The 57,671-nt window shown below is 43.7% G+C and carries 40 protein-coding genes and 2 pseudogenes (1 of these 42 running past the window's edge); 24 read left to right on the forward strand and 18 right to left on the reverse strand.

What is annotated here, in order from left to right; genetic code table 11:
* Nucleotides 1–297 precede the first annotated feature (297 nt).
* A complete protein-coding gene (locus QUA33_RS15440) occupies nt 298–942 on the reverse strand; it encodes a hypothetical protein (RefSeq protein WP_333149323.1) in 645 nt (214 codons plus the stop codon).
* Nucleotides 943–1,024: 82 nt separating this feature from the next.
* Here QUA33_RS15440 and QUA33_RS15445 point away from each other — a divergent pair, with 82 nt between their 5' ends.
* Nucleotides 1,025–1,225, forward strand: coding sequence for a hypothetical protein (locus QUA33_RS15445; RefSeq protein WP_333149324.1), 201 nt, complete (start codon nt 1,025–1,027; stop codon nt 1,223–1,225).
* Nucleotides 1,226–1,360: 135 nt separating this feature from the next.
* Here the strand turns inward: QUA33_RS15445 and QUA33_RS15450 are convergent, their stop codons facing one another.
* The 3 genes and pseudogenes from QUA33_RS15450 to QUA33_RS15460 all read right to left on the reverse strand — a co-directional run bounded on the left by QUA33_RS15450 (nt 1,361) and on the right by QUA33_RS15460 (nt 3,709).
* Entirely contained in the window at nt 1,361–1,693 is a 333-nt protein-coding gene (locus tag QUA33_RS15450) for a DUF5615 family PIN-like protein (protein ID WP_333149325.1), read from the reverse strand.
* A pseudogene (locus QUA33_RS15455) lies at nt 1,690–1,921 on the reverse strand (DUF433 domain-containing protein). Before QUA33_RS15455 ends, QUA33_RS15450 begins: the two are co-directional and overlap by 4 nt.
* 237 nt (nt 1,922–2,158) lie before the next feature.
* Complete coding sequence (locus tag QUA33_RS15460) at nt 2,159–3,709, reverse strand: AAA-like domain-containing protein (RefSeq protein WP_333149326.1); 1,551 nt, start codon at nt 3,707–3,709, stop codon at nt 2,159–2,161.
* A gap of 282 nt (nt 3,710–3,991) precedes the next feature.
* Between QUA33_RS15460 and ppsA the strand changes: the two genes are divergently transcribed.
* Nucleotides 3,992–6,601 (forward strand): phosphoenolpyruvate synthase, encoded by a 2,610-nt coding sequence (ppsA, locus tag QUA33_RS15465; protein ID WP_333149327.1) that lies wholly within the window; start codon nt 3,992–3,994, stop codon nt 6,599–6,601.
* A gap of 60 nt (nt 6,602–6,661) precedes the next feature.
* Here ppsA and QUA33_RS15470 read toward each other — a convergent pair whose 3' ends face one another.
* The 4 genes and pseudogenes from QUA33_RS15470 to era form a co-directional block, all read right to left on the reverse strand.
* On the reverse strand, nt 6,662–6,847 hold the full coding sequence (locus QUA33_RS15470) for a DUF5615 family PIN-like protein (protein ID WP_333149328.1): 186 nt from the start codon (nt 6,845–6,847) through the stop codon (nt 6,662–6,664).
* A 33-nt stretch (nt 6,848–6,880) separates the two neighbouring features.
* Nucleotides 6,881–7,166 (reverse strand): annotated as a pseudogene (locus tag QUA33_RS15475) (DUF433 domain-containing protein).
* A 293-nt stretch (nt 7,167–7,459) separates the two neighbouring features.
* Nucleotides 7,460–8,287 carry a TIGR02452 family protein gene (locus tag QUA33_RS15480; RefSeq protein WP_333149329.1) on the reverse strand — a complete coding sequence of 276 codons (828 nt, stop codon included), beginning with the start codon at nt 8,285–8,287 and terminating at the stop codon, nt 7,460–7,462.
* Nucleotides 8,288–8,377: 90 nt separating this feature from the next.
* Nucleotides 8,378–9,289, reverse strand: a complete 912-nt coding sequence (gene era, locus QUA33_RS15485) for a GTPase Era (RefSeq protein ID WP_333149362.1) — start codon at nt 9,287–9,289, stop codon at nt 8,378–8,380.
* A 509-nt stretch (nt 9,290–9,798) separates the two neighbouring features.
* On the opposite strand from era, the gene QUA33_RS15490 reads away from it, so the two are divergent.
* Entirely contained in the window at nt 9,799–10,230 is a 432-nt protein-coding gene (locus QUA33_RS15490; RefSeq protein WP_333149330.1) for a hypothetical protein, read from the forward strand.
* Nucleotides 10,231–10,671: 441 nt separating this feature from the next.
* Here QUA33_RS15490 and QUA33_RS15495 read toward each other — a convergent pair whose 3' ends face one another.
* Entirely contained in the window at nt 10,672–10,944 is a 273-nt protein-coding gene (locus QUA33_RS15495) for a hypothetical protein (RefSeq protein ID WP_333149331.1), read from the reverse strand.
* A 389-nt stretch (nt 10,945–11,333) separates the two neighbouring features.
* On the opposite strand from QUA33_RS15495, the gene QUA33_RS15500 reads away from it, so the two are divergent.
* The 3 genes from QUA33_RS15500 (at nt 11,334) to QUA33_RS15510 (ending at nt 13,666) form a co-directional block, all read left to right on the forward strand.
* Nucleotides 11,334–11,915 (forward strand): NUDIX hydrolase, encoded by a 582-nt coding sequence (locus QUA33_RS15500; RefSeq protein WP_333149332.1) that lies wholly within the window; start codon nt 11,334–11,336, stop codon nt 11,913–11,915.
* 191 nt (nt 11,916–12,106) lie between these two features.
* Complete coding sequence (locus QUA33_RS15505) at nt 12,107–12,862, forward strand: ATP-binding cassette domain-containing protein (RefSeq protein WP_333149334.1); 756 nt, start codon at nt 12,107–12,109, stop codon at nt 12,860–12,862.
* A 153-nt stretch (nt 12,863–13,015) separates the two neighbouring features.
* Entirely contained in the window at nt 13,016–13,666 is a 651-nt protein-coding gene (locus tag QUA33_RS15510; protein WP_333149335.1) for an ABC transporter permease, read from the forward strand.
* A gap of 34 nt (nt 13,667–13,700) precedes the next feature.
* Here QUA33_RS15510 and QUA33_RS15515 read toward each other — a convergent pair whose 3' ends face one another.
* Complete coding sequence (locus QUA33_RS15515; protein WP_333149336.1) at nt 13,701–14,288, reverse strand: DUF1802 family protein; 588 nt, start codon at nt 14,286–14,288, stop codon at nt 13,701–13,703.
* 487 nt (nt 14,289–14,775) lie between these two features.
* Here QUA33_RS15515 and QUA33_RS15520 point away from each other — a divergent pair, with 487 nt between their 5' ends.
* Both QUA33_RS15520 and QUA33_RS15525 read left to right on the forward strand, forming a co-directional pair.
* Nucleotides 14,776–20,703 (forward strand): AAA family ATPase, encoded by a 5,928-nt coding sequence (locus tag QUA33_RS15520; RefSeq protein ID WP_333149337.1) that lies wholly within the window; start codon nt 14,776–14,778, stop codon nt 20,701–20,703.
* Nucleotides 20,703–22,250, forward strand: coding sequence for a response regulator (locus QUA33_RS15525; RefSeq protein ID WP_333149338.1), 1,548 nt, complete (start codon nt 20,703–20,705; stop codon nt 22,248–22,250). Before QUA33_RS15520 ends, QUA33_RS15525 begins: the two co-directional genes overlap by 1 nt.
* Nucleotides 22,251–22,637: 387 nt before the next feature.
* On the opposite strand, the gene QUA33_RS15530 is transcribed toward QUA33_RS15525, so the two are convergent.
* The 7 genes from QUA33_RS15530 to QUA33_RS15560 form a co-directional block, all read right to left on the reverse strand.
* Nucleotides 22,638–23,918 carry a glycosyltransferase family 4 protein gene (locus QUA33_RS15530; protein WP_333149339.1) on the reverse strand — a complete coding sequence of 427 codons (1,281 nt, stop codon included), beginning with the start codon at nt 23,916–23,918 and terminating at the stop codon, nt 22,638–22,640.
* A gap of 133 nt (nt 23,919–24,051) precedes the next feature.
* Nucleotides 24,052–24,780, reverse strand: a complete 729-nt coding sequence (locus QUA33_RS15535) for a class I SAM-dependent methyltransferase (protein ID WP_333149340.1) — start codon at nt 24,778–24,780, stop codon at nt 24,052–24,054.
* A gap of 138 nt (nt 24,781–24,918) precedes the next feature.
* Complete coding sequence (locus QUA33_RS15540) at nt 24,919–30,267, reverse strand: glycosyltransferase (protein ID WP_333149341.1); 5,349 nt, start codon at nt 30,265–30,267, stop codon at nt 24,919–24,921.
* A gap of 46 nt (nt 30,268–30,313) precedes the next feature.
* The gene (locus tag QUA33_RS15545; protein ID WP_333149342.1) at nt 30,314–31,834 is read right to left on the reverse strand and encodes a methyltransferase; all 1,521 of its coding nucleotides are present in this window, start codon (nt 31,832–31,834) and stop codon (nt 30,314–30,316) included.
* Between the two features lie 15 nt (nt 31,835–31,849).
* Nucleotides 31,850–33,262: an ABC transporter ATP-binding protein gene (locus QUA33_RS15550; protein ID WP_333099619.1), complete on the reverse strand. Its 1,413-nt coding sequence runs from the start codon at nt 33,260–33,262 to the stop codon at nt 31,850–31,852.
* 164 nt (nt 33,263–33,426) lie between these two features.
* Nucleotides 33,427–34,278 carry an ABC transporter permease gene (locus tag QUA33_RS15555; RefSeq protein ID WP_333149343.1) on the reverse strand — a complete coding sequence of 284 codons (852 nt, stop codon included), beginning with the start codon at nt 34,276–34,278 and terminating at the stop codon, nt 33,427–33,429.
* Nucleotides 34,279–34,517: 239 nt separating this feature from the next.
* Nucleotides 34,518–34,655 (reverse strand): pirin family protein, encoded by a 138-nt coding sequence (locus QUA33_RS15560; protein ID WP_333149344.1) that lies wholly within the window; start codon nt 34,653–34,655, stop codon nt 34,518–34,520.
* Between the two features lie 1,120 nt (nt 34,656–35,775).
* Here QUA33_RS15560 and QUA33_RS15565 point away from each other — a divergent pair.
* The 10 genes from QUA33_RS15565 to QUA33_RS15605 all read left to right on the forward strand — a co-directional run bounded on the left by QUA33_RS15565 (nt 35,776) and on the right by QUA33_RS15605 (nt 47,565).
* Nucleotides 35,776–37,440 carry an ABC transporter ATP-binding protein gene (locus QUA33_RS15565; protein ID WP_333149345.1) on the forward strand — a complete coding sequence of 555 codons (1,665 nt, stop codon included), beginning with the start codon at nt 35,776–35,778 and terminating at the stop codon, nt 37,438–37,440.
* A 31-nt stretch (nt 37,441–37,471) separates the two neighbouring features.
* Nucleotides 37,472–38,674 (forward strand): hypothetical protein, encoded by a 1,203-nt coding sequence (locus tag QUA33_RS15570; RefSeq protein WP_333149346.1) that lies wholly within the window; start codon nt 37,472–37,474, stop codon nt 38,672–38,674.
* Between the two features lie 43 nt (nt 38,675–38,717).
* Nucleotides 38,718–39,860 (forward strand): ATP-grasp domain-containing protein, encoded by a 1,143-nt coding sequence (locus QUA33_RS15575; RefSeq protein ID WP_333149347.1) that lies wholly within the window; start codon nt 38,718–38,720, stop codon nt 39,858–39,860.
* A gap of 75 nt (nt 39,861–39,935) precedes the next feature.
* Nucleotides 39,936–40,934, forward strand: a complete 999-nt coding sequence (locus QUA33_RS15580; protein ID WP_333149348.1) for a sigma-70 family RNA polymerase sigma factor — start codon at nt 39,936–39,938, stop codon at nt 40,932–40,934.
* A gap of 315 nt (nt 40,935–41,249) precedes the next feature.
* Nucleotides 41,250–41,594: a hypothetical protein gene (locus QUA33_RS15585; RefSeq protein WP_333149349.1), complete on the forward strand. Its 345-nt coding sequence runs from the start codon at nt 41,250–41,252 to the stop codon at nt 41,592–41,594.
* A gap of 486 nt (nt 41,595–42,080) precedes the next feature.
* Nucleotides 42,081–42,785 carry a hypothetical protein gene (locus tag QUA33_RS15590; protein WP_333149350.1) on the forward strand — a complete coding sequence of 235 codons (705 nt, stop codon included), beginning with the start codon at nt 42,081–42,083 and terminating at the stop codon, nt 42,783–42,785.
* Between the two features lie 115 nt (nt 42,786–42,900).
* Nucleotides 42,901–43,974 (forward strand): patatin-like phospholipase family protein, encoded by a 1,074-nt coding sequence (locus QUA33_RS15595; protein WP_333149351.1) that lies wholly within the window; start codon nt 42,901–42,903, stop codon nt 43,972–43,974.
* A 276-nt stretch (nt 43,975–44,250) separates the two neighbouring features.
* Nucleotides 44,251–44,628: an ectoine synthase gene (locus QUA33_RS28255; protein WP_445243250.1), complete on the forward strand. Its 378-nt coding sequence runs from the start codon at nt 44,251–44,253 to the stop codon at nt 44,626–44,628.
* A 39-nt stretch (nt 44,629–44,667) separates the two neighbouring features.
* Nucleotides 44,668–47,232, forward strand: coding sequence for an ATP-grasp domain-containing protein (locus QUA33_RS15600; protein ID WP_333149352.1), 2,565 nt, complete (start codon nt 44,668–44,670; stop codon nt 47,230–47,232).
* 87 nt (nt 47,233–47,319) lie between these two features.
* Entirely contained in the window at nt 47,320–47,565 is a 246-nt protein-coding gene (locus QUA33_RS15605; protein WP_333149353.1) for a phytochelatin synthase family protein, read from the forward strand.
* A 120-nt stretch (nt 47,566–47,685) separates the two neighbouring features.
* On the opposite strand, the gene QUA33_RS15610 is transcribed toward QUA33_RS15605, so the two are convergent.
* Nucleotides 47,686–48,225: a hypothetical protein gene (locus QUA33_RS15610; protein WP_333149354.1), complete on the reverse strand. Its 540-nt coding sequence runs from the start codon at nt 48,223–48,225 to the stop codon at nt 47,686–47,688.
* A 71-nt stretch (nt 48,226–48,296) separates the two neighbouring features.
* On the opposite strand from QUA33_RS15610, the gene ruvB reads away from it, so the two are divergent.
* From ruvB to QUA33_RS15640, 6 genes are all read left to right on the forward strand, one after another.
* Nucleotides 48,297–49,391, forward strand: coding sequence for a Holliday junction branch migration DNA helicase RuvB (gene ruvB, locus QUA33_RS15615; protein ID WP_333149355.1), 1,095 nt, complete (start codon nt 48,297–48,299; stop codon nt 49,389–49,391).
* Between the two features lie 12 nt (nt 49,392–49,403).
* Complete coding sequence (locus tag QUA33_RS15620) at nt 49,404–49,967, forward strand: Uma2 family endonuclease (RefSeq protein ID WP_333149356.1); 564 nt, start codon at nt 49,404–49,406, stop codon at nt 49,965–49,967.
* 162 nt (nt 49,968–50,129) lie between these two features.
* Nucleotides 50,130–51,884, forward strand: coding sequence for a DNA repair protein RecN (gene recN / locus QUA33_RS15625; RefSeq protein ID WP_333149357.1), 1,755 nt, complete (start codon nt 50,130–50,132; stop codon nt 51,882–51,884).
* A 603-nt stretch (nt 51,885–52,487) separates the two neighbouring features.
* Complete coding sequence (locus tag QUA33_RS15630) at nt 52,488–55,670, forward strand: GAF domain-containing protein (RefSeq protein ID WP_333149358.1); 3,183 nt, start codon at nt 52,488–52,490, stop codon at nt 55,668–55,670.
* Nucleotides 55,671–56,127: 457 nt separating this feature from the next.
* The gene (locus tag QUA33_RS15635) at nt 56,128–56,676 is read left to right on the forward strand and encodes an inorganic pyrophosphatase (protein WP_333149359.1); all 549 of its coding nucleotides are present in this window, start codon (nt 56,128–56,130) and stop codon (nt 56,674–56,676) included.
* 160 nt (nt 56,677–56,836) lie between these two features.
* Nucleotides 56,837–57,671, forward strand: partial view of a serine/threonine-protein kinase gene (locus tag QUA33_RS15640; RefSeq protein WP_333149360.1) — the 5' portion only. The gene runs 473 nt beyond the window's last position; the window shows 835 of its 1,308 coding nt (coding positions 1–835); the start codon lies at nt 56,837–56,839; its stop codon lies off the right edge, out of view.

Below are 57,671 nucleotides of genomic sequence, written 5' to 3' on the forward strand. Positions count from 1 at the left end.
TGTTTCACGATATTGTTTAAGCAATTTTTGTACAAAGCTGAGGGCTACAGAAAAACGCTTAGCTATTGCTTTTTGTGAAATCGGTTCAGTATGATAAGTATCAAGAATTTTTTGCCTAAAATCAATCGAATAAGTTTTCATTTTTAACAATGTATGAAGAGGAGTACAAGTAAACGTGTTGTAAGTCAACCAGATCGTGCTGTCAGAAAAATGCTATTATGTGTGCTATCGCTTTCGCGTGGCTTTACTGAACCATATAATTATAGTTCATTCGATCGTGTGTTCTCTGTTTGACCCTCATGAATGAGTGTCAGTAACATCATACCTCATCTTTGTGAGAAAGGCTATAGCTATCATTTTGGTATCCCTAGTATCTTTATCGCGCAAAGTACAATAAAAACCAATACCTCTCACGGTCATGGCATGATGCTCAACCATACCTTCTAGCCTGGATATATCGTTCCATAGTTGCACACGATTTGTATTATTAAATTCAGTGTGGCCCTTTTTAGTATAGGGATTTAACTCATGCAACCAATTGTGCAGATTTTGATAAATACTAATGAGATCGTCATATGTTAGGCATTTGGAAGGAATACCTTCTATCACTATATTTACATTATGTTGATTTTTCTCTTCTTCACTGGCTTGCCTGATGATTGAGGGATTTTGTAAAGCATTTATCCCTTTATTCCTTAAGGTTTTGAAAATTTTTTCTGCATTATACTGACCTTTCGCCTCTCTAGGAATTGCTTTAAGACTATTGTCAACCGCTAACAAGCAGGAAAATGCAATAGCTTCAATTATCTTTCTTCCGTGAAGTGCAACAGTTTCTGACAAATAAAAACTTTCTTTGCCCAGTATTTTAATCTTATTGATTGTATCTAATCTTTCCCTAACTATAGCCATTAAATCAATATACGTGTCTGGAATATTGTCCATGGTGGCGTTCTAGTCTAACTTATAATTGTATTGCAGTTGCGGTACAATACTGGATATAGTCGAATTATACCGCAGCTCAAGGATGTATGTCAACCCCTTCTTACTCCCATCAGAATCTCCTTTCCTCGATCGAGTTCGCCGCACGATTCGACTCAATCACTTAAGCCGTCGCACTGAAAAAAGTTATCTTTATTATATTTTAGATGAGAGTCGATCGAACACTCTCGGCGATCGGAAAAATCAAGACATTCATCAGAACTTCTTCACGCACGAATCACTGTAATTGATCGCCCCATATTCGTTGTCTGAATTTCAGTATTCAACCGTTATTCCTACTCCGGTGCATTCTCGCGCCGATCGCCATTCTGTTGTCTCCCTTTGTAAAAAACGTGGAAATAGGCCCAAAGCCATCGGTGCATTATGATAAAGCAAGCAGCGATAAATTCTCGTCTTCATAAAATAATTCGATCGCGTTAAAATGCCGACGTAGCAAATTTTTAACTTGCAATGTCGAACAGTTTCCAAGGAAAAGCCAAATAACTTTCGGTGGATTCCCAAATACTAAGCTCAGGTCGTGCATATCTGCGTCTTTCGAGACAATCATCAAATTATTGTCTTTGGCATAATCCCAAACTATTGGGTCGATCGTTGCTTTCATTCCCACATCTCGAACGTGAAGCGAATTTGGAAAAATATCGCTCAAACGATTCGGCAACTTGGGCGACAAGTTTTCATCAAACAGTAATTTCATGCCGATAAGGGATCGGTCATAAACCGACGCTCGCGGTCAGCAGCATAAGCAATGCAAGCTTTTAAATCTTCTCGCGTCAAATCGGGAAAATCGCCCTTGAATTTCTGCTTCGGTCATCTCGGAAGCCAGGTACTCAAGCACTTCATAAACCGTAATTCGCAAGCCGCGTACACAAGGCTTACCACCGCGTTTATTTGCTTCGATCGTGATGTGGTTTCGGTAGTTCATAGTTGGAATTTTTGAGAATCTCCTCGTTTGAGGTTTGGCGAAAAGATTAGATATACTAGCTTGTTACATGGGTGCGGGATCGAATAATTGTATTGCAGTTGCGGTATAATACTGGATATAATCGAGTAATACCGCAGCTCGATAGTGTATGTCAACCCCTTCTTTATTATATTTTAGATGAGAGTCGATAGCACACTTTCGGCGATCGGAAAAATCGAGACATTCATCACAACTTCTTCACGCACGAATCACTGTAATTAACCGACCCATCGGGGTAGTCTGAATTTCAGTTTTCAGTCGTTCTTCTAACTCCGGTGCATTCTCGCGACGATCGAATATCACCAACCACCCTTCATCTTGTCCCAATCGAGCCAAATATCCATCTAACTGTTCCAACCCTTTACTCAACGGATCGACTTTCCGAGTTCGCCAAACCTTCAGTTCAATTCCCAATGTTACCTGACCATAACGCAAACATAAATCCATTCTGTCGCGTCCAATCGCATATTCCCGCTCCAATGTTCCCCCACCATTAATCACCCGATGCAGAAACGCCATCAACACTAAATGCGGTGCAATTTCGGGATAAGAAGCACTTTTGAGTAACGGTTCGCCATGCTGTAGCCAAAATGCGAGAAACGCTTGAAGGAGTGCATCAGGAATCAGTTCGCCGCGATCGTTCAACCAACTCGGACGGATAATCGGTAAACTATCTTGCGGCCCTTGCGCCAAAACTCGCGGCAACACTTCTCGATAAATCGGATTGGCGATGACTAAACCCCCGGCTGGATCTCGTTTGAGCAAGCCCAAATCTACGAGGTATTGGCGATCGTCATTAGAAGACTCTGGCAATTCTCGTCCGGCTAGCATCGGCTCAATAATGGCTTTAACTCGGTTTTCTCGCAGTCGTTCTGCCAAACTATCTAAATGCGTATCTTGTCGTTTGATTAAAATTTCTTTGGCTGCCCAAATATGTTCGGGTGTAATTTCTATAGATTCATCCGTTACTAATTCTTCTACAATTTCCTTAGCTAAAGCATTCACTAACCAAGGTTGTCCCTGAGTCAGTTCAAAAGCTAAGGCTACGGCTTCAGGTGTAAAAACTTGTCCGGTATCTTGGGTATGTTGCGCGTAGAGTTCCGCGACTTCTGAGGCATTAAAATCTCTCAGAGTAATCGATCGCACTTTAATATTAAACGGACTGGATGTATTGAGTCGATCGCTTCCCCCCGCAGCCACTTTGTAATCGCGAACATCCCGCAAACCAATTAAACCCACCGATTGCGGAAACGCTTTCGGGCGATTGGGATAACCATCGCGTAATTGCCGCAGAATAGAAATCAACGCTTGGTCTTGTAGTGCGTCAATTTCGTCGATAAAAATGACCAAAGGACGAGATGAAACTTGTGCCCAAGCTTGTAAAGCAGCCCGAATTTTCTGTCCCGATTGCATCGCTGTCCAGTCAGGCGGTTGCAGTTCGAGTGGGAGACGGACGGAAATGTTATCTCGCCAAGCCCCCAAAATAGCCTCTTCTGCACCCGCGATGTCTTGACTGAAGGGTGCGCCCACTTCAACTGACAGCATCACGGCGGTGTATTGTCCGCTTTCGGTGAGTTGTTTAGCTAACGCTAGCATAGCAGTGGTTTTTCCCACTTGCCGGGGTGCATGCATGACAAAATAGTTCTCCTGAGCAATCAGTCGCTCTAAATTCCGGAGGCGACGGGTGGCAGGAAGCAGATAGTGGATGTCATCGCGGCAAGGGCCGGCAGTATTGAACCAACGCGGCATAGGTCAACTGGGGCGAATGGGACTGCTTTCAGTTTACTTTACTGTTGTTGGAATCGCGTTCTATTGTTGTTGGGCCAGGGGGCGATTTCGACTTCCCGACCTGTTCTCAACCCCACTCCGGTTTTATTGCTTGATGCAGAACGCGAACAGTTGATTCAACTGCTCGCATCCTCTTTCTGATTTGCTAAAGTCGAGTTCAAGTACAATACTCCGGTAAATCATTTTAGCCCGAAGGATGTCATCAAAATTATCAAAGAAGGAATTGCCACAGGAGGTAAATATATGAGTTCCTATGTGCTTGGTTTTCAGGACATAGACAAAACAAAAATCATGCTTGTTGGGGGTAAAGGCGCAAACCTGGGGGAACTTTCCAAGATTGAAGGAATCCGCGTACCGGATGGCTACTGTATTTCTACTGAAGCCTTTAAAAGAATCATTCGGGAAACGCCGTCGATTAACGAATTACTCGATCGCTTATCCCTTCTAAAAGTGGAAGACCGGGATAAAATCGGTGAACTTAGCGGTGAGATTCGTAGGGTCATCGAAGGGATAGCCATTCCTCAAGACATTAATCAAGAGATCGCCCGCCTCCTCTCCAGGCTTGATGAAAAAAATGCCTATGCAGTACGATCCAGCGCAACTGCTGAGGATTTACCGACGGCCTCTTTTGCAGGCCAGCAGGATACGTATTTGAACATTATCGGAAAGGAGGCAATCTATCAGCATATCAGCAAGTGCTGGGCATCGCTATTTACCGAGAGAGCAGTAATTTACCGCCTTCAAAACGGCTTCGACCACCGTAAAGTCCACCTGTCTGTGGTTGTTCAGAAGATGGTCTTCCCGCAGGTGGCAGGAATTTTGTTTACTGCCGATCCCGTCACTTCTAATAGAAAAGTGTTATCCATTGATGCCAGCTTCGGACTTGGCGAGGCCTTGGTCTCCGGCCTGGTGAATGCCGATAACTATAAAGTGTGTAACGGCACGATTGTCGATAAGAAAATATCTACCAAGAAACTGGCTGTTTATGCCTTAAAAGATGGCGGTACGAAAGAACAGGAAATTGAGCCTGAGAGACAGAATAGGCAAGCGCTGACGGATGAGCAGATTGTACAGCTTGAGCGCACGGGCAGAAAGATCGAAGAACATTTCGGCAGCCCCCAGGACATCGAATTGTGTTTGGTTGATGATACATTTTATATTGTCCAGAGTCGGCCAATCACTACTTTATACCCCATCCCTGAAGCGAACGATCGGGAAAACCGCGTCTTTGTTTCTGTCGGTCACAACCAAATGATGACCGATGCCATGAAACCATTGGGATTGTCTTTTTTCCTGTTAACGACCCATGCACCCATGCACACTGCTGGTGGAAGGTTATTTGTTGATATTACAGCGACGCTGGCTTCACCTGTCGGCAGAGAAACTGTATTAAACGTCACATTGGGAAAATCCGATCCGCTCATGAAAGACGCACTTACAACCATCATAGAGCGGGGAGATTTTATAAAATCGTTACCCGACGATCGGAGTCTCGGCAAAAGCAGTAAAGGTCGATCGCCTGCTGATTTTCAAACCCTAAACGACTACGATCCGGCGATTGTTGCTGATTTGATTCAACAGAGTCAAACCTCGATCGAAGCGTTAAAACAAACCATCCAAACGAAATCAGGATCGGATCTGTTTGATTTTATCCTGGAAGATATCCAGCAATTAAAGAAGACCAACTCTGATTCACAGAGTTTTGGTGTGCTTATGACTGGTATGAATGCTTCCTCCTGGATCAATGAGAAAATGATGGAGTGGTTAGGTGAAAAGAACGTAGCAGACACGCTTTCTCAATCCGTATCCAACAATATTACTTCGGAAATGGGTCTGGAGTTGTTGGATGTTGCAGATGTGATTCGCCCGTATCCAGAAGTAATCAATTACTTGCAACATATAAAAGACGATAGCTTTTTGTATGAGCTGGTTAAGCTTGATGGTGGACAGGAAGCCCAGGACGCCATCTATGCTTTTCTCAACAAATACGGAATGCGATGTGCCGGAGAAATCGATATTACTAGAACTCGTTGGAGCGAAAAACCTACGACACTTTTTCCCATAATCCTTAGTAACATCAAAAACTTTGAGCCTGGTGCCGGCAAGCGGAAATTTGAGCAGGGGCGACAGGCGGCTTTGAACAAAGAACAAGAGTTGTTAGAACGATTGAAGCAATTACCGGATGGTGAACAAAAAGCCAAAGAAACAAAGCGGATGATCGGCCTAGTCCGGAATTTCGCAGGCTATCGTGAATATCCAAAATACGGCATCGTTAATCGCTACTTCGTTTATAAGCAGGCGTTGCTGAAAGAAGCCGAACAACTCGTACAAGCCAACGTTATTCATGAAAGAGAGGATATTTACTACCTCACTTTTGAAGAACTGCACGAAGTTGTACGCACAAATAAACTGGATTACCAGATCGTCAGCAAACGAAAAGACGAGTACAGATCATTTGAAAAACTAACTCCCCCACGTGTTCTCACTTCTGATGGTGAAATGATTGCCGGTGCGTACAAACGAGAAAATCTCCCGGCTGAAGCTATTGTAGGCCTGGCTGTTTCTTCCGGAGTTATAGAGGGACGAGCACGTGTCATCCTAAAGATGGAAGACGCGGATCTAGAAGATGGAGATATATTAGTCACCTCGTTTACTGACCCTAGCTGGACACCATTATTTGTATCCATAAAAGGTCTAGTCACCGAAGTTGGTGGACTGATGACCCATGGAGCAGTTATCGCACGTGAATATGGCTTACCGGCAGTTGTCGGAGTAGAAAATGCCACCAAACTGATCGAAGATGGGCAACGAATTCGCGTACATGGAACAGAAGGGTATGTAGAAATCCTTTGACACTCCTCGACCTGAAAGTACGGGGATTCTTAAGACATTTCTGTCAAAATATCCCTATTGCTAGGGTTCCCAGGCTGACTGGGTTTGCACTCTTGTGCGCTCAGTCATATCTTTTGCATAATCCCAAACTATTGGGTCGATCGTTGCTTTCATCCCCACATCTCGAACGTGAAGCGAATTTGGGAAAATATCGCTCAAACGGTTCGGCAACTCGGGCGACAAATTTTCATCAAAAAGTAATTTCATGCGGATAAGGTCGCGGTCAATCGATTTTAGATTTTAGATTTTAGATTTTAGATTGAAGCCTTGACCCCACGGATAAATTCGGGGGCTTGTATCCTGGATGCTTTCGGTCATAAACCGACGCTCGCGGTCAGCAGCATAAGCAATGCAGGCTTTTAAATCTTCTCGCGTCAAATCGGGAAAATCGCCCTTGAATTTCGGCTTCGGTCATCTCCGAAGCCAGGTACTCAAGCACTTCATAAACCGTAATTCGCAAGCCGCGCACACAAGGCTTACCACCGCGTTTATTTGCTTCGATCGTGATGTGGTTTCGGTAGTTCATAGTTGGAATTTTTGAGAATCTCCTAGTTTGATGTTTGGTGAAAAGATTGGATATACTAGCTTGTTGCATGGGTGCGCGAGCGAAGCGTATCTATTTATTCTACCAATTTTCTGTAGGTAAAGCTCTCGATCGAGCTTCCGAATCATCTCCAAGGTCAGGCAGTGTTTGCGAGATAACGCTCCCAATCGCCTGCTAAAGACTACCTCAAACTCCAGCCGATGACCTCCAGAAAGTCGGCGTGCGTTGGGATTGTTAGAGGCATTGACGACAGCGAGGCTGAGAATGCAATACTTTTACTTAAATCTATTTTTAAATGCCTTCAATGTATCCTTACTCTTAGCCGAATCGTATATACCAAAAACTACACGATCGAAACATCCATGAAATCGCGGACTCTCAAGCCACTGACCAAAAGCATCTGCTACCATACTGGCATCGTTGCAAAACACGCCACACCCCCACGCACCGAGTAACAACGATCGATGTCCATTATCTTGTGCCACCGCAAGTACATATCCAGCACGTCGCCGCAATGCTTTTTCAATATCGGGAAGCGCATTGGGATCGCGACGCAATACTTGACCTGCATTTGGTGCGGGCGCAGTAATAACAGATGCTAAAAAATAATCATCGAGCAATTCACGACTGCGGATTCTAAACCAAGGAACTTTTGGAGAATAAATCAGGTAATCGGTGTAAAGAAGAGAATCTTGCGATCGGTTTGCTTCATAATACTCGGGTTGTGTCAATTGACAGGGATATAACCCGGAACAGCGAGCCAAATCTTCTTCTTGTGCTTTTGCACCATTAATAAATCCGCCGCCAGGATTTCGAGCGGAGGCATAGTTTAGGAGCACGAGATCGCGGCAACCTTCACCTTTTACCAAACGGTAGGCGGCTACTTGAGTGGTCTCATCGGTAACTTCCACTAAAAGACTCTGTTTCGCATCACATTGCGTATTTTGCAATAAATTTTCAACTTCTTCGGGTCGATACAACTTAGTATTTTTCTCTGCCAGCTTCTGCTCGGTAGCAAAATTAATAACATGGCCGTACTTTGAAATGAACTCGCCTTTTTCTAGAATCTGTAATGTTTCCTTGGCTATACCTGTTAACGACATACACTCCTCCTTGGTGGTTTCGATGAAGTTCTCAACTCTGCTTCTGAGCACATCAGGATTAAGAGAGGGAAACTGCCAACAGATAAAGTTTTATTCTTCTACCCGATAGCCCAATTCCGCCAAACGAGTGCGCGACTGTCGCCATTTCGGCTGCACCTTGACAAATAATTCCAAATACACTTTGCCTTCAATTAACTTTTGAATCTGTTCCCGGGCCGCACTGCCGATCGACTTCAGCATACTGCCGCTTTTACCGATTAAAATACCTTTTTGGGAATCCCGTTCGACGTGAATTGTCGCCAGAATGCGCGTAATTTTGGCTTCTTCTTGAACAATGTCGATCGCGATTGCTACCGAATGCGGCACTTCTTCCCGCGTCAGCAGCAAAATCTGTTCCCGAATCAATTCGCCCATAATAAAGCGTTCCGGCTGGTCAGTCACCAAATCTGGCGGATAATAATAAGGCCCAACCTCCAAATGTTCGATTAACAATTTTTGCAGCGGCTCGACACCCTCGCCCGTGAGAGCGGAAAATTTCACTACAGGCCACTCAGGATTGACAATTTGCTCGTAAGTTCGATCGATCAACACGGAATCCTCCGGTTGTTCGTCCAACTTATTCATCCCCAAAATCACCGGAATGCCGATATTGCTGAGAATTTCGATAATATATCGATCGCCCCCTCCCGATTCCACCGAACCATCCACCACAAACAGCACTACATCCACCGACTGAATGGCTGTGCGGGCATTCTGCACCAAAACCTTGCCCAATTGGTGGTGCGGCTTGTGAATTCCGGGAGTATCTACAAAAATAATTTGTGCTTCCGGTGTCGTTAGGATGCCCCGCAGCCTGTTACGCGTCGTCTGAGACACCGGCGAAGTAATCGCAATTTTCTGCCCCACCAACTGATTCATCAGCGTTGATTTTCCGACATTCGGGCGTCCGACAATACCCACAAAGCCGGATTTGTAACCCGCCGGAGCCACGGGAACACCCATGATGTCCGATACGTCGATAAATTTACTATCTTCCACTAAAATCACCTATTTTCAAGCCCCTTCTCTGTCTATTGTCGCCTGAAAATACTCAAACGCCCATCGATGCACTCTAGCATCTTTCTCGCCCTGGTATAGGGCGCCACACTCAAACATCGATCGAGCAGCAAACCAGTGTTAAAACGCGATACGCGATCGGCAAAACTTGATATCTGAGACAAAATTTGATAAAGTTCCAGTGACATCGCTCAAAAATGAATCATTCTGGTAAAACCGACTCCCCAATGCTGTAACAACTTCAGATGTGTAAATATCTAACTCAACTGAAACTTTTCTACAGTTTGTCAGGCAAACCAGTTTTAACATTTTTGAAGATGTTTGGTAATAAATTAGGTAAGTTGAACTCGAACTCAAAAGCTCAATATCATCAGGCGCTTTCTCAATAAAAGCTAGTGTCTTTTGAGCATACCTAAATTAGTGCTAATCGTCATAAAGTTGAGGAGATGAATCAGATGAAATCGAAATTATTTTGGAGTTGCTGCACCGTTTTGGTAGCAAGCTTGCCTGTTTCCGCCTTGGCTCAAACAAGCCCTCCCACAAGCCCTCAAGCAGGTATTGACTACAAGGGTGGCTCGAAGAATTACCAGTTGCTACCGGGCCGAATCCAGGACAGAACATTACCCAGAGCCTTTGACTTTCCAATTATTACCAATGTTGCTACTGACACTAGCATCACCTCGGATTTCCTAATTACCGATCAGTTTCGCGCCCCAGCGGGTCGTACAGAATACACCGGAGCTCTCACCGCCTGGGCAGCATCAATCAGAGAATGTCTCGCCAAACAACCACTTTTGATTCGAGCCAGCACTAAAAACCCGATTCAGATTAATGGTAGAGTAGGCACGATTGTCAGAAACGCAAATAACCGTGCAGTTTGCAAATAAGCCAGCAATATCACAGGGGCTAAATTGGCCGTAATTGCTGTAAGGGCGGGTTCACCAATATCTCCCATGCAAGCATCGATACAGTAAACCCGTCACCGCAGCGATATTGGGGTCAATCGAGGCCAGTTGATATAACTTCCGCTATCTTAAAGATAAAAACTAGAGAGTGTTTTTGAACAAAAAGAGCAATAGAAAACCTATTGCTCTTTTTGTTGGCGAAATTTCAATTAATATCTATTGGGACTTATATGAGATCGGCTGAAACGACATCATATAAGAGGTTTGCAGTGAGGAATGCAAGCCCTTATCAAAGTTTAAGGACTTGCATTCCTCACTGCAAACGACATAATTACGCAGAAACCAGCTTTTTTCCAAAAAATCCCGTGGAACCCGAAGAATATGGATTTTAACACCTGGTTTATGAAAGTTTGTCTGCGTAATTCACGATTTAGGAGCGCAAAATTCATGTGTACTCAGTAAAATTTCGCCATAATCAGGAATCCAAGCTAGCCACTGTTCTTCCGAACATTCACACAACAGCCACGCTTCGTCAAAGCTGAATGCGGTTGGCGGATTGAACAATTTAACCCACATAGAAGGAGCCAATTTGGGTGCAGGTACGGCGCAGCCAAATTTTTCCCAGTCGCGGACACTGGCGAAGCTTCCGGGCGTTGATTGGGATTGCCAAGTACGAATATCTGTTTGCAGTTGCATAACTACTCCTGTCTAGCTAAGAGTCTGCACCAGGGCGCGGTTGAAACAACGCAGAGCGAAGGCGCAGATAAACTTTGATTATGTAGTCTATGTTACGGAATTATCTAGGCGAATGTGTAAGGTTGTAGCAAAAATTTACAATCGAGAGGAAAAAACTGGCTCAAAGCTGAAAAGGTCGCTCGGCTATTGTTCAGCTCGGCAACGCTCGCCTACCATAGCAAACAACATCTGATATCGTTTCCCGCTGCATCGGAATGATAAATTAGAGGGCAATTCATGAATGATTGTTACAAGTCGCCACCTATCTCGGCGCAATTTTCAGTTGTTCGATTCACAGTCAACAGTCAACAGTGAACAGTCAACATCATTCCGGTGCAACCGGAATTGATATGATTTATTTCAAAAATTCCGACATGAACCAAACTGCCAAATCCCAGTGGAAAACTCTAGACCGCTTTATAGAAATCAACTCTCATTGGGTAAAACTAATCGCCGAACATCTCGAAACAACCGAAGGAAAAACAGTAGAATATTGGCGAGTAGAAAGAGCAGATTCAGTGGTAATTTTGACCATTCAAGCTGACAAATTGCTGTTTCCCCCACCGATGTATCGCCCCGGCGTGGCAGAAGCAACCCTGGATTTTCCCGGCGGTCGCGTAGAAGCCGAAGCCACACCAGCAGCGGAAGTTCCAGCTATACTCAAGAAAGAACTAGGCGTGACAGAAAGTGCGATCGCCCGCATCGAACCGATTAACACCGTCGGCTGGGCAATAAACAGTTCCTTCTCCAATCAAAAACTCTACGGTTTTGTTGCAGAATTGCACCCTACAGCAACAGTAAACGCCGAACTGATCGGTGCTGAATATCCTCTCACCCCAGACGGAATTCGCGACTTGCTCAAAGAATTAACTTGCCTCCAATGTCGAGCCTTACTGCTAGAATGGCAAAATCAAGTCGATTTTAGATTTTAGATTTGAGAATTGGGAATTGGGAATTGTCCCCCGATGCTCGCTGATTTGAATTTTAGGACTTACGGTCATAAACGCGGTTTCTCTAACAAATCCTGGGTTAAGCAGCAAATTATCTAAGAAAAAAACCGGGTTTCTAGCCCCTTGTCTGTAAGTTCTAAAATTCCTGAAAACCCAAATCACCGGAACTAATCATGCCTCTCAATAATGAAGTTGCTGTCGAATGCCTCGACGTGACATATCGCCTCAACCGCAGGCATTTAGTAGAAAAACTCAATTTCAAAGTGCTGCAAGGAGAAGTTTTAGTATTGCTGGGACGCAGCGGTAGTGGCAAAACTACTACCATGAAATTGATTAATAATTTACTAACGCCAAGCAGCGGCGAAGTTCTTGTCATGAGAAAACCGACAACTCAGTGGAACCCAATTCAACTACGCCGAAAAATTGGCTATGTGATTCAAGAAATCGGTTTGTTTCCCCATTTTACCGTCGAGCAAAACGTCGGTTTAGTGCCAAAATTAGAAGGTTGGGAGGCCGATCGTATTCAATCTCGCGTCCGCAAACTGTTAGAATTAGTCAACCTCGACCCCCAGCACTTCGCCAAACGCTATCCCCATCAGTTATCCGGCGGACAGCGACAGCGGGTAGGCGTCGCTAGAGCACTAGCGGCTGACCCTCCGATATTGTTAATGGACGAACCGTTTGGTGCTTTAGACCCGATTACTCGTCTGGAATTACAGCGGGAATTCGGTCAATTGCAGCAGCAACTCGGCAAAACTGTGATTTTTGTGACTCACGGCATTCAAGAAGCTTTTTTGTTAGCTTCGAGAATTGGTTTGATGCAAGACGGACGGTTGGTTGAATTGGGTTCGCCCGATGATTTTCTAAAATCTCAGCATCCAGAAGCTCTCGCATTTCTTGAATGTTTGCAATTGCCCGGAACGGGGTAATAATATGATGTGCGATCGCATCATTCGTTTAGGGGTATGGCTGGGTTTTTGAAGCTGGTGGCTGGAAATTAAATATATTGGGGAACCCACTCCTACGAGATATTCGATTATACCATAATTTACAATTCCGAATTCCTAATTACTAATGCCCACATGATGCAATTTATCAACCGCTATGGCGCTGAGATAGTTCAGCGCGCAAGTGAACACTTATATTTAGTAACTGTTGCAATTTTTATCGCTATTATTGTGGGGATTCCCCTGGGAATTTTAGCCACGAGAAAACCAAAATTGAAAAAGCCAATTTTGGGATTTGCTAATATTATGCAAACAATTCCCAGTTTAGCTTTGTTTGGCTTGCTAATCCCGGTGCCGGTAGTGGGTGGAATAGGCGATCGCACGGCAATTATCGCCCTCACTCTGTATTCTTTACTGCCAATTATCCGCAATACTTATACTGGTATTGTCGGCGTCGATCCAGCGATTACGGAAGCAGGAAGAGGCATGGGGATGACTGATATGCAACTGTTATGGCAAGTGGAAATTCCCCTGGCGCTGGGCGTGATTCTGGCGGGGGTGCGAGTTGCCGCAGTAATTGCGATCGGACTTGCTACAATCGCCGCTGCAATTGGCGCGGGTGGCTTGGGGGTGTTTATTTTTCGTGGCGTTGCTACCGTCAACAATCAGTTACTTTTGGCTGGGGCAATTCCGGCGGCTTTAATGGCCTTAGCTGCGGATTTTGGGTTGGGTTTCGTAGAAGCGCGCCTCTCAAAAAGTACATTAAAAACTCTTAATGAGGACTAAAATCCTGACTACCTTCCGTCAGCGTTGTCACTCTCTACGAACCAGAAGCATTCGCAGGATTCGCTATCAGATTGCGGATTTCATTTGAGCGTTCCATGTACTCTAGATCGCTCAAAACAGCTTGGCTTCCCTCCAGCGAAATAGCATCAGCCAAATCGATCCAAGAACGGCAACCGCCGTATTCAGGAATGTAGGGAATTTCTCTGGTTTCTGCAAGGCGATAAGCCCGCAGCAATAAAATATAAATTGGCTGAGTTTGTTTCCATTTCAGGCGATCGCTGACAAATGTTTCATTCCAAATATGGTAAGGAAACAGCGCAGTAATTGCCGGTTCCCAAGCTACCAAAAAAACATCGGTAATCTCAGCCCAACTGCCAATTCTAATAACTTCAGGATGCCAGCCAGATTCGACAGTCTTGACTTGATGTGCAAAATCCGGCTTTAATAAATCCGGCTGTTGGTGTTCAAAAGTTGGATACAGCAAAACCTGTTTGTCAGTGACATTGAACTGTCCTGCTTGCTCGCGAATTCCCCCCTTCCGCAACAGCACAATCGTTTGACCTTGTTCCAAAGCATTAACTGCTACATTCCATTCTTTCAGCGCCCTAGTAGTTGATTTCATAAAAATTTAGTTGAGTTTTAACCAAAATAACAAAAATCGGTACTTTCAAGCAAGTACAGCCATTTCTTCCTGTTAAAATAAGGTAGTGCTGACTATGCAAGACTACGTTATTTTGATAAAGAAAATAATTGGTTAGACTACATAGTGAGCTACCTAATTTTTTCTTTATTACTCTAACCGATAAAATAATCGTCTCTTCTGTGTCCAAGCTATACTATACTATCACACCCGGTAGATTCAGCAATTTTGTCGTTAATTTTTTCAGGACTTTACTTAAATACTTAATAAAGTTTAAAGATTCTCGCATATTAAGTATCAAACAAGCATATTGAGATTTGTTAAAATTTAAATATTATTCAAAAAGCTTAGATTATACTTTTTTAAAGTGCATAGAAAATAGTTTTTTTAATTCGGTTCTGTCATAAATATCAGTATCCTTACTAAAATACCGCCTGCTTTTCAATTTTTTATTAGTGAAATTACGCACATGAGTATTACTATTTTCGGTTACAACCTCCGTGAAGCGATTTACGAAAGTGTAAATACTATTATTTATCGCGGCACCAAAGATATTGATCGAACCTCAGCAATTATCAAAACCTTCAAAGCCGAGCATCCGACAATCGAAGAAATTTCCCGCTTAAGACACGAACATAAAATCCTCAGACATTTAGACAGTGAAGGAATAGTTAAGCCCATAGCGTTAGAAAACTATAATAACGGTTTAGCGCTGATAGTAGAAAATTTTAGCGGTCAATCTTTGAAAGATTTTCTTAACAATCAACCATTGGCTATAAACGCATTTATAACAATCGGAATTCAGTTAGCAACAACTCTGGGAGATATCCATCAGAGTAATGTTATCCATAAAGACATTAAACCCCAAAATATATTAATAGATCCAGAGACAAAAGAAGTAAAAATTATTGACTTTAGCATTGCTTCTCTTTTAGAGCGAGAAAATCAAACTATCACCAATCCCAACTTATTAGAAGGAACTCTTGCTTATATGTCGCCGGAACAAACCGGCAGAATGAACCGCTCAGTTGACTACCGCACCGACTTTTACTCCCTCGGTATTACATTTTATGAAATGCTGACAGGTAAACTACCTTTTTCCGCAAAAGACCCCCTGGAATTCGTTCATTGCCATATAGCTAAAGCACCTATACCACCTCAAAAGCTGAATCCCGAAATCCCGGATGCAGTTTCTGAAATTGTAATGAAATTATTATCTAAAACTGCTGAAGATAGATATCAAAGTGCTTTCGGAATAAAAATTGACTTGGAAACCTGCCAGCAAATGCTTTCTGCTGGAGAGATTTTCCCCTTTATTATAGGTCAACTAGATTCCTACAGCCAATTTATGATTCCGCAAAAACTCTATGGACGGGAAAGAGAAGTTGCTAGTTTGCTAGAAGCCTTCGCTCGCGTCAGTGGTGGGACAACGGAAATGATGCTAGTTTCGGGTTATTCAGGTATCGGCAAATCTTCCTTAGTTAACGAAGTTGATAAACCTATAGTCGGAGCACGAGGGTATTTTATTTCGGGTAAATTTGACCAATTTAAGCGGAATATTCCTTATGCTGCTTTAATTCAAGCATTTCAAGGATTGATGCGGCAACTGCTCACTGAAAATTCTGCTCAAATAGCAATTTGGAAAACTAAAATTATCGAAGCATTTGGTGCCAATGGGTCAATTATTATTGAGGTTATTCCCGAAGTAGAAAAGATTATTGATCCACAGCCTGCGGTTCCGACTTTGGGACCCACTGAATCTCAAAACCGATTTAATCGAGTGTTTCAAAAATTTATACAGGTGTTTAGTAAACCCGAACACCCCCTAGTGATATTTTTGGATGACTTGCAGTGGGCAGATGCGGCTTCCCTCAAGCTTATCCAGCTAATTATGACCCATCCAGATAGTAAATATCTGCTATTAATTGGGGCTTACCGGGATAATGAAGTCAGTGCCACTCATCCGTTAATTTATACATTAGAGCAAATTCAAAATACCAGGGCAACAGTAAATAATATTATCCTCAAATCTTTGGAGCTATCTCATGTCAACCAATTAGTGAGCGAAACCCTTCGCAGTCACATTTCCGAAGTTTTGCCCCTGGCTGAGTTAGTTTTTAAGAAAACCCAGGGAAATCCCTTCTTCTTAACTCAACTGCTCAAATCCCTTTATCAAGACAAACTCCTCTCCTTTGATTTCAATCAAGTTTGTTGGCAGTGGGATATGCAACTGCTTCAAGACATTGATATCAGCGATAATGTCGTCGAATTGATGGTCAGCCAAATTCAAAAGCTATCGTCCCCGACGCAGAATGTCTTAAAATTAGCTGCCTGTATAGGAGATAAATTTAGTTTAGATGTTTTGGCAATTGCTAATAAAAAATCTCAGTCAGAGACGGCAATGAATTTATGGGAAGCGCTGCAAGCTGGTTTCGTTCTTCCACTAAATAATTCCTACAAAATCCCCCTGCTATTTGACTCGGAAATATCTACAGAAAACTCAACGGATCAGTTTAATGTCACCTACAAATTTTTGCATGACCGAGTGCAACAGGCGTCTTATTCTCTGATACCAGACGATCGAAAAAAAGAAACTCACCGAGAAATTGGTCAACTACTGCTTAATTCCACAACCCCTGAAGAACGAAAAGAAAATATCTTTGCACTGGTTAACCAACTAAATTATGGAACGGATTTAATCACGTTGGAGTTAGAAAGATATGAGTTGGCAGAACTCAATCTGATTGCCGGACAGAAAGCCAAAGCTGCTACTGCTTATGAGTCTGCTGTTAAATATTTGAATGTGGGTTTAGGACTTCTCGCGGAGGATAGCTGGCAGAGTCAATACGATCTGACATTAAACCTCCATCTGGAAGCTGCAGAAACTGAATATATAAACACTAATTATGAGCGATCACACAAGTTGTCTGAGACCAGCCTGAAACAAGCAAAAACTCTTCTGGAAAAAGGCAAGGTTTACGAACTTAGAATTCAATTAGAGATATCTCAAGATCGGAGAATATCAGCTATAGATAATGGACTCGCCGTTCTGGAAATGTTCGGAATTAGCTTAGAGCAAGAACCACCTCAAGAACTGATAGTTGATGACTTAGCTAACTTGCCGACAATGACAGATCCCGATAAACTCGCAGCTATGCGAATATTAAATCTTATTATAACACCAGCTTTTATTGTAAACCCTGCGATGTTTCCGCAAATTCTTTATACAAAAATAGCCTTGTCTATTAAGTATGGCAATTCGCCTGAATCTGCTTTTGCTTATGTTTGGTATGGAGTGCTACTCTGTGGAGGATTAGGAGACATAGATACTGGATATCGATTTGGCAACTTAGCTATTTATTTACTAGAAAAATTTAACGCAATTACCCTGAAATCCAAAATAGTTTGTATATTTAATTGTCTAGCAAGGTTTTGGAAAGATCCGCTTAAGGAAACCCTAGAATCTTTGGTTGATGCAATTCAGATCGGTATAGAAACTGGAGATATAGAATATGCTTGTCACAGTATAGCAAATTATTGCAATCACTTATTATTTAGCGGAGGGGAACTACAAAAACTTGAGCAAGAACAGGCCAAATATGTTGCTATGACCATTCAGCTCAAACAAGAATATGATACTTTTTTTGTAAAAGTTCACCAGCAAATAGTTGACAATTTATTGGACAAAAACTCAGAGAAATACCATTTACGAGGTGCAAGCTTTAATGAAGAAGAACTACTGCCAGGAATTATAGCTTCTAACAATGGGACTTTGCTCTATGCCTATTATGCCGGCAAAATGATGCTATCTTATTTATTTAAAGAGTTTAATCAAACAGTGATGATTGCTCATTTAGCATTAAAATACGCCAGCATGGGTGCAGGATTAATGCACATGAGTATCGACAACTTCTACCATTCTCTTTCCCTCCTAGCACTGTATCCAAATGCCTCGCCACAAGAGAAAGAAAAATATCTAAGTGTAGTAGCAGCTAACCAAGAAAGAATGAAGACTTGGGCGTTCCATGCCCCGTGCAATTTTAAGCACAAGTATGAGTTAGTAGAAGCAGAAAAAGCGCGGGTTTTGGGACAACCTTTAGAAGCGAGCGATTATTACGATCGCGCTATAGCCGGAGCCAAAGAACAGGGATATATTCAAGAAGAAGCATTAGCCAACGAATTAGCAGGAGACTTTTATTTTTCCCGTTCTAAAGATAAAATCGCTCGCATTTATTTAACCGATGCTCGCTACGCATATATTCGCTGGGGAGCTAAAGCTATAGTCAAAGATTTGGAAGCCAGATATCCTCAAATATTTTCCCGGATAGCCAAGCCCGAAATTCAAGGTAGCCCGGTCACGACGATCACTACCTCGACGAGTGGAGGAAGTGCAGGAGCTCTAGATTTAGCTACTGTGATCAAAGCATCCCAAGCTCTTTCTGGTGAAATTGTACTGAGTAAGCTGTTGGCGAAATTGATGAAAATTGCGATCGAGAATGCGGGCGCTCAAAGTGGCATTTTCATCTTAGAAAAAGCGGGAACTTTACTAATAGAAGCCTATGGAAGCGTAGATAGCGATGTAGAAGTGCTGCAAACAATACCAGTGGAAAACAGTCAGCAACTACCCATATCTTTGATTAACTATGTTGCCAGAACTCAGGAAAATGTTGTATTAAGTGATGCGAATTGTGAGGGAACCTTCACTGCGGATACTTATATCGTCAACCAAAAACCCAAGTCAGTATTATGTACTCCCATCGTCCATCAAGGAAAACTTACTGGCATTCTTTACTTAGAAAATAATCTCACAACAGGTGCTTTTACTCCCGACCGTTTAGAAGTTTTACAAGTTTTATCTTCTCAAGCAGCTATTTCGATTGAAAATGCCCGTCTTTATAACGATTTAGCAGCAGCCAACGCTACTTTAGAAGCGAAGGTGGTAGAAAGAACGCAACAGTTACAAGAAAAAAATATCCATTTACAAAAAGCCGAAGAATTAGCGAAAGCCGCGAACTCTGCCAAGAGTGAGTTTCTTGCTAATATGAGCCACGAACTCCGAACGCCACTTAATGGCATTTTAGGTTACACGCAAATCCTTAAACGACAAAAAAACTTGGCTGACCAGCAAAAAGATGGTCTGAACGTCATTAGTCAGTGTGGCGATCACCTCTTAACCCTGATTAACGATATTTTAGACCTGTCCAAAATCGAAGCCCGAAAAATGGAAATCCACTTGAGTAATTTCCATTTCTCACAATTTTTGGAAAGCATCGCTGAAATTTGTAATATTCGGGCCGAACAAAAAGGAATCTCCCTGATTTACGAGCCCATTACCCAACTACCTATTGCCGTCCAGGGTGATGAAAAACGATTGCGGCAAGTTTTAATCAACTTACTCGGCAATGCGATTAAGTTTACCGAAAAAGGTGGGGTGGTATTCAAAGTAGGATATCAGGAGGGCAAAATCCGGTTTCAAGTGGAAGATACCGGAGTGGGTATGGCACCAGAGCAATTGCAAGACATATTTTTGCCTTTTCATCAAGTAGGAGATACTCACCACAAGGTTGAAGGAACCGGGTTGGGACTGGCAATTAGCCGCCAATTAGTCCAGATGATGGGCGGTGAAATAAAGGTGAATAGTACATTAAGACAAGGGAGCGTTTTCTGGTTCGATTTAGATTTGCCAGAGGTATCGGAATGGGCTACTAATGCAGCCAAAGCCAATGCCCACACAATCGTTGGTTTCAAAGGCCGAAAGCGAAAAATTCTCATAGCTGATGATAAGTGGCAGAATCGCTCGATCATAGCGGGAATGCTTCAGCCGTTAGGATTTGAAATTCTGGAAGCAACGGAGGGTCAGGACTGTTTAAACAAGGTGGTCGAGTTTAAACCCGACTGTATTTTAATGGACTTGATGATGCCCGTAATGAGTGGCTTAGAAGCAACGCGCCGGATTCGCAAATCACTAGATCAGGCTAAGTTAGTGGTGATTGCTACTTCTGCCAGCGTTTTTGATTTTGATCGACAACAAAGTGTCGAGGTAGGTTGCAATGATTTTATTCCCAAACCCATACGCATCGAGGAGCTTTTAGAAAAATTACGTACTCATTTAGGGTTAGAATGGATTTATGAAGAAAATCTGGAAGAGATTAGGAAAGCAGAAGGAGAAAAAAAATCTCTAAGTTCTGAAATCTTAGCTCCCCCCGATGAGGTAATCGCCGTTTTATTCAATTTAGCGATGATGGGCGATCTTCGAGCCATTGGGGAGGAAGCTAAAAAGTTAGAAGAACTCAATGAGCAATGGGGGCCCTTTGCTACGCATCTACGCCAGTTAGTGAAAGGATTTGAAGAACAACAAATCTTGGAGTTTATTAAGAAATATAGGATTGCCAAATAATGAATAACGAACTTCCCGAACAAAGCACAATTTTAATCGTAGATGACACTCGGACTAATTTAGGTGTCCTGTTCGATTTTTTGGCAGATTTTGGCTTCAAGGTATTGGTAGCTAGGGATGGGCAAAGTGCTCTCCAGAAGGTAGAATATGCCCCACCGGATCTGATCCTGTTGGATGTGCTCATGCCCGGAATAGATGGGTTTGAAACTTGTCGCCGTTTGAAAGCGAATGATTTAACGAGAGACATTCCCGTGATTTTTATGACTGCTCTTGCTGACACGGTGGATAAGGTTAAAGGTTTGAGTCTTGGTGCGGTGGATTATATTACTAAGCCTCTTCAGCATGAAGAAGTTTTAGCTCGTGTTAATGTCCACATGAAGCTACGCAACCTGTCGAAAAAACTCCTAGAGAAAAATGTGTGTTTGCAAGCAGAAATCGAACAGCGTGTCGAAGCGGAATCCTCGCTGTTGAAGCTGGCATCGGAGTTGGAAAGGCGAGTGGAGGAAAGGACGGCTGAACTTTTGCAATCCAATCAATTGCTCAAACAGGAGATTCAAGAGCGTCTGCAAGCAGAGGCGGAATTGCAACAATCGGAAGCTTTATTGCGAAGCCAAACTAATTGTTTAGAAAAGGCTTTTCGAGAATTACAAATCACTCAGACTAAACTTGTGCAGAGCGAAAAAATGTCTTCTCTAGGTCAGCTTGTTGCAGGTGTAGCCCATGAAATCAATAATCCCGTTAATTTTATTTTTGGGAATGTTTCTTACGCTCATGATTATACCCAAAATTTGATCGATCTAGTCAATCTTTATCACCAAGAATTCCCGGAGGCAGGTCCAAAAGTTGAACAGAAAATAGACGAAATAGAACTAGATTTTTTGGTGGAAGACTTACCTAAATTGCTGAGTTCAATGAAAGTAGGTGTAGACCGAATTCGCGAAATTGTTCAGTCGCTGCGAATCTTCTCGCGATTGGATGAATCTGAGATGAAACCAGTGGATATTCACCAGGGTATTGATAGCACTCTGTTAATTTTGCATAACCGTGTTAAAGGAAGGGGCGATCGACCTGCAATTGAGGTGATAAAAGAATTCGGCAACCTGCCTCTGGTAGAGTGTTATGGGGGTCAGCTTAACCAGGTGTTTATGAATCTTGTTGCTAATGCTATTGATGCCATAGATGATTATAATGCGACGCGCTCGTTAAGTGAAATGAAAGCTAATCCTTCTCAGATTTTCATTCGCACTGAGGTCACGGAATCTAATCGAGTGTTAATTTATTTTAAGGATAACGGGCCTGGTATGACAGAAGAAATTAGCCAACACCTATTTGAGCCATTTTTTACTACTAAACCTATTGGGAAGGGTACTGGTATTGGGCTGTCAATTTCCCATCAGATTGTAGTGGATAAACACGGGGGCCAGCTCAATTGTATTTCATCTCCTAATCAGGGGGCAATCTTTATTATTGATATTCCAATTCACCAGAAAAATTTTGCTAAAAATAATTTAATTACGATGTCTGAAACAGCTTTGGGTATTTCTTAGTTGATTTTAACTTAACAGGACTTAAACAAATTTTAAGCCCAAATAAGTCCCAAACGGGCTTGATACGCAATAAATACGTCCATCTTTTCTTGCAGCCCGTGCACAAATCTATAAAATATAGCTATTCTCAAAGCTGACCAAACAGAGGGTAAATGTGCGTAAATTGAGGAGGCGGCAATCATAATTACTCAAGACCGTAATCAGGGTTTTTCAGCTACCCGATTAAGTACAACTGAATTCAAACTTCAGAGCTGTCAAATTATTTAATTGGGGAACTAAAACGTCCAGATGTTCCGATGTTTATCGTCTATTGGGTGGAGTCTCCTGTGCGGTTTAGTCGCACAGAAGAGCTGATGACCAGACGTTTAGTGCGGAACAACTTTATTGCTAAATTCTCACTGCAAAAGATGCTGCTAATTCCCGTTCTGGTTCCATACCAACTGTAGGTGGCATGGAACGATTTGCTACTTGCTCAATTAGTTGTAAATGTTGCGGCAGCATTTTAGCTAAACTGTAGCGTTCTAGAGCGGTTTGACGGGCTTTGATGCGAATTTCTGCCATGCGGGTAGGATGGTCTAAAACTTCATCAATGCGATCGGCTACTTGTTTCGGTGAGAAGTAATCGACTAGCAAACCGTTTTCTCCGTCGCGGATAACTTCTCTGACTGGTCCTGTGTCGGAACCGATTACTAAACATCCGGTTGATAGAGATTCAATCATTGACCAAGATAGCACAAAAGGTCTGGTCAAATAAACGTGTACGTCGGATGCTTGAATTACTTTTAAATACAGTCCGTAAGGTAGGGGTCCGACAAAGTGAACTCGCGACAAGTCTAGGGGGACTTTTTTGAGCATATAGTCTTTGTAAGACTCGCCGTTGGGTAAAGAACGCCCGTAACAAACTCTTTCTGAACCAACGATTACGACGTGACAGTTGGGGCGGCGTTCTTGCACATAGGCGATCGACTCAATGAATTCAGGAAAACCCCGGTAAGGTTCCATTCCCCGCGATACGTAGGTGACAATTTCATCCACGCCAGACAAGTCTAAGTTAGGCAAAATTAGTTTAGCACCGGGGTCTGGTTTGAAGTAATCGGTATCTACGCCGTCGTGGAGTGTGGATAATTTTTGTTGTAGTTCGGGCGGGAATTGCGATCGCTGCCAATAAGTGGGAGACAAACCCCAATCACAAGAATATAAATCGATCAGAATCGGCGCATTTTTGATTCTAATTCTTGCCATATCGTCAACTGTTAAAGGTTCCGCTGGGTCGAAATCTGCGTCTGAACCAATAGCATGATAAAACCACTCGAAATAGCACAAAAGCGGCGTATTTGGAAAGGCTTCTTTGACAAACAATGTCGGCCCCCAACCGGAATGTCCGCAGATAATATCGGGGACAAAACCATCTGCTTTGAGTTGTTCTGCCATTCTAAATACGGCTTGTCCGTAGATGACGGCACTTTCTAAAGGGCGGACGTATTGGTGAGTCTGGGCGTGGGGTTCCCGGCTGGGGGTAAATGCTGCTTTGCGAACGCCGGGAATGTTCCACTCTGGGCGCTCGTTTTTAGTGCCGAAAACAATTTGATTTTTGGGATCGGCGCCTAAAGCCGTGATAATGTGGCGGTATTGGGCGGGAAAGTTGGGATGGAGAAATAATGCTTTCATTGACTGTTGTCTGTTGTCTGTTGACTGTTTTCTGTTAACTGGTGACTGTTTTCTGTCATTAGTTGGAATAAAATATTTGGATTGACCTAAAAGCTTTGGTTTTATTCATTGATTCACCTAAAAAGCTTTGGTTTTATTCATTGGGGGTTGGTGCTTTGCAGATCCAGACGCAATCTCGCGGTACAGAAGATGTATTTTTCAGGATGATTTCATAGTTTAAATGATGGAGAAATTTTTCCATAATTGTATCAGTCATAACTGAAAAGGCTGTGCCGTCTCTGTGCCCTAGCAAGTTTTTGTCCCACTCGGTGGCGAATTTTTGCCACCCTAATTCGCTAAAAATATTTGTGTGGTGAAACACGCAAATTCGATCGCCTCGCAGCAGTTTGGGAATTCGAGTCAGATAGTTGAATATATCTACCGGCTCTACGTGTACCATTGTATCGTAACAAAAGCAGACATCGGCTGAACCTGGGGCGATGCCGTCTAATGTTAAACCGTCGAGTTTGACGTAAGAAACGCGATCGTCTCCCAAGCGCGATCGCGCGGCTTGCAGCATTTGACTGGAAATGTCGGCACAAATTAGTCGATCGCAATATTTCAGCAGCAGCGAACCAGTTTTTCCGCCGCCGATACCAATTTCTAAAACCGTATGTTCTTTTTTGATGTACGGTGCAATAAATTGCTGTTCTATCAGCGCTTCGTATTCGGCTAAGGAGTTGGCGGCACCGGCAGCTTTACCTATCCATTCGTCGCCAATATGGGCAAGTTCGGCATTAGTTTTTTGCCACTGTTGGGCGTAACTGTCCCATGCCCTTTCATAATCTACTCTTAGGCGATCGGTCATTTTATCATCGTTCATTTTTGATTATTTTATAGTATTGATGGCTCAATTTTCAATATGTTCCGCAATTCTTGGCAAATTATATTAAATCCTGCCAAAAGTCTACGAGGTGATTTACTGCCCTTCACTGGGGCCGAGGCTGGGACTGTAAGATGACTAATGACGGCTGAAATATGCTTCGCAGAAAATCTCTGCATAAGCTTGAGTCATTTCCTCAAAAGTATTAAGTGAATCCAAGACATATTTAGCGTTTTCAGCTAACTGCTGCCGTAAAGATTTATCCTCCAGTAAACTAATCAAAGCTGCACCTAATTCGTCCGGGCGATCTGGCGTATAAAACAAACCATTAATTCCAGGCCTCACTTGTTCTCTAATTCCAAAAACAGGGGTTGTAATAATTGGCAAATCGCAAGACATTGCCTCCAAAATCACTCTTGGAAAACTTTCGACACGAGAAGTGCAAACAAAAATATCAGCGGATTTGTAATATTTTCCAGTCTCCCCAGTTTCCGGGACTACTGTCACCCTTTCCCGCAACTCTTCTGGCAACTCCCCCACCAAATCGGCTAATTTATTGCTGTAAATACTCGGGCGATCGCCCACAATAAAACACCTAATTTTATTGTGCCATTTGTCAGGCAAAAGTGAAAGTGCTTTAACTAAATCCTGCTGACCTTTGCGTTCGCATACCGTTCCCAGCAGCAAAATTACCACATCTTCCGCTGCAACACCTAAACTTTTTCTAGCCAATTCAGAATTGTCCGAATTTTCCAGTTTGCTCAAATCTAAGCCGTTGTGAATCACGGTAAAATTGTGGTGGCTGTTGAGAGGCAAATACCTGTCCCGCGTTGCATCCGCCACAAAAATTACCTTGTAAGGAAAGCGAAAACACTCTAAAGCTCTCGCCGCAATCTCCGAACCAAACCTGTTAAAATAAGTTTGCCAAGGTTCGCTTTCGTGCACGTTCCACACCACAGGAATTCCGATTTGGTGCGCCGCATCAACTACAAAAAAGTTTTCTAAAGTATTGGCATAAATTGCATCTACTTTTAAACCGGCAATTTCTGTGCTAAAACTGCGGATTGCTTCATCATAAGCATCGCGCTGGTAGATGTGTTCGAGAGGATTGTCGCGCACAATTACTTCAATTCCCTGCTGTTGGTAAGCTTGACGCAGGGGCCCGTCTGTTGTGCAAAGTACGATCGGCTTAACCACACCCTCAGCCGCCAATTTCACCGCGATTTCGTACTGATGCAGCGGCGCCCCCGTAAAATCCAGCGAATTGCTGCACATCAAAACTCTAATAGGATGAATCAAATTCTCTGCTTCTGCTACCAACAAACCAGAATCATTAAATTTTACTTCTTCCTTATCTGTTACATCCGTTACATCCGTTACAAAATCCGTTGCCGAACCTTCTTCCTTCATAAAAACCCGTCGGGGTTGAATATGGAAATACTCATCTTCTAAAGACAAGTGAGGACTGTAAAAACTGTCATTTTTACCCGCATACTTGCGCCTAAAAGCCGCCACTTCTTGAGGATTGTCGGTAAAACCCCTAGAAGTTCCCTCTTTGTGCAATAACTCCGCATCGGGACAATATACACACCGATAACCCCGTTCTAACAGCCGATATCCGTAATCTGCATCATTGTAAGCAACAGCAAAATTCTCCTCATCAAAACCGCCCAATTCTAAGAACAATTGACGTGGAGTAATCGTGCAAGCTGCTGTTACCGCAGAGTAATTTCGCGTTACCATCGCTTGAGAAAGATAGCCTCGGTTTTCGCTGTTCATCAGCTTAAAAGCGTGACCAGCCAAACCGTGATGGAGACCGTGAATTACGCCCGCGTGCTGAATTCTGCCGTCGGGATATAACAGCCTCGCGCCGACTGCACCCACGCCAGGGATTTGAGCGTATCCCACCATTTGACTCAGCCAGCGGGGGTTAATTACTTCAGTATCGTTGTTCAAAAACAACACATATTCGCTATCAACTTGTTCGGCAGCGCGGTTGTTAATTGCTGCAAAACTAAACTTACCACCAGGATTTTTTATAGGCAAAACTTGGCAATTTAATTGCTTTAAATATTCCAGAGTTTTCGGGTCGTCGCTTTCGTTGTCGATGACGGCAACTTGATAATTTTTATAGGTTGTAGTTTCTAGAGAATCCAGACAGGCTTTCAGCAATTTAAGCTGATTCTTAGTAGGAATAATTACGGTTACTGATGGGCCACTATCCGGGAAATCCTGGGCAAATATGCCCAAATTTTCTTTAATCGCCCATGCGTGCTGAGCGACATTGCCATTAATTTTTCGGCGGTTTAGTGCGTCTTGAATGGCTTGTTGACCGGCGGCAAAACTGGCGGGTTTTGCGGCCCCAGATATGGCGGTAGAACCGGGTGCGGTTCGCCAGTGATACAGCACTAACGGCAGGTGCGCGACGTGGCGAGAAATTTCGGTGGCTCTCAAGGCAAAGTCGTAATCTTGCGAGCCTTCAAGACCTATCCGCAAACCTCCTATTTCTTCAAAAATGTGTCTTTTTACGGCGCACAAATGACCGAGATACATATAGGAAAGCAGCAGTTCCGGCGACCATTCCGGTTTGAATTGGGGGGCAAATCGGCGACCTTTAGTGTCGATTTTGTCGTCGTCTGAGTATAGAAAATCGGTGGCTGGATGCGAGGCAAAATATAAGGCGACTTCGCCTAATGCGTCGGGAGTGAGTTCGTCGTCGTTGTCTAAAAACAGGATGATGTCGCCTGTTGCGAGGGCGGCGGCGCTGTTGGTGGCGGCGCTGATGTTGCCGTTTTCTGTACGAAATGTGATGCGGATACGATCGTCCTTTTGAACCCAGTTTTTCAAAGTGTCAGCAACAGTAAATTCGGTACTGCAATCGTCGGCAATGCAGAGTTCCCAGTTTGGATAAACTTGATTGATTACGCTATCGATCGCACTTTCGAGAAAATCTATCTGCGGGTTGTAAACTGGCATTACTACCGAAATTTTGGGCAGGGGTTCCCTGCAGGATTTTAACCTAGAAATTAAGTAATCGCGCGCGCGATCGTTCCACTGATTCACCTCCAGCCATGCGTCATACCTATCAATAGGTTTAGGCACGATAAAACCCGCAGGTGGCAGCAAATCTCCCGGCGCAGTAAACTGTTTTTGCTGCCGATAAATCTTCCCCAACTGGCGGAGAATTTTCACAATTTCCCAAGGCATCGGCACAATTCTGCCGAGACGCTGTTTTCTTTCCTTCGCCCGCTGCTGAATTGCGGCTGTAAACCTTGATAACTCCTCAAATTTATCTGCACTTCGCTGCCAAATATGGTAGCGCCGCACAGTCAATTTTTTAGGCGCTTGAAAAGACAAAATTTCCCCGGTTTCTAACTCAGCTTGCAGAGACACGTGCCATTCCCCTGGCGGCAAATCGACAAGGGCCTCAAAACCGCTTTCCGAACTGTTAACCCAGTCAGGAAACACTTCGCCGACATCTTTTCGCCGCAAACCGTAGGCGCATTCTACAGAAGTATCGCCGCACAACAAGCTTAATTTAGCAATTTTGCGATCGTGGTGGCAGCACCAACCTGCAAACAAAATTTGACCCTGACGCTGTTCCCACACCACCGGTACATCTAACGATGCTTGAATCGTTGAAACTAACAACGGATAAGCTGCCAAAAGATGCCATTTACCTCGCTCATCTTGCGCTTCCAGTAGCACTTCGTGCCGTCCGGCAGGCGCTTCCAATTGAATTGTAAAGCCTGATTTATTCGCAGCGGCAATATTAGAGTGTGCTTGCGCTATATCACTTCTATCTATGCCGTAAACGCCTGCAAAACTCTGGTCTTCAATTCTGGCGCGAACTGCTGTAGTATCTCTTTTTTGGTGAAAAACCCAGCCGACAATTAGCAGGTTGGAATCGCAAACTTGCCAAGTAGTAGGTTGATCTAACGAAAAAATAAATTTAGGGAACAAGTCGCGGATTTTGCGCTGAACTTCCCACAACTTTTCTCTCACTTGCCACCATATTGAAGACTTGATTATGGCAAGTTCTGCCCGAAAAGTTTCATTTTCCTGGCGGGAATTTTCTAATTTTTCCAGAGTATCCTTTAATCTTTCCTGATTTTGAGTTTGTGCTGTTTCTAGCTGAATTAACTCAGCTAACTTTTGCTGCAATATAAATTCAGTCTCTTCAGATTGTACCTGAGTTTGCCCTAATTCTGCTTCTAATTCTAATACTTTCGCTAAAGCTGTTTGAAATTGCGATTCTTTGCCTGCAAGCTGTACCTGAGTTTGCCCTAATTCTGCTTCTAATTCTAATACTTTCGCTAAAGCTGTTTGAAATTGCGATTCTTTGCCTGCAAGCTGTACCTGAGTTTGCCCTAATTCTGCTTCTAATTTTAAGACTTTTGTTAAAGCTTCTTGAAATTGTGATTCTTTGCCTGCAAGCTGTACCTGAGTTTGTCCTAATTCTGTTTCTAATCCGAGGAGTTTTGCTAAAGCTTCTTGAAAATTTGATTCTTTGCCTGCAAGCTGTACTTGAGTTTCTCCTAATTCTGCCTCTAATCCCAACACTTTTGCCTGGGCCTGGTGAAATTGTTCTTGCCACTGTTTGAGTTCTGAAGAGCTAGTTTTTTGCTGTTTTTCGAGCAAGCGGATTTTTAGCCAATCTTCAAATGGCCAGATTGGAGATGCTGGGAAATGAATAACTCGATCGATCGCACCTTTCGACTCGCTGCTGAGATTGCCAGCTTGGGTTTCCAAAAGTTCATATAGTTCTAATGCTTCGGGAAAATATTTTTCTATTAAACTCGGTCTGTGACTTTTGACAATATCGTTGACTAATAAAGATTCTTCAAAATTGTCGCCCGGTATCGCACCTAAGTTAACATTAAATTTTTCGTTGACTCGATCGAGGAAAAGTTCAGGAGTGTTGCCGATGGGATAAACGTTGGCTAGGAGACAGCGATGGGGGAAACGTTCGTAAAGTTCTAAAACTTGTTGATTGTAGTGAATCCACATTTTTACTGCCATTTCGGGATTTTGCAGCAAGCTGAAATCGGTTCCCCGGCGGTAAAGGGAATCGACTACTTCCCAGGGCGATCGATAAACACAGATAAAATTAGCTTCGGGGAGCAAAGTCAGCCAAAAATCCCAAAAAAGGGCTGTTCGCGGGTCTTTCCAACCCCAATGTTTGTGAGTTTGTTGATTTTTGTCGATCGCGCGTTTGGCGATTTCCACGTATTCTGCTGCTACCGGAATCGTTTTTTCAAACGTACATCCGAGTTCATCAATACCGTGCGATCGCAAAACACTTTTGTGAAACTCCACAAAATCAACATTCTCGAAATGACCTTTCACATTTCCGTCGGCCGGACCCACTAATTTTTTGCCAATATCAACCCCGACTTTCTGAAACAAAGAAGCTGTTAAAGACGTACCGGAACGGTGCATTCCGGTAACAATAAAAACCGACGGTTTGCTGTCATTTGTACTCACAATTTCTCTCCCTCGCCCTAATTCCCACACCAACCAAATTTACTCGCTATTCTCCTGCTAAGCCCAGGGAACGCCTGACTTGAAACCACGCGCTTCTAATCTTCCAGAACTTGCTGCTTTCCATTGCTAAAACTCGACACTTCGCTTGCTCTAGTTCTTGCTTGAGATTAATTAGTTGATTTTCAGTTTTTTCCAACTGCATTTGCACAGCTAATAACTGATTTTGAGTTTGCTCCAATTGCGTTTGAGCTGAAACTAATTGAGTTTGAGCTTCTTGCAAACTTGTTTGAGATTCTTCCAACTTTGTTTCAGCAATCATTAACTTACTTTGATTGTGCTCCCATTCTATCCTAGCCGACTCTAACTGAGTCTCAAGTAATTTGAGTTTTGTCTGAGTAGAACCCAATAAAGACTGCGATTGCCTTTGGTTAACCAGCGATTTAACAGTGCAAGTTTCCAGAATCCATTCCAAACCATAGTTATTGATTGCTTTGACTATTAACACATCCTCCAGCGCCACAGTGTTTTTGGGTAAATAACAGCTCCAACCCGACTGCAAAGCCCCATCATTTTCAAAATATCCAGCCACATCCGGGCGATTGTAAAAAGGCTCGCACCTCTGTACAACCTCGCCGTTTACCAGCACTTGCAGCTCCTCAACTCGACCGTGGAAATTCACATCAGCCACCCATCCTTCCAGATACAAATTCTCCTTATTCGTAAAAGCAGCCACATCAATATATCCTTCCGGGTGATGATTGAATTTCAACTCCGAAAAATCTCTAACTAGCTCATTAGTGACAACATACAAATCCTGAAATCTGCATATGCCTTTTTTGATGCGGTGAACAAAAGCTTTGCCTCCGCTAACTCGCTCGACACATTCTCTCACAAACTTTTCTGTTACATAAGTTGTGCCGTATTCCTCCTTATCTAAAGACTGACTTTCGCTTTGAGGACTAAACAAAATACCATTAGCCGGCATTTCTATATTGGCTAGGCGCAAACACTCATCGTGAACGCTGAACATCAAAATGCCGTTAGGAGTCAACAAATCGTACAAATTTTGCAACCAACTTGTAAAAGTCCTTTCCGGCATATGGCTGAAAAAAGAATTAGCCAGAATGCAGTCAAACTTGCGGTCAATTAAATAATTTTCTGGCTTTCCAGTTGAGACAATACCGTTGACCCCCAAGTATTCAGTTTGAAACTTAACCGCGTTAGCATAAATATCAGAAACCCAAATTCGTTCCGGCGGTATTTCCTGAATCAAATATCTGGTAAATCGACCGTAACCGCAGGCAAAATCTAGAAAAGAAGGTACATTTTCAAAACTGCCAAAATGCCATTCCACAACTTGTTTAACTGTATCCAAGATGCGACGCCCGATCGAATAATAGCGCACCAAAGCCCGATCGCGATCGTCTTTGACGTTGTTCAAGCTGAACAAATACATTTCATCGTCTTCGCAGATATTCAGTTTAAAATTTTCTGGAAACTTAGCTTGATCTTGAATAAATGCTTTGATTACGGAATTTTCGACTAAATCTAAATTGATATCGCTCATTGTTTTTACAGAATTTTAGATAACCTCTGTTGACTGCTCTTTCACTAGAAAATCAGCATTAACAACAGTTAAACACGGTTCGATCAGCAAGTCAACGATGCCGTTACCGCAGGACTCAGTACAAGACTGAACTCTAAACATCGCCACATCAACACAGCGATCCAGATACGTTAAATCTCCATCAACGCTTCCCACAACCCCAGCATTCAGAAAATAAACACCGGGATTCAGCAAACATTTAAAATGAAACTTTACTACAATTGTCGTTCCTGCTTCCACATATCTAACTGACTGAGTAGAAGCCTTCAAAGAAGCACCCGCCAACTCAAAACCGCTAATTGTTTTAATCAACATTCCAAACCTAACTTTGGAAGTTGAGCGGGAGAAAGTGACAGAGTAAGTATAAATATAATCTTGACGACCGATCAAGTGATTTACCACATTTCCCTTCAGCGTCTCGATGTGGGGGTTGATAATTTCCGCTCCGCGAGACGGATACCTTACCGTATTCGACGGTATCATCCCCGGATCGTAAAATTCATCATAATATTCCTTGGGTTTAGAGAGATGTTGCTCCGGTTTAACTTCCCTCTTTGTGCTTTCTAAATTAGCCTCCTGAAGCTGGTCTTGATTTTCCTGTTTTGTCAGTTGGTTCAGAGCTCGAATATCTGACTTCAACCCCAGAACCTGATCCGGATCGGCATAAATCAGCTTTTGATACTTAGAAATTACCACCTTCGGCGTGTGAGCGAGCAGCAATTCACCGCTATCCATTAAAATCGCAGAGGTACAAAGTTGCACCACAGAAGTAGCAGCGTGAGAAACAAATAAAATTGTTCCGCCACCTTCTTGAATGCTTTGCAAGCGGGCAAAACACTTGCGTTGAAAAGCTTCGTCTCCCACCGAAAGCGCCTCGTCAACCACCAAAATATCTGGCTCGACGCTAGTCGCAACGGCAAAAGCTAGCCTGACAAACATACCGCTAGAATAAGTCTTGACTGGCTGTTCGATGAAATCGCCAATATCAGCAAACGCAGCTATATCGTCAAATTTTTCTTCAGTTTCTTTTTGATTGAATCCCAGTAACTGAGCGTTAAAAAACACATTTTGTCGCCCGGTAAATTCCGGGTTAAACCCGCTTCCGAGTTCCAACAAAGCGGAGACTCGCCCTTTAACATCCACGCTTCCTGTGGTAGGAGTCAGCGTCCCTACAATTATTTGCAGTAGAGTGCTTTTTCCCGAACCGTTGCGACCGACTATTCCCAGAGTTTGTCCTTGAGGAATTTCCAGATTGATGTCATGCAGGGCCCAAAATTCGTCAGCCAGTTTTTTGCTGGGGTAAATAATTTCCTTTAAGCGGTCTCCTGGACGATCGTACCGCTTAAAACATTTGGAAACATTTTTTAGTGAAATTACATTTTCTGTCATCCGATTTTAGATTTTAGATTTTAGATTGATATTATGCCTGCTCTCACTAAAAATAGATTTGTAATGAGGACTTTAGTTCTCTGATTTTTATGAGGACTAAAGCCCTCACTACAAACCTTTATTGGGATTTTAGATTTTAGATTGACTGTAGATATCAAACAAATTTACAGCACGTCAGCAAAAGCGGGACGCAAACGCCGGTAAACCGTCAAGCCTCCACAAAATATAGCAGCAGAAATTAGCGTTGCGACACCCCATTCGCCCCAATGCTTAACTTCTCCAAGCAGTATGAGGTCTCGATAAACCTCAGAGATGGCGGCCATTGGATTCAGCCAAAATATCCACACTCGCCACTCTTGGGGGATGATTGATGCTGGGTAGACGATCGGCGTCAAATAAAACCAAAAATTTAGAATAACACCTAATGTCTGAGGAATGTCTCGCAAAAATACAGTCAAGCCGGCTGTCAAATATCCCAAACCCGCTGTGATTAGCAACTGAGGCACCCACACCAGCGGCAGCAAGCATAAAGTAGCGTTGAGCTTTTGCGACGACGCTACTACTATCACAATCAAAGCAGCTAAACCCAGAGAACTTTCAATAAAAGCTGTAAAAATCGGCACTAGCGGCAGCAAACCGAGAGGAAATACCACTTTTTTCACTAAATTCGGCTGCCCGACCACCGATACTCCCGACTTGATCAAACCGCTGGTGAAGGCACTCCAAGGCAGCAAACCTGCAAACAGCCAGACTCCAAATGTAATGTTGCTGTTTTCTGAGAAGCCTGCAAGGCTGAGCTTTACCTTGAGGACGATCGAAAATACGTATGTGTAAATCACCAATTGCGATAGCTGATTCAGCAGCGGCCACAAATTGCCCAGAATCGAGCCTTTGTATTGAGCTTCCAAGTCCCGGCGCACCAAGGTTGCCAGCAGATTCAGCTTCGCCCAGCGCCGGGGCGTACTTCTGGGCAGCCTGCCGCCCAGCTTTCGGACCTTTTGGGCAACTCCTTTCACAGTTCTCTGCAATTTTTTCGCCCTCGTTCACTACCTTCACACCTAAATCAACTCAAGCTACAATTGTGCAGCTTTTGCTAAACCGCAATTATTCCACAGCCCCGCCGCTTTGATCAAGGATCTGCCACCCTAGCTTGGGCTTCTTCTTTCGGCGTTGCTGATTTACGGTATGAAAGACTAAATATGCAAATCCTAGAAACCAGTATCTACAAAGCTTCTGGATTTTCAACTTATTTTTTTCATACCCTGATTAAGCAACGCCCTTCGTGTTCATCGGGAAGTGCCACCCAGGTTTGGATGCCGTGCAGGATGGCTTCTTTACGGAGCTCGTCCTGGGGCGTGCGTTCGGAGTGGACAATGCCTCGCCCTGCCGTCATCTAGTTCACCGCACGCCTGACGGATTTCTTGAACACTCCCGACACTAACGACTAGCAACAAAGCGAAAAGTTAGGAAATTAAAAAAATCAGGCTACTAAGAGACAAGTTGTGATATAGCGTGCAACTATTTTTTTGCCGATATTAACCTAAGCTGAGCTCGATAGATTATGTAAGATCCGACTTTTCCGACTTTACGATCCGACTTTTCCGACTTACAAAGGCAGGGGAGGGGAAATATTATAGAGATAAGATGCGTCTCAAAAGCTGTGGAAGCAATTAATAGCCTTTCATAACTTTTGAACGATACAGTTATAGTCAGGGGTTAACGCTACAAAAGGGGGTTCTACTTAATTACTGACCTATTGTTCTGAGTGTGGGCGATGATCGCACATCGAGCGTGAAATTACGGCTATTGTTTAGCTCGTAATTTACACAATAGTGCGTCCATCTTTTTTATATCAATAAATCCCCTATGGATGGAGGGATATAAGGATGTACTAATTATCTCAAGAACTATTTGCTCTCGAAGTGAATGTAAATTGGGGCCTTTCTTCTCAACCTTTTTCTACGTTACTCACGTCCAAACCAGGAACTGTTGAATTTTTACCTTCCATGACGTTTCCTTTACACAAATTTTATAGATTTCCCTTGACAAGCATCTCTCCAAAGAATTAAGCTAAATATGTCTAAAGATAGATGACAAATAAACAAACTGAGGATTGAAGCGGGCAAAAAGATTAAATTGAATCTACAGAGGGTGGTAGCTCGAAAAATCCGAGTATTACTGCTGCCAAGGCATTCAAGAGCGGACGTATGGGTGCAATAGCAGCGTCCGGCAATAAATTTCGTACTGAGCCCACTTTTTGAAAGGTGCCGAAAGATTTGGGAGGACAATGGGTGCAGTTAGCTGTCTTCCAAGTGAAAGTGAGGGTTCGACCCACACAAAAGCAATATAGCGCGTCTAAATAATTGTGTGATTTTTTCTAGGAACAATCCCCCGTTTGGTTGTCCCAATCGCTCCGAGATAGGTACTCTTGGCACTACCCCTATCCTATCTATTTAGATAAATGATTTAGGCTCTCTATACGGACAAATATTACCCATTTATGTCAAAGCCCAATGCGTTTTTTGAATTTTGTGAGGGTAATTTATAAATATATTGCTCCTTATAGATGGCTAGCTATATTCCTTTGTAGCAGTCAGATTTTTGAGGCAGCATTTGAATCAGCAATGAGGATCAGCTTCAAATTTATTATCGATGCAGCCATTGTTCCCCAAAATTATAGTCTTCTGGTTTGGATTCTGTTGCTCTTGGGAGGCGGAGCGATTGTATTTATCGTTGTTGGCTTGCTGGGCGACTTTTTATCAGCTAAATTGGGGATTCTGTTACTCAACAACATCCGCTGTTCTCTATTTGAGCGCATCCAAAGCCTTTCAATGGAGTTTTTTGGGCGACGTTCAGCCGGGGATATAATTAACTGTTTCCAGGCGGATGCAGAGAAGGTAGAAAATAGTCTCATACTTGGTCTGCCAGTTGTTATTTTTTGCCTGAGTAACATCCTTTTTTCGGTAGTTTTCCTATTTTCCCTTAACTGGCAGTTAGCTGTTCTAAGTTGCATCGGTTTGACTTTCTGTGCAATTGCACCAGCAAATGTTGCCCGTCGTGCCACCAAAGAAGGCTATCATCTGCGGCAAAAGGAAGGACACATCGCCAGCGTAATTGAAGAGAATCTGCTCTCCCAACCCGTTGTCAAGATATTCGGTCTAGAAAAACGAGTCTCAAAAGATTTTTCTGCCCAGTTGAATGACTTGAAGCGAGTTTACGTCCGGGCGAAATTTCTGTCTAGCTTAGTGCAAAGAATTCCCAGTCTCGCTTTTGTCTTAGTGCAGCTTGTTATTTTGAGTCTTAGCGCGGTGATGACCTACGGGAATTGGATTTCAGTAGGAACACTCGTCTCGTATCAGGTTCTATTGCTCGGTTTACATTCAACTATCCTCAACTTTACCTGGGGGCTGCCTTATTTAATCGATGGAGTGACAGGACTGCAACGTATCAATGATATTTTGGCGGAAATACCTGAAGTTCAGGAAGCACCGGGTGCGATTGATTTGCCACATTTTCAGAGTGATATTTACTTTGATAATGTTAGCTTTAGCTACTCCAAAGATAGAGGCGGGGTGAAAAATCTATCGCTGAAGATTCGCCAAGGAGACTTTGCGGTATTTGTCGGTCAGAGTGGCGCGGGCAAAAGTACAATTGTCAATTTGCTGACACGATTTTATGACCCGGATAAGGGACGTATTCTGTTGGATGGAGTTGATTTGCGCGACTGCACTATACGCTCACTGCGTTCTCAAATTGGACTGGTTTCTCAAGAGGTGATTTTGTTTAATGGCTCAGTGCGGGAAAACATCCGCATGGGCTATCTGGAAGCGAGTGATGAAGAGGTAGAAGCCGCAGCGAAAGCCGCAGAAATTCATAATTTTATTTTGACTTTACCTCAAGGTTATGACACTCCTGTTGGCGACAGAGGGGGACAGTTATCAGGGGGACAAAGGCAAAGAATTGCTTTAGCTAGAGCCTTGGTGAGAAATCCAGCCATTCTGATTCTGGATGAAGCCACATCAGCGCTAGACCCCGCAACAGAAGTGGAAATTATGACAACTTTAGAGAGCATTGCCCAGAAATGCACAGTGATTGTCATTACCCACAAAATGGCTCATGCCTTGCGTGCAGATGTCATGTTTGTGATGGATAAAGGGTGCCTCGTTGTTAATGGTTAACTTACAGATTTAATTCAATAAGGAGGAATCTATGCCACAGTTTTGCAACCAATTCATGAAGAAAATATCAATGTTTCAGAAATTGCCTGTATCTAGCAATAAGCTATTTGTTTGGGTGTTTATTCCCTACCGCGTCACGGAACAAGGGATGATTAGCGAATTCTACGACCATTCTGCTTATCGTCAGGAACTGGCAGATGTCTTTGCAGAGCTTGGTATAGCCTGGAAGTGGCAACCGCTCACCTTGGAGAATATGCACGCAATTGTTGAGGATGTGGCGGCTTCTAGTAAAGAGTACATTCCATTAGTCTTAAATTATTGCGATGGATTTGAAGAGCTTGATGGCTACCCAGGTTTTTCTTTGGTGAAACTCTTGGAAAAAAAAGGGATTATTTTTACAGGAGCAGATGCTAACTTTTGCCATTTGTGTGACAACAAAATTTTAATGAAGCGTGATTTGGTCGATGCAGGTGTGGCTACTGCTCCCTATGAAGTCATTACTAACATCAACCACATGGAAGGAGTGTGTAAGCGACTTGGCACTCCTCTGATTGTGAAACCTGCAACCTCTTATGGGAGTCATGGAATTTCCTTAAGTTCAGTAGTTTTCAGCGATGAGCAGGTGAGAGTACAAGTTCAACGCTTGCTCTTTGGACAGCACGGGATGCAATTCCCACCGGACAGCATCTTTGTGGAACGGTTTATCAATGGTTCTGAGTTTACAGTTTTCATTGTCGGTTCTGCTCAGAAACCAGAACACATTAAAGTCTATCCACCTATGGAACGAGTGTTTCACTCCAGCTTGCCAGAAACCGAACAATTTTTGGCTTACGACAGAGAAAAAGATGAACAAGAAAGTTCTCTTTCACCTCAAGAACCACTCTGTCACTATCAATTGGTTACTTCAGAATTGCAAGAAAGACTTTGCGAATTAAGCAAGCGTGCCTACTGTGCTGTTGGTGGCAATGGATACGGACGAGTTGATGTGCGAATGGATAAAGTTTCCCAAGAACTGTTTGTTCTTGAGGTGAATCCTAACTGTGCTTTATCTTCTATTCCTATTTCTGAAGAATATGACTCTAGAGAAGCTGAAAATGAAAAACCTTACGAGACCTCTGTTGGAACTATCCTGCATTTTTCTGGTATCCCGTTTGCTCAAGTGATGTCAGAAATCATTGCAGAGGCTTTTGCTAGGCATTCTACCAAGTCGCTTTTGGTGAGCAAAGCAGCGTGAAATTGTACCGACATTTACTGTTAATACTGGAGCTAATAAAACAATGACAATCTCGCATAAATTACCTGTACCTAGCAGTAATCTGTTTGTTTGGGTATTTATTCCCTACTGCATTAAAGGACAAGAGTTGAGCAGCGAAGAATATGACAATCCTGCCACTCATCAGGAACTAGCAGATGTCTTTGCAGAACTTTGCTTGAAGTGGAAATGGCAACCGATTACCTTAGAGAATATGCACACAGTTATAGAGGAGGTGGCGGCTTCTAGTAAAGAGTACATTCCATTAGTGTTAAACTTTTGTGCTGGGGATGAAGATCCTAACTATCCTGGCACTTGCGTCATCAAACTACTGGAAGCAAAAGGCATTCTCTTTACGGGTGCAGATTCTACCTTTGATTATCTCTGCTCATCTAAACTCAGAATGAAGCGTGCTTTTGTTGAGACGGATGTAGCTACGGCTCCCTACGAAGTCATTGCAGACCCTAGCCACGTTCAGGGGGTTTGCGAACGTCTTGGCACTCCTCTAATTGTAAAACCAGCGATGTCTATGGGAAGCCGAGGGCTTTCTTTACAGTCGGTTGTCGAAAGCGATGAACAGGTGAGTAAACAAGTCCAATGGCTGCTCCAAGGACAGCATGATATGCAATTCCCACTGGACAGCATTTTTGTGGAGCGGTTCATCAATGGTCGTGAATTTACCGTCTTCCTGTTAGGTTCTACCCAGCAGCCAGAGAGCATCAAAATCTATCCACCTGTTGAACGGGTGTTTCACTCCAACTTGCCAGAAACTGAACGATTTTTGACTTACGAAAGAGCTTGGGCAAAAGAAGAATCTTCTTTGTCATTGGGAGAACCGTTTTACCGCTATCAATTAGTTGCTTCTGATTTGCATGATAGGCTTTGCGAATTAAGCAAGCACGCTTACTGTGTAGTTGGCGGTAATGGATATGCACGAGTAGATATACGCATGGAGAAAGCCTCTCAAGAAATCTTTGTTCTGGAGGTGAATCCTAACTGTGGTGTTTCTTCTATACCTCTGTTTGATTTCTCTAATCCAAGTGCAACATCAGTTGGCACTATCTTGCACCTTGCTGGCATCCCGTTTGCACAACTGATGTCAGAAATCATCGCTGAGGCTTTTGAGCGGCATTCTACCAAGTCGCCTTTGGTGAGCAAATCAGCGTGAGCTTGTATGGATAAAACCTTCTAAGGTTTAAGTCTTAATTTCTCCTCAATTGGGTTCACTACCAGTTATTTATTTATGTCAGATTCTCAAACAGTTAGTGCATCATACCTGCGGGATTGCTCTGAAGATTTAGAGAAAGGGTTTTGGCAGCAATGGCAGCAGTATCAAGATTACCTTTACCGTTGCTGTATTAAGTGGATGGGGGGGAACCCGACTGATGCTGAAGATGCCTTGAGTCGGGCGATGCTCAAGGCTTGGGAAAAGGTGCAAAAGTTTGCCGGGAAAATTAATAATTTTAAGGCATGGCTGACGACGCTGACTCGCAATCTGTGCGTGGACATTTATCGTGAACGCAGTCGGGGGGCAAATCGAGTTGAGGATATAGAAGGTTACGCATCTAATCAGGAGCAAGGACTGCTACGGAGTGAGGATACGCCAGAAATTGCTTTGGAGACTGGCGAAAAAAGGATTGTGATTCGTCGTGCGATTGACAATTTACCTCCTCGGTTGCGTGAGACGTTTATCCTGCATTTTTATCAAGAACTGTCTTATCCAGAGATTGCCCAACGGCAAGAGATTTCCTACCAGAATGTCTGCAAGCGGATTTCCCAGGCGCGGGCTATTCTGCGAGAGGAGTTGAGGGGATATTTTATCGAGGAGGAGGGGACGGATACGGATAAATCTGTTCCACCGACAGCAACGGAGTCGGCAATTGGGGAAATTTCCGAGGGGAATGCGCCAGTTGAAGCGGATGCAGGGGAGACGGTGACGTTACCGGAAGCGGTGGAGGAAGTGGAGAGTGTTGTATGTGAGAAACAGAATGAAATAGCCCAACCAGAACCACAGAGAGAGTCAGACAATGAGGTAGTTCAAACTGATGGGGAATTAGAAGTAAAGAGTGATAGTTGTGGGTGGGAAGAGGAGGCAAAGAGGCGAAAGAGGGAGAGGGATAAAAAAGCTGATGGGATGCTAAAGAGAAAGATTTGGCAAGGATGGGAGGTACGTTTGAGATCGAGGTTGGGGGATTTCAGGTGGAGGAGAAATAGCATCAGGATAATTCTGATGCTCCACTGAGGCATAACACCAAAATTAGTGCAGAGAGGGGAACCACCGGGCTGAAAAAAATGTAAAAACAAGAAAAAAAATGGGTTTGGTAAATAGAAAAACTAGTAAGAATGTGAGAAAAAAAAGGGAAGATTAGGGAGAAAATATTCAGAGAAAACGGCAAACAAACGTCATAAGTAAGTAAACGAGTAGAAAGGAAAGGAGATTGATATGAAAAGAGTGTTGATAGGATGGCTCTCAATAGTGATGATTATAGTAATAGCATTGTTTATAAGCACGGAGCCAGCCCTAGCGGTTAATATCACTGGTTGTAAAGACCAAAGTGTGACCAATGTAAGTGTATATGCAGCCCAGGAAGGAGCACAAGCTAATCAATGTGCGGTAGCAGGGACACAATATGCAGGAGGAGGACTGGTAGTGCCGATGGGAGGGACACTCGATGCCCCGGGAGGATATGCACGGACGAATTTTATACGAGTGACGGATACAATAGAAGGACAGACTTATACATGGAAAATATGGCAAGTTCCCCCGACTATCCATCCACAACTAATAAGAATATTAAATGATAATGCAGAAGCGTCGGCGGGGACATTAAGGAGCAATCTGAATGACTTTGAGTTGGTGGTAACGAAAAACGCAGGAGTAATTAATATAGGAGCCAAATAGCGCAGAAAGGAAGAGGATGGATGAAAGAGTGAGAGAGAAGGTTAAACAGAGATACTCCAGGAAAGAAAAGAGGAGAACAAGAGAAGTTCCCCTAGTCAAAACTCTGTCCGGAGACAGACACTAAGTTGTCCAACAGGAATATTACCAGCAAGGTGACAAGGGCGACCGCTTTTTTCCCTTGCTCACCTAAGTCAATCCTCAACACACCACTCCTCACCCACTTTACCAACAGCGAGCGTATTCCCTAATGCGACTCGCCGTCGTCCCTTGCTCGTAAAGAGGAGACAAAGGAGTGATCGCGGTTGGTAGAGTTTTGGATGAGGGAGCGGGCACCCCCTTTGCTGCTTCTCCTGATTGTTTCCTGGGGAGCATCAAGTTATGAAAAAAAGTCTCCAACTCGAAACATTCAGAAATTGACTTTGGGAATCGTCTTTTCTAAAGAACCGGGAAATTTATCTTACCAATCAAAGAAAGGACATAGCTGCTATGGCATTCCTAGATACAGTTCGCGAACAGCTAAAACCTGATGACACAAAAGCAAGAGAACAACTTGATTTTTTGAAAAAAGTTGCTCAGAATCAGCTTGAATTATTCCGCATGGAGTTTTTAGAAAGGTTTCGGAATCCAGAGGGATTCAAGGAAGAGATACTTCCCAAGCAAATGTTTGAACACACAGAACAATATCGAGTGGATATAGATGAAGGCGCAGCCAAGGAAATTGATGGTATCGTTGACAGCTTTTTCACTGGAACTGAGGACAGTGTGAAAGATGGATTCAAAAATCTTATAAAGTTTGCATTTAAAGCTATTCTCGGCAGTTCACAAATTGGTGAATCGCTTGTTAATCAGTGGTTTATAACTCTCGAATACGGTGCGTTGATTCGAGTCGATCTTATGTCATGGCGATACAATTTTTCAGGGGAAGGTATAATCGCCAATGCCAAAAATGCGTATTGTTTCACAATTACAAAGTCGTTCGTTGATACCAGGACGCTTGTTCCTGGACAGTTAATATATTTTGTGGCAAAGAGTGTAGGAGCTAAGTCGATTGAAGATATTAAGAAAAACCCCGTGCTAATGGATTATGTCAAATTTCTCCAGGACGGTTGGGATCGTAACAAGCCAATTGACATTGCTATGGCAGACTACCATGCCTCTCTGAAGGAGACAACTGGAAGGGCACTCGCTTAATGTGTGGGGCAGTGCGATCGCTCGTTGGTTGGGTTGCGCTACGGCAAAACCCAACATTTCCTAGCTCAAACAGGCAATAACAGATTCTAATGATTCACTTATTGGAGGAAATGCAATGAAGAGTATTTTATCTATTGATGGTGGTGGCATTCGCGGAATTATTCCTTTAAAAGTGCTTGAATATATCGAAAAGCAGGCAGACAAGCAAATTCACGAGCTATTTGATGTCATCGGCGGAACTTCAACCGGAGGAATTATTGCTTTGGGGTTGAACTCTAAAATACCAGGGAAAGGGAAGATTTATCAGGCAAAGGAATTGTTAAACTTTTACACTAATCAGAAAGATGTTAAACGCATTTTTAAACGTAAATGGATCGGGCAAACAGGGAATGAAAAAGACATTGATGAAGATAGCACTCTAGAAGAAACAAGAGAAACTGATGAACCCCTACGTCGCCCTGGAATTGGGGGACCGTACTATCAATCTGGTAGTATTGAAAAATATCTACAAGAAAAGTTTGGTTCAAATACTAAAATGTCGGAGTTACAACCAAACCCAGACGATAAAAAGCCAGACGTGACAGTGTTTGGCTACGACATCCAGAATGACTGTCCCTACTATTTCAATAGCAAAAAAGCTCGTGAAAATCCCAAAGATGATTATTGCGTTTGGCAGGCTGCCCGCGCAACCTCAGCAGCTCCAACTTTTTTCCCAGCCGCTAAATTTTCTTCTGAGCCAAACCCACCTCTGTTCGTAGATGGTGGAGTCTACATTAATAATCCGGCACTTGCGCTTTTGATTCAAGCTAAAGATTCGTATCCTAATGAGGAAAACTTTATAGTGATTTCTCTGGGAACTGGAAACTTGAAAGTATCACACGCCGATTGCCAAAATGCAGGGGCTATAGAATGGTTAGGAGGTGGATCGCTATTAGAGGTTATGATGAATGGTGCTTCTGAGACTATCCATCGACAATTGCAAGAACTGGTATCAAATAACTCATATTCTGGGCTTAAGATTCCAAGCTTAAATCGCTATGAGCGATACCAGCAAGAGTTGGGGGAAAATATTGCAATGGATGATACTAACCCCAAAACCATTGAAAAGTTGGTAAAGCTAGGGGAAGCTCTGATAGAAGAAAATAAAGATGATCTGGATAAACTTTGTGATGCGCTGGTAGGAAGTTAAGCTAGCACGATCACCCACCCATCTTGAATCAAAGCCATTTTAACCCCGAAGCGCGATCTGCTTGCAGCAGCGCTTCGCTATCGCACTACTTGTCCATCAAGCGAGCGCCTCTTTCATCCTTCTGCTTTCAACCCACTACATAGTCACTCATTTCCCGCATGAAAGGAGGATGAAAACCTAAGCCTGATTTGATTCAGGCGTCAGCAGAGCGATCGCAATAACTCGTGTTCCATTAGCAAACTAGCAAGTCAATATACTACCGGAGTTAAACAAGAGATGATTATAAGGAAGCTGAGTGAAATTATTAATACAGCAAGAGACATTGCCTGGGGAAATGGTCAAAGTCGCAGGTTTCTTCTAGAAACAGATAGAATGGGCTTCTCACTCACAGATACTATCATTAACCCAGGCACTGAATCACTCCTAGAATACAAAAATCACATGGAAGCTTGCTATTGTATCGAAGGAGAAGGAGAAGTAGAGGCAGATGGGATTCTATATCCAATTCAACCTGGCACTATGTATGCTCTCGATAAGCATGATAAACATTATTTGAGAGCCAAGACTACCATGCGACTTGTATGCGTATTTACTCCCCCTCTGCAAGGAAATGAATCACACAACCTTCAAAGCAGCGGAAGTTCCTGTTACTAAGCTTCAGAGTACCCTAATAGTTTAGAGTCATAGCTAAATATGTTTGATGCGCTTAACTCAGTTCTTCAAAGTTATAAATTGAAGCCGCTCAAAGAATCTCATATAGAACAAGATTCAGATGAAAATAAACCCTGCATTGTTTTCTTCGCTTTAGCAAATGAAAGGGTTGCATTACTGCTAGCCGCCAGTAAAATTTTGCCGGAATGTGCTTTTATCGTGCCTGAACCGACTTGGGTAAAAGTTGTTCAAGAGGGTGATAAATCTGTATTATACCTCCTTGAAGGGATGACGATGAACGAATTGGGTCAATGTTTTCACACCAAATTCAAAACTCCTCAGAGGATAACTTTTTTATGCAACTTTTGTACCGAAGCAGCTTTCAGTTTTTATGAACCAGTCCACCAAGAGAAGGCTAATAAATTTCAGTTCTATGAAGGACTGGCGGACTGCCCGATGTCAAGTGGTATAGAACTGGAAGAATATACCAATGACAAACTGCATACTCGCTTACTTGCTGCTGCAAGAAATGTCAATGTACCCCAAACGATGGCTTTTGGCTTTTCTTTGGAAAAATATAGCCATCATCCCGTCACTCCAAAAGTTCAATTAATTCCCCTATCTAAAAATCTTTCTAGTGATGAAATCCGAGAATATCTGACGGCATTTCCGGCTTCTCAATTTGTGATTAAGCCTTCTAGAGTAAGGTGGACGGGAAGCCGAGTATGCACTATTGAGTCAAAAGATAATCTGGATAGGGCTGTTGAAAAATTTAAGAAATGTATGGATCCACTCCAGGACAATGATTGTCTGCTTGTGGAGGAATTTATCGAGTTAAGTATTACTGAGAATAGTAAGCTGGGTTCGAGGCTGAGGGTATTTGTAACCCGTCGCCCTAATAACGTTGTCGAGACTTCCGGCATTATCTGTAATCTAGGCTACGTTAACCAACCAATCAATGGAGATACTTCTGAAAGTTTTTCAATCGACTATCTGTGTAACTTGCTCCAGTTGACAAACGAAGAGAAGAATCAGCTTGTTGAAAAAATTAACCAATTAGGTCAAGCGGTACTAGAGTCTATTATTGGCTACGAAACGCAATATTTAACCCATGTCCCCCAAAACAAACAAACTGATTTTATTGGTTTAGATGTTGTTTTGAAGAATCACAAGGGACAAATAGAGCCAATTCTGATTGAAGTCAACGAGCGCGATTGTATTAGCACCTTGCAGCTATACGAAATGCAACATTCCCCCAACAGGGCTGACATCCTCGATAAATGGGTGGAAACGATGTTGTACCGCTCCTATCAATATATGCTAAAAGGCAAGAATATATTGATGATAGGAGGTGGAGGCTACTCAAAGCTAAACATTTTTGAATTTGCCAATCAAGTAGGTATCAATATCATTTTGGTCGATAGCGATCCTCAACATTTCGCTGTCAGCTACAGCAGGCAATTTTTCAATATTAACATTGACGACCATACCAAAGACATTGAAAATGCTTTAGCTATTGTGGAATTTGTTCATAAGCATCACACACCTATAGATGGAGTAGTTACGTTTTGGGAAGATAATGTACCTTTGTCCTCTTTAGTCGCTACTTTTTTAGGAAAACCAACCAACAGCTATGAATCGGCAAGCATTGCTAAAAGTAAGTTTCTAACTCATAAAAAAATCTTAGCGGTTGAACCCAGTCATGAAGCTAGAGGATTCTCCAATGGTGTTGAAGTTTTCAATTTAAAGGATGTTGCAGATGTCTATAAAATTCCGCACCCTTATTATCCTTTAGTAATTAAGTTGGATACTGGAAGTGCTTCCTTTGGTGTAGAGGTAATTCAAACAGAAGAAGAATTATTAGCTAAGTTTGAAAACTATAAAAACTATATTCAAACCGCCACACAGTATGGTGCTGGATTAGGTTTTAACTATCGAATATTTGTCACGCCTTACTTGCAAGGGTCTGAACATGATGTTGACATAATCATGTTTGATGGTGAGTTGGTAGCTGGTTATGTCACTGATAATGGGCCTACTGTGCCTACTCTCTGTAATGAAATGACGGAAATTATGCCGAGTTTGCTGGACGGAGAAAAACAAGAAAATCTGATTCATTCAGCCTGGAAAGCTTGCCACGATATTGGCTTAAAAAATGGTGTTTTTTGTGTTGACGTAATTTACACACCACTGGGAGTGAAAATTTTAGAAATTAATGCGAGGATGGGTGGTTTTTATGTATCTAAATGGCAATTTAATATACGGGATGTCAACCTAATTTTGTATTCCTACCTCATTGCTTGCCGGATAAAACCGTTTGTGAATCACAGTAGTTTACCACGAATCTGCTACAATGGCTTTCTTTCTTATAGATCCTTACATAAGGATGTAATAGATGAAGCAAAGCTGAAAGAGTTGTCAGCAGACTCAAATTTCTTTATCAGCATTTTAGAGGAAAAAATACCCGATGAAGAAAAATATGAAGTTCCCTATGCTTCCGTAGCGATTTGCTCTCAAAATATTGCAGAGGGCAAACGTAAAATGAAGAATTTTTTAGATGAGCATTTTCTCACTAGGGAAGAATATAGGTTTATTTGTGAGGACTAAATTATTGGCTCTACAACTAGGAGCTAGGAATCTATTTACTTGCAAGCGCCGAGAAGCAAGGAAATCTGACAAAGGGGACAGCCAGCAATGATTGCAGGTACATTACACTCTGTCAATGGTGTTTCTGATAAAAACCACAGCTACGCTCGCCAGAGCAAGAGCCAACAGGATTTTCAACCGCTTAGCGCTCACATTGAAACCCCAAAGCGTCGTGCGTATTGTGGCGCGGCTAGCAGTGTAATGGTTCTGAATGCGCTCCACCGCCTGTCCCATTGCCGAAGCGTGCAGCTTGAAAGTCATCGGGCGTTGCTGATTTACGGTATGAAACGTTAAATACGCCCCTCATAGAAACCAGTATCCACAAAGCTTTTGGATTTTAAAGTTATTTTTTTCATACCCTGATTAAGCAACGCCCTTCCTTCTTTCTTCTTTCCCCTTCCTTCGGAGGTTATTTTAGCCGATCGCCGATCGCACTGCCGAACCGATCGCTAGTTTTTGCTCGTCGTCGTAGCCCCACCGCCGGAAAAATTCTTCGTACTCGCCGTTGGCACTGTGCAAACTTTCTAGCATTTGCGACGCTATAGTTTGACAGGCTGGCATTTGCAGGATTTGAATTAAATTGCGCGATCGCTCCTGCACTCTAGCAGAATCGGCCGCCATTTCCTCCTTTTGCTGGCGCGAATGATGCACGACCATTGCCGCCGACATCGCCAAATTTTTCACCAGCAGTTCTGCTACGATCTCAGGAGCCGATCGCAGCGCCTCAACTACTCCGGGTGACGGGCGATCTGCCTCCTGTCGGTCGTCCGTTAGATAGGTGACAAAAAACCCCCTAGCACCGTTCTGTGTTTTCACCAGAGAAGCCACAGCTTGCTCGATGTCGGCTTGTAAAAGTCGATCGGCCTCCATGAACGACAGTAAAGATTGAGTCAGCTCGATCGCCCCCTCAAAAGTTATGCTTTCCGATGCTAATAAAGAAGATGGAATACTCATAACGAACTCAATAATTGTCAAGATTCTGCTAACAATTGTAAACACTTCCCGCTGCCCGATCGCAAATAAATATGGCTATTATCTCCTCCAAACAACAGCCCCCAGACCCAAATTTACCCGAAGACATTGCCCCAGCTAGGGTTCCCCGAAAAAAAGCCGTCAAACCCCAGCCGGAATCTCTGGTAGAAGCGCAAGAGTTACCCGACGAAATCAACAGCAAACAAGACGACAAAATCCGACCCCAGCGGTTAGCTGAATACATCGGGCAAAAAGACTTGAGAGAAGTTTTGGCGATCGCAATTGCAGCCGCCAAATCTCGCGGCGAACCTATGGATCACCTGTTACTCTACGGGCCTCCAGGGTTGGGAAAAACCACAATGTCGCTAATTCTAGCAGCAGAAATGGAAGTTGAATGCAAAATCACCACCGCCCCAGCGTTAGAAAAACCGCGAGATATTGTCGGATTGCTGATCAACCTCAAAGCAGGCGACGTGCTGTTTATCGACGAAATTCACCGTTTATCTAAAGTTACAGAAGAAATCCTCTATCCGGCGATGGAAGACTGTCGGTTAGATATTACGATCGGTCAAGGCAAAAGCGCCAAAATCCGCAGTATTCCCCTCAAACCATTTACCTTAGTAGGAGCAACCACAAAAGTCGGCTCCCTCACATCTCCATTGCGCGATCGCTTCGGCTTGATCCAAAGATTGCGCTACTACGAAATAGACGAACTTAGTCTAATTGTCCAAAGAAGCGCCCAAGTTCTCGACACTCAAATCACCCCAGAAGGAGCCACAGAAATTGCCCGCAGAGCTCGCGGAACCCCCCGGATAGCTAACCGCTTGCTGCGACGAGTTAGAGACTACAGCGAAGTCAAAAATTTAAAGCCAATTGATGCCGAAGTAGCCTCACTCGCCCTGGAATTATTCAACGTCGATCCGCTAGGTTTGGATTGGACTGATCGGCGAATTTTGACAGCAATGATTGAGAACTTTAACGGCGGCCCCGTGGGCTTAGAAACCCTCGCAGCTTCCACAGGAGAAGACACTCAAACCATTGAGGACGTATACGAACCATACTTAATGCAAATCGGATTTTTGCAGCGGACAAGTCGGGGCAGAATGGTAACTATTGCTGCTAGGAAACACTTAGGTTTTATGGAATAAAAGGAGTAAAAAATGGTACAAATACAAACAAAAATACTAACTTTGTCAGAGTTTCTAAAACTGCCAGAAACAGAACCAGCTAGCGAATATATCAACGGTCAAATTATCCAAAAGCCTATGCCACAAGGAAAACATAGCAAGTTACAGGGAAAGCTAGTCACAAAAATTAACGAGATAGTGGAACCGAAAAAGATTGCCCTAGCATTTCCTGAATTGCGCTGTACTTTTGACGGTAGATCGATCGTGCCAGATGTCACAGTATTTACTTGGGAAAGAATACCAGTTGATAAAAATGGGGATATTGCTAATGTATTTGAAACTTACCCTGATTGGACTATTGAAATTCTGTCTCCTGGCCAGAGTCAAACTAAAGTAACTGGGAATATTTTACACTGTCTGAAAAACGGCACTAAAATGGGTTGGCTGATCGATCCGATGGTGCGCTCAATCTTAATTTATCCCCCTGGAAAGCAACCGGAACTTTTAGCCAAACCCGAAGAATTGTTGCCAGTTCCAGATTGGGCAGCAGAATTGCGGCTGACGGTAGGAGATTTGTTTGGGTGGTTGAAACTATAGCAGAAGTCAGTTGACAGTTGACAGTTGACAGTTGACAGTTGACAGTTGACAGTTGTTATTGGGTATCAATAATTTTCCCGGCTCTCCCTCCAATTAGCAATTAGCAATTAGCAATTAGCAATTACCAATTAACAATTAACAATTAACAATTCCCCATTCCTCATGTTGCTATACCTCCGAATAGAAAACTTTGCCTTAATTGACTGCCTGGATCTAGAATTTGGCCCGACTTTGAACGTATTTACAGGGGAAACCGGCGCTGGTAAATCGATTATCCTAGATGCGATCGATGCAGTTTTGGGCGGCAAGGTCGATCGCCGATCGATTCGCACCGGAGCAGCGCGAGCAATATTGGAAGCTACCTTTGAATTGGACAAAGCCGCAGCTTTGTGGCTGGGCGAGCAAGAAATCGAACCCATAGACGGAAATTTAGCCGTTTGCAGCCGGGAAATTAACGCATCGAGCGGTGCTCTACGCACCAGATCCCGCCTGAACGGAATTCTCGTCAACCGCCAGTTAATGGATCAACTGCGCGATCGGCTTGTGGAAATTACCGCCCAAGGCCAAACCGTCCACCTCGGACAAGAAACCCTCCAGCGAGAATGGCTCGATTTATACGGCGGCAAAAAGCTCACTGAAGCGCGATCGATCGTCGCCTCCGCGTGGCTGGCCGCCAACAACGCCAAGACAGCCCTCAAACGCAGGCGTCAGTCGGAACAGCAGCGACTGCAAAGACTTGATTTGTTAGAATACCAAGTCCGAGAACTCGGCGAAGCCCATATCGAAGACGCCGACGAACTCGAACAGCTAGAACACGAATCAATCCGGCTGGGCCACGTCGTCGAATTGCAGCAGCAGAGTTACCAAGTCCACCAAGCCCTGTACCAAAACGACGGCGACAGCCCATCAGCCGCCGACTTGTTGAGCAAAGCCGAAGTAATTTTAAGCGACATGGCGGTTTACGATGTGCAGTTGCAGCCAATCCTAGAAATGGTCAGCGATGCTTTAGCTCAAGCCACAGAAGCCAGCAGGCAAATTAGCAGCTACGGCGAACAATTAGAAGCAGATCCCGAAAGACTCGAAGAAGTAGAAGATCGGATTCGGGAACTCAAACAAATTTGCCGCAAATACGGGCCGCTCAAAGAAGCGATCGCCTACTACCAAAGCATTCAAAACGAACTAAATGAACTTTTAGAAGGAGGCGAGTCAATGGAAGCCTTAGAACTCGCATATCAGACCGCTTTAGAGCAATTAAAAGACGCTTGCAGCCACCTCACCACCCTGCGGCGCGAAGCAGCCCTCAAACTAGAAACGCACCTGGTAGGAGAACTTAAGCCGTTAGCAATGGAAAAAGTGCAATTTCAAGTCGAGATCTCGCCTTCTACCCCAACCGCTAGCGGTGCCGACCAAATCGCCTTTTGTTTCAGCCCCAATCCGGGCGAACCTCTGCAACCCCTAGGCGCGATCGCCTCCGGGGGAGAAATGAGCCGCTTTCTACTTGCCATCAAAGCCTGTTTTTCCCAAATAGAAAGTGCCGGTACGCTGATTTTTGACGAAATCGACGCCGGAGTCTCCGGGAGAGTTGCCGGGGCGATCGCCAAAAAACTCTACCAACTCTCGGACAAACACCAAGTTCTCTGCGTCACCCACCAGCCGCTGATCGCCGCCATGGCTGATTTTCATTTTCGCGTCAACAAACAGACGATCGAAGCAGAACCAAGTATCGAGGAACCCGCAGCCAACTCCGAACCAATCGAACGTACAGTAGTCAGAGTTGCCGCCCTCAACAGCGAGCAGCGGCGGGAAGAACTCGCCCAACTCGCCAGTGGCCGCTCAGCAACAGAAGCAATCGCCTTCGCCGAATCCCTGCTTGTCGAAGCAGCCGGATTGCGCCAAACTCAGTCAGCCCAACCCTGATTGCACCCTCAAGCCGATCGGGGGGTTAAAAGGCGGAGTTTTTTCAGAGTCGGAGGTTACACTAAAAATATCCACCGCAAATTTTACAAAAAAAGCTGAAAACCCCGTTAATTTAGTGGGATGAAAGCTAAGAGCAGCAAAATAGAGAGAAATTCGAGTTAAAAACCACAATTGTGTAGAGAAGGGCACACATCACTAGCAACTGGTAGTGTCACAATTGCAGCTAGTCCCACAAGGCCACCCCTCTTTCAGCAGTCCTCCCGCCAGTACGCATTCCTGTTCCTGCGGGCGATCGGATCTTAGATCGGTAGAACCTACTTAAACCAGGCACGCACAATGTCAAAATCAGTTAATAAACCATTTAAACAAGATTCGCATTCTCTAAAAAGAGTGCACCAACACTACAGCAGCGTTATCGTCGCACCCACAGTTCACCAGCAAGCCATGCAAACTGAATTTACCTTCCCCTGTCGCCGGAGTTCTGTAAACTGGGAAATACTTTCACACATACTTGAGTTTTGTGCGACAAGTGACTAACTAATGAACTTCCCCGCTATCCTAGCTTAGAGACAAACCCTTACGCTTAAGATTCTGTAAAGGTCTATGAAATCTGCATCTCCCAATGTGTCAGAAGTGGAAAACGAGAGAGAGGGCGCTGTTGTAGGTAAAATTTATCACGAACAGCCTTCTCACTATTCCTCTAACAGTAGTCAACTTGCCAAAAGCCAACCAAGCTTCGCCAGTGTTCTGGCACCCCTAAATAAGCAAAGTTTCACAGTAGTAGTTAAGGAAGTAGAAGAGAAACTTAAGGTTGTCAATCAAACCCTGGGAATGCTCGACAATATCCTTGACCGCCAGGGATTCGATGCCATCCTTAATGAAATGTTGCAGTCGATTACCCTCAAAACAGGGGAATTGCTGAATGCTGCTCGCAGCACGATATTTTTATTAGACGAAGAAAAGAATGAACTCTGGGCGATCGTCGCTAAAGACGAAAATGGCAAAAGTCTAGAGCTCCGATTTCCCGCCCATGTGGGCATTGCGGGAGAAGTAGCCACGGAAAAAAAAGTGGTGAACATTCCTTATGATTTTTATAACGACCCCCGCTCGACTAACGCAAAAAAAACTGACAAAGAAACAGGGTATCGCACTTATACAATGCTGGCGATGCCCCTGATCAACGAAGAAACAGGAGAGTTAGTAGCAGTCGTTCAACTGATTAATAAACTCAAGCCCAACCACGAACATTACGGTATTTTAGAGGAACAGATTGACAAGGCAGGATTTACTCAAGAAGACGAACAAGTTTTTCGAGAATTTGCCCCGTCGATTCGCCTAATTCTAGAATCTTCTAAATCATTCTACGCAGCAAGTCAAAAACAACGGGCCGCCACGGCGCTGATCAATGCCGTCACCGCCCTTTCTAAGAGCAGTCTAGACTTAGAAGATACCCTAAAAAGCGTGATGGATCAGGCCCAAGAACTGATGAACGCCGATCGCAGCACCCTGTGGCTTATCGATGAAGATAAAGACGAACTCTGGACGAAAATCCTGATTACAACAGGTCAACTTCAAGAAATTCGGATGCCCAGAACAGCAGGTTTTGCAGGCATCGTCGCCCAATCCGGCGAACCGCTGTTGATTCCCTTTGATGTATACGACGACCCCCGGGCCGAAAATGCAAAAAAAATAGACAAACAAACCGGCTACCGCACTTGCAGTATGCTTTGTATGCCAGTGTTTAACTCAGACCAAAAATTGATTGGCGTCACCCAATTAGTTAATAAAAAACGACAACAAGGAGAATACCCCCCCTACAACCGGGAAGATTGGCCGCACGCCCCCGATCAGTGGAAAGCGAGTTTCAATCGCAACGACATGGAATTTATGAAGGTGTTTAACATCCAAGCAGGAGTCGCCCTACAAAACGCCAAACTGTTTGCTGAAGTCAAACAGCAAGAACAAAGACAAAAAGATATGCTGCACGCCCTGACTAATGGCGTGATTTCTACAGATAAAAAAGGCAATATAGTAGCGACCAATCCTAGTGCCAAAAAATTATTACTGGGTGACAGCGATACCGAATTAGCCGAAGGTCAATCTTTGCGCGAGTTAATTAAGTTAGAAAAAGGCGATTTTGCCAAATGGTTTGATGCGTCTTTGTCTCCAGAAGACGATAAGGATCGCCAGCAGTATTACCCGGATCAAGTTTTGCTATCCTGCCTAGGAGAACCGCAGAGTATCAATCTCTCGATTAATTCAATGACCGACGCTACCGACCCCAGCAAGGTCAACGGCGCGTTAGTCGTCATGGAAGATATTAGCGAGGCCAAGCAAGTCAAGAACTTGATGTACCGTTACATGACGCCAGAAGTAGCCGAAGCGCTGTTAGCTTCAGGGGATCACGGATTGGGCGGTAAGCGCAAAAACGTTTCGGTGCTGTTCTCAGACATTCGGAGCTATACCACACTTACGGAAAAATTGCATCCCGAAGAAGTGGTAGTGATGCTCAACAAATATTTTGAAGTGATGGTAGATGTCGTATTCGAGTACGGAGGCACTCTCGACAAATACATCGGCGACGCTCTGATGGCAGTTTTCGGCTCTCCAGCGCCCCTAGAGGATCATGCTTGGTGCGCGATGCAAACGGCAGTGAAAATGCGGGAAAAACTGGCAGAGTTCAATCAAGATCGCGTGGCCAATGGCGAACTGCCGATCGGCATCGGTATGGGCGTGCATTCCGATGAAGTTGTCAGCGGCAACATCGGCAGCAGCAAACGCATGGAATTGACTTCGATCGGAGACGGTGTAAACCTCGCCTCTCGCTTAGAAGGCGCCAGCAAACAGTACGGCACCGACTTGATCGTCAGCGACAATACTTACAGAGATTATGCCGATCGGCTCTACGTGCGAGAACTAGACTTTATTACCGTCAAAGGCAAAAGCGAACCAGTAATCGTTTACGAACTCGTCGGCATCCGCGAGGGATACTCGCCAGTGGGCAAGTCACTAACCGAAAAACAGCAAAAAATTATAGAACATTACACCAAGGGGCGCGAACATTACAAAACTCCAGTCAGCCAAAGACTATCAGAAAGTGAGGTGAAAAACATCTTAGATAATGTCGCCGAAATGCCGGAGGCAGAGATTAAGAAGCTCTCCTACAATTTAGAGCAACAGTTGGAAGACGAACTCAAGAACCTGTTATCTCAACTTAAAAAGCTGTCAGAATACGACCCAAAAAACCTGTCCGAAGCAGACCAACTCATTGTGCTGCTACAGTCAGAAATCCAAATGCTCAGATTGGAAGGCATCAAAAACCTCTCGGAAGAGGAAGCCAAAATGCTGCTGCAAGCAAAAATCAAGCCGCTATCAGCAGACGATATTAAATACTTGCAAGAAGGCGAAGTCAAAAAGCTCTTGGAAGCAGACATCTTAGAACCGTCAAATCCCAAAATCAAGAAGCTGAAAGCCGCAGAGATCAGGCGGCTATTGCAGGCAAAAATTAAAAGTCGGGCCTGCGAGACAGTTGCAGAAATGTTAGATGAGGAATTTGAAAATCTGGGACTCGATCAAGTTAAAAAAGTGCTGAGCGAGTTTAAGAAAGCCTTAGAACCAAAAGCCAAGCAAGCTTTTACAGACGCCGAACGCGAATTTAACGCCGTTTTGGAAGTTGACCCGAAAAACAAGGCAGCTAAATTGCACGTCGATCGCTGTATGTTATTTCAGCATCGTTTTTCAGACGTACTCAACTGGGATGGGGTCTGGAATCTCACAGAAAAATAACAGTGGCCCACAGCAAATGCTGGCGGTGGCGCCAGGGTTCCGGGGGGGCGGGGGCGATCGCGATCGGGGTGCGCCTCCCATCCGACCACCCATTAACCTTAATATCCTATTGAGGTTAATTGTAAAGAAGCTCCAACAGGTACTATGGTTAGATAACCGGATTTGAACTCGCAAGCCAGATGCCTGCGTTTCGCCCTACCTGTTTCGTTCGCACTACCTACCGCAATAAACTTAGCACTTCTAGTATTTGAAGCGCTTAAAAATAGTTAGGACTTGCGGCAGCGTTAGCCGATTTCTGAGAAAAATCTTGGAGAAAGGCGACGAAACATCCGATCGAAAACCGGGTTTCTCACCCCGCCCGCGTAAGTCTTAATAGCGTTAGCGGCTCCTAAAAAGAGCTTCCTTCGCAGATAGTCAATGTTCTAGTCTTAGATATAGAAAACCACTAGCGTCAGTTATGAATAATTGGAATTCGCAATCGGGAGATGTTGAGTGGGTAGATCATGTTTACCAACTATTGCTGGAGATTGCTCGGAGCTCCCTGTCAGATATCCCCAGAATCCCGGAAAATATCACTGTTAAGGCCATCCCTCTGATCCAGAAGGTACAAAGCATTCAACAAAGACCTGACGGGCAAGTGTTCAAATCAGGTTCCTTTTCAGTAAACGATCGCGAATGGGTCGATCGAGTCTCCCAACTATTGGTAGAACTAACCAGCGCGTCTTTGTCCTCACAGCCCAAAATGCCGGAAAACCTTGCAGGCAGAGCTTTAGCCCTCGCCGATCGAGCACAAAAAATTAAAGAAGACATCGAAGAAAATGCAGCCGAAATCCCAGCAGATGAAGATGAAAATTCCTTACAGTCTCCAGACGCGCTGCTTTCCCTATTGCACCACAGTTTGAAAACTCAGCGCGCCAAAAGCTACAACCCGGATGCCCCCGAATGGCAGCAAGTCTTGAGCCTGCTCGACGTATTGCAGTCAATTTACAAGCAAATCCAAAATTAAATTCAAGCCTAACTCAGGGGCGTCTTTATTGTGCGAGAACGCTGGCTCTTAAAGGCAGTTGCTCTTTGACATAAAATTTTTTTTGCTGTAGCCCGAACATTTCCGATTATTGCACTTTTGTCAACTACACTAGGTTTAATCGGTTCTAGGGCAAAAGAACATGAGCGGAGAAAACATCGGCGATTTGTCAAAAGAAATATTAGCCGATCGCTATCAGTGCGATCGGCGGCTCGGCAAGCAAGCAGGACGGCAAACATTACTCGCCCGCGACTTAAAAACCCAACAGCAAGTAGTAGTCAAACTCCTCTCATTCAGCAGCGACTTTAACTGGGAAGACTTAAAACTTTTTGAGCGAGAAGTCGAAACCTTAAAATCTTTATCCCATCCGGCAATTCCCCGATATCTCGACTCCTTTGAAATCGACACCCCCAACCGCAAAGGATTCGCCCTAGTTCAGAGTTACATCGAAGCCAAATCCCTACAAGAATATCTCTCAGACGGCCGCACTTTCAGCGAAAGCGAAGTCAAACAATTAGCCACAGCATTATTAGACATCCTCGCATACCTGCACCAGCGACAGCCCCCGGTGATTCACCGCGACATTAAACCCAGCAATATTTTACTCAAGAATCGATCGGGTAACAGCGTCGGGGAAGTCTACCTCGTAGATTTCGGTGCAGTTCAAACCCTAGCCACGCAACAGGGAAAAACAGTCACAGTTGTCGGAACTTATGGCTATATGCCGCCCGAACAATTTGGCGGGAGAGCAGTTCCAGCTTCCGATTTGTACAGCTTGGGAGCAACATTAATCGCCTTAATTACCAAGCAGCATCCTGCCGACTTGCCGCAGCAAGATTTGCAGATCGAGTTCGAGCAATTGACCAAACTCAGTCCCGGTTTTACCAATTGGCTGAAGTGGATGACGCATCCGACTTTAGAATGCCGTCCCGCCTCAGTCCAAATAGCAAAAGAAGTTCTAGAAAAACCACAGGAAA

This window comes from Microcoleus sp. Pol14D4, assembly GCF_036701245.1.
Lineage (GTDB): Bacteria > Cyanobacteriota > Cyanobacteriia > Cyanobacteriales > Microcoleaceae > Microcoleus.

What these genes read in the sequence shown, in the direction of transcription:
- QUA33_RS15440 (WP_333149323.1), bottom strand. Translation starts at nt 942, where the DNA reads ATGGACAATATTCCAGACACGTATATTGATTTAATGGCTATAGTTAGG.
- QUA33_RS15445 (WP_333149324.1), top strand. Translation starts at nt 1,025, where the DNA reads ATGTATGTCAACCCCTTCTTACTCCCATCAGAATCTCCTTTCCTCGAT.
- QUA33_RS15450 (WP_333149325.1), bottom strand. Translation starts at nt 1,693, where the DNA reads ATGAAATTACTGTTTGATGAAAACTTGTCGCCCAAGTTGCCGAATCGT.
- QUA33_RS15460 (WP_333149326.1), bottom strand. Translation starts at nt 3,709, where the DNA reads ATGCCGCGTTGGTTCAATACTGCCGGCCCTTGCCGCGATGACATCCAC.
- ppsA (WP_333149327.1), top strand. Translation starts at nt 3,992, where the DNA reads ATGAGTTCCTATGTGCTTGGTTTTCAGGACATAGACAAAACAAAAATC.
- QUA33_RS15470 (WP_333149328.1), bottom strand. Translation starts at nt 6,847, where the DNA reads ATGAAATTACTTTTTGATGAAAATTTGTCGCCCGAGTTGCCGAACCGT.
- QUA33_RS15480 (WP_333149329.1), bottom strand. Translation starts at nt 8,287, where the DNA reads ATGTCGTTAACAGGTATAGCCAAGGAAACATTACAGATTCTAGAAAAA.
- era (WP_333149362.1), bottom strand. Translation starts at nt 9,289, where the DNA reads ATGGGTGTTCCCGTGGCTCCGGCGGGTTACAAATCCGGCTTTGTGGGT.
- QUA33_RS15490 (WP_333149330.1), top strand. Translation starts at nt 9,799, where the DNA reads ATGAAATCGAAATTATTTTGGAGTTGCTGCACCGTTTTGGTAGCAAGC.
- QUA33_RS15495 (WP_333149331.1), bottom strand. Translation starts at nt 10,944, where the DNA reads ATGCAACTGCAAACAGATATTCGTACTTGGCAATCCCAATCAACGCCC.
- QUA33_RS15500 (WP_333149332.1), top strand. Translation starts at nt 11,334, where the DNA reads ATGATTTATTTCAAAAATTCCGACATGAACCAAACTGCCAAATCCCAG.
- QUA33_RS15505 (WP_333149334.1), top strand. Translation starts at nt 12,107, where the DNA reads ATGCCTCTCAATAATGAAGTTGCTGTCGAATGCCTCGACGTGACATAT.
- QUA33_RS15510 (WP_333149335.1), top strand. Translation starts at nt 13,016, where the DNA reads ATGATGCAATTTATCAACCGCTATGGCGCTGAGATAGTTCAGCGCGCA.
- QUA33_RS15515 (WP_333149336.1), bottom strand. Translation starts at nt 14,288, where the DNA reads ATGAAATCAACTACTAGGGCGCTGAAAGAATGGAATGTAGCAGTTAAT.
- QUA33_RS15520 (WP_333149337.1), top strand. Translation starts at nt 14,776, where the DNA reads ATGAGTATTACTATTTTCGGTTACAACCTCCGTGAAGCGATTTACGAA.
- QUA33_RS15525 (WP_333149338.1), top strand. Translation starts at nt 20,703, where the DNA reads ATGAATAACGAACTTCCCGAACAAAGCACAATTTTAATCGTAGATGAC.
- QUA33_RS15530 (WP_333149339.1), bottom strand. Translation starts at nt 23,918, where the DNA reads ATGAAAGCATTATTTCTCCATCCCAACTTTCCCGCCCAATACCGCCAC.
- QUA33_RS15535 (WP_333149340.1), bottom strand. Translation starts at nt 24,780, where the DNA reads ATGAACGATGATAAAATGACCGATCGCCTAAGAGTAGATTATGAAAGG.
- QUA33_RS15545 (WP_333149342.1), bottom strand. Translation starts at nt 31,834, where the DNA reads ATGAGCGATATCAATTTAGATTTAGTCGAAAATTCCGTAATCAAAGCA.
- QUA33_RS15550 (WP_333099619.1), bottom strand. Translation starts at nt 33,262, where the DNA reads ATGACAGAAAATGTAATTTCACTAAAAAATGTTTCCAAATGTTTTAAG.
- QUA33_RS15560 (WP_333149344.1), bottom strand. Translation starts at nt 34,655, where the DNA reads ATGACGGCAGGGCGAGGCATTGTCCACTCCGAACGCACGCCCCAGGAC.
- QUA33_RS15565 (WP_333149345.1), top strand. Translation starts at nt 35,776, where the DNA reads ATGCGTTTTTTGAATTTTGTGAGGGTAATTTATAAATATATTGCTCCT.
- QUA33_RS15570 (WP_333149346.1), top strand. Translation starts at nt 37,472, where the DNA reads ATGCCACAGTTTTGCAACCAATTCATGAAGAAAATATCAATGTTTCAG.
- QUA33_RS15575 (WP_333149347.1), top strand. Translation starts at nt 38,718, where the DNA reads ATGACAATCTCGCATAAATTACCTGTACCTAGCAGTAATCTGTTTGTT.
- QUA33_RS15580 (WP_333149348.1), top strand. Translation starts at nt 39,936, where the DNA reads ATGTCAGATTCTCAAACAGTTAGTGCATCATACCTGCGGGATTGCTCT.
- QUA33_RS15590 (WP_333149350.1), top strand. Translation starts at nt 42,081, where the DNA reads ATGGCATTCCTAGATACAGTTCGCGAACAGCTAAAACCTGATGACACA.
- QUA33_RS15595 (WP_333149351.1), top strand. Translation starts at nt 42,901, where the DNA reads ATGAAGAGTATTTTATCTATTGATGGTGGTGGCATTCGCGGAATTATT.
- QUA33_RS28255 (WP_445243250.1), top strand. Translation starts at nt 44,251, where the DNA reads ATGATTATAAGGAAGCTGAGTGAAATTATTAATACAGCAAGAGACATT.
- QUA33_RS15600 (WP_333149352.1), top strand. Translation starts at nt 44,668, where the DNA reads ATGTTTGATGCGCTTAACTCAGTTCTTCAAAGTTATAAATTGAAGCCG.
- QUA33_RS15605 (WP_333149353.1), top strand. Translation starts at nt 47,320, where the DNA reads ATGATTGCAGGTACATTACACTCTGTCAATGGTGTTTCTGATAAAAAC.
- QUA33_RS15610 (WP_333149354.1), bottom strand. Translation starts at nt 48,225, where the DNA reads ATGAGTATTCCATCTTCTTTATTAGCATCGGAAAGCATAACTTTTGAG.
- ruvB (WP_333149355.1), top strand. Translation starts at nt 48,297, where the DNA reads ATGGCTATTATCTCCTCCAAACAACAGCCCCCAGACCCAAATTTACCC.
- QUA33_RS15620 (WP_333149356.1), top strand. Translation starts at nt 49,404, where the DNA reads ATGGTACAAATACAAACAAAAATACTAACTTTGTCAGAGTTTCTAAAA.
- recN (WP_333149357.1), top strand. Translation starts at nt 50,130, where the DNA reads ATGTTGCTATACCTCCGAATAGAAAACTTTGCCTTAATTGACTGCCTG.
- QUA33_RS15630 (WP_333149358.1), top strand. Translation starts at nt 52,488, where the DNA reads ATGAAATCTGCATCTCCCAATGTGTCAGAAGTGGAAAACGAGAGAGAG.
- QUA33_RS15635 (WP_333149359.1), top strand. Translation starts at nt 56,128, where the DNA reads ATGAATAATTGGAATTCGCAATCGGGAGATGTTGAGTGGGTAGATCAT.